Origin of the sequence: Caballeronia sp. TF1N1, assembly GCF_022878925.1 — a bacterium.
In the GTDB taxonomy this organism is placed as follows: domain Bacteria; phylum Pseudomonadota; class Gammaproteobacteria; order Burkholderiales; family Burkholderiaceae; genus Caballeronia.
Window position 1 is genome coordinate 805,501 of the sequence record NZ_CP084629.1, and the last position, 57,671, is coordinate 863,171.

Genomic DNA, 57,671 nt, shown 5'->3' on the forward strand with positions numbered 1-57,671 from the left:
AGCGAACATTCGCGGCACTTACAACATCTACGAAGCGGCGCGCCGGCATGGCGTGAAGCGCGTCGTGTTCGCGAGTTCGAATCATGCGATCGGTTTTCATCCGGTCACCGAGGTGCTCGACACGGATTCGCCGCATCGCCCGGACAGTCTCTATGGCGTGACGAAGTGTTTCGGCGAGTCGCTGTCGCGCTACTACTTCGATCGCTTCGGCATCGAGACGGTCAACTTGCGCATTGGCTCGTCGTTCGAGGAGCCGAAGAATCCGCGCATGCTGGTGACTTATCTGAGCTACCGCGACTTCATCGAGCTCGTGCGTTGCTCGCTCTTCGCCAACCGCGTCGGCCATGCGGTGGTGTACGGCGCATCCAACAATCCGGTGAAGTGGTGGGACAACTCGGGCGCGGCGTTTTTGGGCTTCCGTCCGCAAGACAGTTCGGAACAGTTCAACGGACTCTTCCCCACAACCGCGCCGACAGCCGACCGCGACGACCCCGCGCAACGCTTTCAAGGCGGTCCATACGTCCTCGGCGAACCGCTGGAGCGCAAGTAATGGCGAGCGTGGAGCGCCTCGAAGCGGCGGGACACGCGGCGGTCGGCGAGTGCCCGGTGTGGCGCGCCGAAGAGGGCGCGCTTTACTGGGTGGATATTCCGGCGCGCAAGTTCGTGCGTCTCGTCGTCGCGAGCGGCGAGCGCAGCGAGTGGACGTTGCCCGAGCAGATCGCGTGTTTTGCATTCGATCCGACAGGCACTGTCGTGGCGGGCATGGAGAGCGGCCTGTTTGCATTCGGCATGCAGTCGACAAAAGACATTCGACCATCGAAGCTGGCCGCACCGAGCTTTCCCGCGCCGGGCATGCGCTTCAACGACGGCCGCTGCGACCGTCAGGGCCGCTTCTGGGCCGGCACGATGGTGCAGGACATGTCGCTCGCAAGTCCGGCTGGCGCGCTGTTCCGGTTCGATACGGACGGCGTGCTGTCGGAGCCTATCGTCGATGGCCTGGTCACCCAGAACGGTCTCGCCTGGTCGCCGGATGGCCGCACGATGTATCTGTCGGATTCGCATCCAACCAAGCGTGTGATCTGGGCATTCGATTTCGATCCCGACACGGGCACACCGCGTAACCGCCGCGTCTTCGCCGATCTGCATGACTATGCGGGCCGTCCCGACGGCGCGGCCGTGGACGCCGACGGCTGTTACTGGACTTGCGCCAACGACGCCGGCCGCCTTTTGCGCTTCACGCCGCGAGGCGAACTCGACCGTGAAATCGCATTGCCGGCCAGCAAGCCGTCGATGTGCGCGTTCGGCAGCAGTGACCTCTCGACGCTCTACGTAACGTCGATTCGCCCCGGTGCGAACGCCACCGAAGACGACGGCTGCGTCTTCGCGCTGAATCCCGGCGTCAAAGGCCTGCCCGAACCGGCATACGGTGCGATGTTACCGGTCGCATAACGACGGCCTCAAGGAGCGGCAAGTCCGCTCCGCACCTTTAGCAATGCGCGCCGCACCGCAATGGCGCGCAAATATTTAGCGCTAAAGCGAACGAAAGTTCGTGAGGCAGGCTAAACACCACTTCTGTCGTCTCCGCTTAAAGAGTAGGCTGCGCGAGTATCCCAACGTATGCCAGCCAACTACCGATTATTCAATTCGGAGGAGACATAGATGGAGCTTGAAACTCGCACCATGAAGCGCGTGATGTTTCGTCTCGTGCCGTTCCTGATTCTGTGTTACTTCATCGCTTACCTCGATCGCGTCAATGTCGGCTTTGCCGCCTTGCAGATGAACAAGGCGCTCGGCTTTTCGGCGAGTATGTTTGGCTTTGGCGCCGGCATCTTTTTCATTGCCTATTTTTTCTTCGAGGTCCCTTCCAACCTGCTGCTCGAACGTTTCGGTGCACGCCGCTGGATCGCGCGCATCATGTTCACGTGGGGCATTCTTGCGGCCTTGATGGCGTGGATTCCGCACATCGCTCAAGCAACGGGCTTGTCGAACGCTTATGTGTTCTACGGCTTGCGCATTTTGCTTGGCATCGCCGAAGCGGGCTTTTTCCCCGGCATTATTTTCCTGCTAACGCTTTGGTTTCCGGCTAAGTATCGCGGGCGAGTGGTGGGCTACTTCATGGCCGCGATTCCGCTTTCGACCGTGATCGGCGGGCCTATTTCCGGCGCCTTGCTGCAAATGGATGGCTTGGCCGGCATGCAAGGCTGGCAATGGCTTTACCTGATCGAAGCGCTGCCCGCATTGGTGCTTGCATTCGTGGTGTTCTTCTATCTGACCGACAAGCCCTCCGACGCTCATTGGCTCGCTGAAGACGAACGCAAGTGGCTCGTCGAACGTCAGGCGCATGAGCGCGCGCATCGCGAGTCGGTTCATGCGTTTAGCGTGAAGGAAGCGATCTTTAACCCGCGCGTGCTTGCCATTGCCTTGATTTACTTCGGCGCCAACGCAACCAATTACGGCTTGAGCTTCTTCTTGCCGCAGATCGTCAAGGCTTTCGGCTTGACGAATTTGCAGACTGGCTTTGTCACGGCCATGCCTTATGCGGTCGGTGTGATCAGCATGGTGCTGTGGGGTCGCCACTCGGACCGCAAGCTCGAGCGTCGCTGGCACGTGGCCATTGCATTGATGGTAGCCGCAGGCGGTATCGCGGCTTCCGCTGGCCTGGATAATCCGGTAGCAAAGATGATTGCGCTTTCCATCGCCGGCTTCGGTATCTTCGGCTGTCTGCCGATTATCTGGACCTTGCCCGCTTCGTTCCTTTCGGGCGCGGCGGCGGCTGGCGGTATTGCCGCAATCAACTCGCTTGGCAATCTCGCGGGCTTCTTCGGGCCGTATGCAATGGGCTGGATCAAGGACAGCACGGGCGGCTTTGGTGCAGGTCTGCTTTGCCTGGCCGGCGCCGGGATGGTGGGCGTCGCGGCGGTATTGCTGCTGCATCACGACCCGGCGCTTGAGAGTATCGATCCGCACGACGAAGTCGATGCCGAGCCGAATCTGGCAAGGTAAAACGCTTAAGGGCCGCCTGAATTTTCGGCGGCCCAATTTTGCGGCTGGATTCACGCCGTGGCCTGAGCTCTTCGCAATCTCTCCCTGCTGTTGATCAAGTGCAAGCGCATTGCCGTGCGCGCCGAGTCCGCATCGCCGCGTTCGATCGCATCGGCAATCTGCTCGTGCTCGCGATTCACGCGAACCAGATAATCGGCGTAATGGTCGTGTGGAATGGCGGTCGCGGTTAGCCGTGTCCTTGGAAACATCCTTAAACCAAGATGCTCCATGATCTCGACGAAATAGCGATTTCCCGTGGCATGTGCGATTTCCAGATGAAAGCGAAAGTCCGGCGATACCGTGCCATCTTCCTGACCCACGCCGCGCGCAAACTCCGCGAGCGCCGCGCGCATGGTCGCTAATCTGCCGGCATCGCAACGTGTGGCAGCAAGGCCCGCCGATTCGGTTTCCAGACTGATACGCAGTTCGAGGATCGCGAGCGCATCCATGGAGCCGGCGACGTCGGCGGGATCGAGTTGCAATAGCGACGAGGTACTCGCTTCGCACACGAACGTACCGATGCCATGACGCGTCTCGACGAGGCCCGCGGCCTGCAGTCGCGATAACGCCTCGCGCACCACCGTGCGGCTCACGCCGAAGCGTTGCACCATCTCAGCCTCTGTCGCGATTCGGCAACCTGCTCGCAATTCACGCGCGTCGATCTGTGCGCGCAGTGCATCGACGAGCTGTGTGGTCAGACTGCGGCGTGTGCCGTGAGAAGGGGCGGCGACATCCGTGGATGCGGATACATTGAACACGTCGACGGAAGGTTCGGGCGTTAGTGTCACAGCGCTCTCTTAGTGTTTTCCAGAGGTTCTGGGAATCGGTCTTTCATACGTTGACAAATCATTCTGCAAATGATGATATGCGGCATAGAGTGATATGACAACGTACAAGAAATGCGCGCAGGGTAATCCCTAGCATTGCATGCAGGAGACAAAATTCATGGAATCACAGACGGACGCATTGCCGTTGCAGGGCACCCTCAAACCCGAATTGCGCTTCGACCGCTTGCTGCTCACGGGTGCGGCGGGCGGTATCGGTAAAGCCATTCGGCATCGTGTCGCGGAGTTTGCAGAGCATGTGCGAGTGTCGGATCTGCCCGGCGTATTGTCGGGCGATGCAGCGCCTCACGAAGAAATCGCGCCGTGCGATCTGGCAGACCGTCAAGCAGTCGATGCACTCGCCGCCGATTGCGACGCCATTGTCCATCTCGGCGGCGTATCGGTGGAGCGTCCGTTCGAAGAGATACTCGAAGCCAACATCAAGGGCGTCTTCAACCTCTACGAAGCGGCGCGGCTGAACGGCGTAAAGCGCATCGTGTTCGCGAGCTCGAATCACGTCACAGGCTTTTATCGGCAAGACGAACGAATCGATGCCAGCGCGCGCAAGCGTCCCGATGGCTACTACGGCTTGTCGAAGTCGTTCGGCGAGGACATGGCGCAGTTGTACTTCGACCGCTATGGCATCGAGACGGTGAGTATCCGCATCGGCTCCGTTTTTCCCGAGGCCAAGGACCGCCGCATGATGGCGAGCTGGATGAGCTACGACGACTTCCATGATCTGCTGCGCCGCGCGCTGTTCACTCCGGGCGTCAGACACACAATCGTTTTCGGCATGTCGGCAAATGCGCATACCTGGTGGGACAACTGTGACGCGTCGGTACTCGGCTTCGAGCCGCGCGACTCGTCCGAGAAGTTCCGCGACAAGGTCGAAGCCACGCCGGCGCCCGCACCGACCGATCCAGTTGCGGTGTATCAGGGCGGCGTGTTCACGGTGACGGGTCCTTTCGATCCGGTGTAATGCATGCGGCATACAGAATGCCGAATTCGCGTAGTCAGTCGTCATACATCCAGAAGTGTCTGACTCGCTCCTTCGAACTGAGGCACGACCGCCATGTTCTCTCTCGACTTTGCTCCGTTGTTGCCGTACTGGCCGACGTTCCTTTTAGGCGCGTGGCTCACGCTCAAGATGACGTGCGTGGCGGTGTTCTTTGGCCTCATCCTCGGCATGTTCGTGGCATTCGCCAAGCGCGCGAAGGTGCCGGTGCTGACGCGCCTCTGCATCATCTATATCGAGGCGGTGCGCAACACGCCGTTTCTCGTGCAGATCTTCCTGCTGTATTTCGGGCTGGCGAGTATAGGCTTGCGCATGCCGACCTTTGCCGCGGCTGCGCTCGCCATGACCATCAACATCGGCGCTTATGCCGCCGAGATCATTCGCGCGGGTCTGGAATCGGTGCCACGCGGGCAGATCGAAGCAGCAGAGTGCCTGGGTCTTTCGCGCTGGCGCATCGGCTGGAATGTAATGTTGCAGCCCTCTATCGAGAAGGTTTATCCGGCGCTCACGAGCCAGTTCCTGTTGATGATGCAAGCCTCGGCGATCGCTTCGCAAATCTCCGCCGAGGAACTGACCGCCGTTGCCAACACCGTGCAGTCGGATACCTTCCGCTCGCTTGAAACCTATATCGTCGTCGCGCTGCTCTATCTCGGGCTGTCGCTCATCATCAAGCTCATTGCATGGGCTGTCGGTGAGCATCTGTTCAAGCGGCGCCGCGCCATCCGTCTTGCCGCAAAACGCGCGGGCAAGACGCCGCCGGACTCCCCGCGCATCGATACCGTCATTCCCGGAGGTGCGGCATGAGCGGCGGATTCACGGCATCGCATTTTGTGTACCTCGTGCAATCGATCGGCTGGACGCTGGTGCTCTCCATGCTTGCGTTCGTGCTCGGCGGTATCGGCGGATTCCTCGTCATGCTGGCGCGCATCTCGCCGCGCCTCTGGCTCGCGCGCACAGCCATCGTGTTTATCGAGGCGATTCAGGGCATTCCGTTGCTGATCCTGCTCTTCATCGTGTACTTCGGGTTATCCGTGTATGGCTATCAGGTACCCGCGCTCGTTGCGGCGGGTCTTGCGCTGATGGTTTATTCGAGCGCGTATCTCGGCGACATCTGGCGCGGCTGCGTCGAAGCCATGCCCAAGCCGCAATGGGAAGCCGCCGAGTGCCTGTCGCTGTCGCGCTGGCAGAGTCTGAGGCTCGTCATCATCCCGCAGGCGATGCGGCTTGCCTTGCCGCCCACGGTGGGCTTTCTCGTGCAGATCATCAAGATGACTTCGCTCGCCTCCGTGATCGGCTTTATCGAACTCACGCGCGCAGGGCAGATCATCAACAACTCGATCTTTCAGCCGTTCCTCATCTTCGGACTGGTCGGCGCTTTCTATTTCGTCCTGTGCTATCCGCTTTCGCGCTGGAGCCAATCGATGGAGAATAAGCTCAATGTCAGCAATCGTTAAGGTCGACGAGGTCTACAAGAGCTTCGGCTCCAATCAGGTGCTGAAAGGCGTCTCGTTCGATGTCAACAAGGGCGAGATGATCGCCGTGATCGGTGCGAGCGGTTCCGGCAAGAGCACGGCGTTACGCTGTATCGATCGGTTGGAAACCATCGACCAAGGGCAGATAGAGGTATGCGGCATTCGCGTGGACGATCCGAAGGTGGATCTGCATCTCTTGAGGCGCGAAGTCGGCATCGTGTTTCAAAGCTATAACCTCTTTCCGCACCTAACGGTCGAAGAAAACATCATGCTCGCATTGCGGCACGTGAAGAAGTTATCGCGTGACGAAGCGAGACGCGTCGCGCTCAACGTGCTCGAACAAGTCGGGCTTGGGCAGAAGGCCGATGCCTATCCCGAGCAATTGTCGGGCGGACAACAGCAACGCGTGGCGATCGCACGATCGCTCGCGATGAATCCCAAGGTCATGTTGTTCGACGAAGTGACCTCCGCGCTCGATCCGCAACTCACGGGAGAAGTGCTGCGTGTCATGGAAGACCTCGCGGCCGATGGCATGACCATGCTGCTCGTCACGCATGAAATGGCGTTCGCCAAGCGCGTGGCGGACCGCATCATCTATATGCATCAGGGCAAGGTGTGGGAAGTGGGCGATGGCAGCATGCTCGATGCGCCACGCACGCCCGAATTGCGAGCGTTTTTGAACAACGGCCTTTGAACGGCATTTTTTCAATCCAAGAAGACGGAGACATCACTTGAAAGCACAGAAACACATTGCACGCGCATGCGTGGCGGCATTGATGATGGCAGGCGCCATTCACAGCGCAATGGCCGATCAGCTCGATGACATCAAGAAGGCCGGCGTCGTGCGCGTTGCCATCGCAATGGGCACGCCGCTCTTCAGCTACGCCGACGAGAACCTCAAGCCCGCAGGCTCGGATGTCGATACCGCCGCCGCGCTCGCAAAAGATCTCGGCGTCAAGCTCGAACTCGTGCAGATCACTAACGCCGCGCGCATTCCGACCTTGCAGGCAAAGCGCGCCGATCTCGTGATCGCCGACTTGTCGATCACGCCGGAGCGCGCAAAGGTCGTCGATTTCTCGATTCCCTATGCGGTGATCACCATCATCGTGGGTGGGCTTAAGAGCATCAAGGTGAAGGACTATGCGGACCTCGATGGCAAGACCATCGGGCTCACGCGCGCAACGGTCAACGACACGCTGACGACGCAGCAAGCGAAGGGCGCGCAAATTCAGCGCTATGAAGACGACGCCACGCTCATCACGTCGATGGTCGCGGGTCAGATCGACATCTTCTCCAGCACGCCGTCGAACCTTCAGGAAATGCAGAAACGTGCGCCCGCACGCAATATCGAACTCAAGTTCGAACAGAAGAACTTCGATCTCGGCATTGCGATGAACAAGGATCAACCGGCTCTGAAAGAGTGGGTGGACAAGTGGGTCAGCACGAACCAGAAGAACGGCAACCTCAACGCGATCTACAAGAAGTTCCACGGACGCGATCTGCCCGACGCCGTCCGCAAGGGCTGAACGAATGCCGGCGACATGCGTATGTCGCCGGTATTGTTCTTTACGCTAGCGGAATGCGCGGTGCGTCGAGCGGGCGCAGCTTGCCCGGATGCACGACACGACACAAGGCTTCGACAAAGAAGAAGTCGCCGAACATGGTCGCGCCATCCACGCCAATGTTGTGCGGCTTCGAATAGCAGGAGTTGTGCAGCAGGCCGTGTTCGCCGTCCTTGGTGAACTCATCGCGGCACAACGCTTCGAGCATCGCGACTCCGTGACGGCTCCATTTTGCCGCGGCATCCGCCGATGGATGAATGCGCGCCAGTTCGAGCAAAGCCGATGCGACGATAGCGGCGGCGGCCGTGTCCTTGATGTCGGCATCGCTGCCGGTTGCGTCGAAGTCCCAAGGGGGAATCTGACGGCCATCGAGACGGCGCAGATAGTATTCGGCCAGACGCTCGGCGAGTTCAATGTACGCGAGCTTGCCCGTTTCGCGCGCGGAATTCGCATACCCGTAGATCGCCCAGGCCTGACCGCGGCTCCATGCAGACTCGTCGAATGCGCCTTGAAAAGTGTAGCCACGTTTGCGCGCGCCCGTTTCGAGATCGTATTCGACGGCGTGATACGTCGAGTCGTCGGGACGCACGAAGGCGCGTGCAGTCATCGCGGCATGCGCGTCCGCTGCCTGCCGATAGCTGCCGTCATCGGCATGATTCGCCGCCCAGTAGAGCAGCGAGAGATTGGCCATCGTATCGATTGCGGATGCACTTCTGCCGCGCGGATCGGCGAGCGGTCCCCATGACGCGAGATAAGCGCCATCGCGCGTGGTGACGAGGCGGGCGCGCAGTTTGTCCGCCGCCTTCAACGCGATATCGGCAAAGCGTGCATCGCCCGTGATGTGATGGCCGGGCACCGCGCTGCTGTCGAAGATGAAGCCGATGTCATGCGTGTTCGGATCGTCCGCGCGTTGTTCGACCAGCAGCATGCGCGCACGCGCCCATTCGAGAAATTTCGCGTCGCCGGTATGAAGATGCGACGTGAGCAAAAGGCCTACCCAGAAGCCACAGAACCAGTTGCCGTGACTCCAGGCGTCGCCGTCATAGCCGGCGGATAGCGAAGCGGGCAGACGCACCCATTCGCCATCGGGACCCGTGACTTGCGGAAACTCGACACCGAAACTCAATTCATCGGCCGCGACTTTTACAGCCGTGCGGTCGAGCGTTTCGCGAAAGAGCCGTGTCTGGTCCTGCGTGAGTGAATAGATATCGGAAAGCGGGGTTGTAGCGTTCGACACTTTGTCTCCTGTGGACGAGAGCGGACGCGCTTAATGCATCGCGCTTGTCTCATGCAAGTGGGTTGCAGAATACGTTGAACACGCACGTCGATTCTAAAAACCCATGCTCACGCGACGTTAGGATGAAACGCGGGATCTGTTGGACATTTCTGCATGGAATACCGAATGCGCGTTCAAATATGCAACTTGTCGAGGCTGCGGCGATAGTCGATCGGTGAGCGGCCCGTGTGCTTGCGAAAGCACCGGCTGAAATAAGCGGGGTCGTCGAAAGAGAGTTGCGATGCGATCTCCGCCACGTTCACTTCGGAATGCAGCAGCAAGCGCTTGGCTTCGAGCATGACGCGTTCGCGTATCAGCTTTGCAGCCGTGCTGCCGAGCGCCGCGCGCGTGGCTTCGTTGAGCGCGCGCTCGGTCACGTTGAGCAGACGCGCGTAGTCGGCGGCATCGTTCATCGAGCGAAAATGCTTCTCCAGAAGGCTCTTGAAGCGGCGCGACAACAACACGTTACGCGACGTGCCCGACTCCGTGACCGCCGCCGCGCTGCTCATGCGCGCGGCCTTGAGCAAAAAGATACGCAGATAAGCCCAGATTGCATCCTGATGGCCGTGCAGTTCCGAGCGATACTCGTCCATCATGCCGTCGATGAGACGCATCATTTCATGCGCTTGCGCGTCGTTCAGATAGACCGCTGCGGCAAGCTGATCGAAGTCGTGCACCGGCACTTCGGTTTCCGAATGCCGATTTTGCACGCGAAACGAAAAGAACTCGGATGAGAAGCTGATCGACCAGCCGACCGTATCGGGGGATAGAACGAAGTCGTGTATCTGGCCTGGTGCCATGAAGAACAGCGACTGCGGACGCACCTCGTAACGCACCGAGTCGATGACATGATGACCCGTGCCCGTCACCACCCAGGCGATGTGATAGAAGTCATGCCGATGCGGATAAGGCAGTGTCGACTTCATGACTTCGAGCGGCGCAAAGTGGAAGTCCATCGACTTGACGTGCGCGCCATATTCGTAGTTCTCGATCTTGATGACCGGAACGTGGCAACCACATGCGGTACTCAACTTTCGTCTCCTGCGGGCGGCGCTTCATTCGTGCTGCGCTCGTTTTCGCGGCGCTGCATCGAAGTCTAACGAATGCTTGCGCCGCCCGTAACTGGCGGATTCCCCGACGCGTCTCATTCGAACTTGAGTTCTTTTAGCGCGGAAAGCCCGCTCAGCACGACCTTGCCGCGTTGATTGCGAACCATGGTGTCCATCACGAGAATTCGCTTGGCGTCCTTCTTCTCCACCACGGTCACGTTGATGGTGATGGTGTCGTCGATGAACACTGGCCCCAGAAAACGCAGTTCTTGTCCGACATAAGCGAAGCCCGGACCGGTCAGTCGCGTGTGTGCGGCCGAGACGAGCGAGGCCGTCAACAGGCCGTGCACGACGCGTCTTCCGAACGGTGAGCGCTCCGCAAACGCTTGCTCCATGTGCAGGGGATTCAGATCGCCCGACAGATGGCCGAACGCATTGACCGCCGATTCGACCACGGTGTGGACGTCCACCTGCGAGCGGCCGATTTCTACATCGTCGAAGCGCAGCAGTTCGGGTGCTGCGGGAGCAGCGTGTAGTTGGGCGCTCATGCATTTCTCCTCGAAGTCAGCGCGATGCCGGCATCGACCAGTTCGTCGATCCGCGTAGTGTCATAACCCAGTTCGGCCAGCACCTCACGTGTGTGCTCGCCCTGTCGCGGAGGATGCCGTCGCATGGGCGGCGCCTCGCCGTCATAGCGCACCGGATGCGCAAGTACGCGTATCGGTCCCGCCTCTTCGTGTTCGAACGACATGATCATCTGGTTATGCGCGACTTGAGGGTCGACCTCGACCTGCTCGTAGTCGTTGACCGGCGCGAACCAGATATCGTGCTCCTCGAAGACGCGCATCCATGTTTCTGTCGTGCGCCTGGTCAACGCGTCATAGACCAGTCGATTGATTTCATCGCGACGTCGCACGTTGTCTTTCGGATGCGTGAACTCGGCGAGCGCGGGGACATCGAGCGCATTGGAGAGCTTCTGCGTCGGTGTAAGCGAGATCGCGATATAACCGTCGAGCGTTTTATAGACGCCATAGGGCGCAGGATGAAAGCGGCTGCCCGTTGGCGGCTGGGTGCGCTGCCAGAGCGGACCCTTGTTCATGTAGTACGTGAAAGGCTCGATCTGCAAATCCAGTGCCGCGTTCAGCAAATTGCTCTCGACACGCGTACCCACACCCGTGCGTTCGCGCGACTGAAGTGCAGCAACCACGCCGAACGCTGCCAGCACCGCTGCATGTTGATCGACGATAGCGGAGCCGACAGGCGTCGGCGGCGAATCGGCTTCACCGGAAAGCATGGTCATGCCGCTCATCGCTTGTAATAGCAGGTCTTGTCCCGGGCGCTTGAGATAGGGACCCGACGATCCATAACCCGTGCACGAGCAATACACGAGACGCGGGTTGACCTCGTGCACTTGCGCATAGCCGAAGCCCATCTTGTCGAGCACACCGGGGCGGTAGTTCTCTATCAATACATCGGCTTTGCGGATCAGCCGCCATACGATTTCACGCGCGGCTTCCTCACGCAAGTCGAGCGAGATGCTGCGCTGATTGCGATTGCCCAGCAGAAAGAACACGCTCACGCCTTCGACGAAAGCGTCCGCGCCGGTCCAGCTTCGCTCGAACGCGCCGCCCGGTGGCTCGATCTTGATGACATCCGCGCCGACATCGGCGAGCATCTGCACGGCGGCGGGCCCTTGCAGAAAATGGGTGAAACTCAGTACCTTGATGCCTTCCAGCATAAACTCCCCCTTCGTCCGCGCGTTATCAGGCAAGCGCCGCACGCGCGATGATCATGCGTTGTATTTCGGATGTCCCTTCGACGATCTCGAGCACCTTGGCGTCGCCGAATGCGCGCGCTACCGGATACTCCGCCATCACGCCGTAACCGCCGTGTATCTGCAAAGCCTGATGCGCTGCGTGCATCGCCTGTTCCGAGGCGAAGAGCTTGGCTTGCGATGCCTGCATGTCGAACGGCGCGCCGCTGTCCTTCAATGTGGCGGCGTCGTAAAGCATGAGACGTGCGGCATGCGCGTGCGTCGCCATGTCGGCGACCTTGAATTGCAGGCCTTGAAACTCCGCTATCGCGCGGCCGAACGCGCGTCGCGTCTTCATGTATTCGACGGACCGTTCGAGCGAGCCTTGCAAGATGCCGAGCGCAAGCGCGCCGATTAAAATGCGGCCTGTGCTGATCTGCGCGAGCGTCTGACGCAAACCCGCGCCGCGTTCACCAAGCAGATTCTCTGCGGGGATCGCGCAGTTTTCGAAGAACAACTCGTGCGTGATCGAAGCGCGCCAGCCGATCTTGCGCAGCTTGCGGCCCGTTTGATAGCCAGTAGTGCCCGAAGGCACGATGAAGTTCGAAATCTCTTTCTTGCCATCGGCACGCGTACCGGTCACAGCCGCGATTACCACCGGTCCGCCGAGTTCAGTGCCCGAGTTGCTGATGAAAGTCTTCGCGCCATCGATGACCCAGCGCTCGCCATCGAAGCGCGCACGTGTGGCGATGTTGGCCGCATCCGATCCCGCATCGGGCTCGGACAAACCGATCGAACCGATCTGGCTGCCTTCGAGAACAGGCCTTAAATAAAGGTCCTTTTGCGTCGATGTGCCGTAGTTCGACAAGAGACTCGCGACAGTCGAATTGGCCATCAAGGCGTTCGCGACCGCACAATCTACGCGCGCCAGTTCTTCGAGCACGATGACAAACGAAAGCCAGTCGCCACCGCCACCGCCCCATTGCTCCGCATAGGGCAGGCCGGTGAAGCCAAGCTCGCCGGCTTGACGCCAGATATCGTAGGGAAAGGCTTCTTGCTCCCAGAGCTCCTCGGAATGCGGTGCAATCTCTTTGTCGGCGAAGCGGCGAACGGCTTCACGAATCATGGCGTGCTCTTCGCCGAGCCAGTGAGGCAAACGATGTATCGTGCTCATTCGGTCACCGTCACGGTCGAGGCGCGCCGTGCAAGGCGCTTTTCCATGAACTGCCTCAAGCCCGCGCGCGCGCCTTCACTCGTGAAATTCACCGCGTATTGCGCTGCTTCAAAGTCGAGTCCTGCGGACAAGGGCATTTCGTTCGCGCGATTGAGCGCGCGCTTCGCCATTTCCATTGCGAAGGGGTCGTAGACGGCGAGTGTTTCGGCGAACTCGCGCACTGTATCGAACAATGCATCGTGTTCGACGATCTCGTGCAGAAAGCCGAACGACGCGCATTCCTGAGCCGTATGACGCCGCCCGCTCAATACGAATCGCTTGGCGCAGGCGAGCCCCATCTTGGCGACGGCGAGTTGCGTGCCACCCCAGCCGGGCATGGTATTGAGCGTGATCTCGGGAAACCCGAAGCTCGCTTTCGTCGATGCAATCACGAAGTCGCAAGCAAGCGCCAATTCGAACCCGCCGCCTAGCGCGAAGCCATTGACCATTGCGATGGTCGGCTTGGCGCTTTCATGCAGGCGCAACAACGCGCGCTGCCCGGCTACCATGTCACGATACGCGCCCGCGCTGTCGAGCGTAACCAGCCGCTCGATATCGTTGCCAGCAGCGAAGGCCTTGGGACCGCTACCCGTGATGGCGATGACGCGCGTTGCATCGTCGGCGAGTGCATCGTCGAGTCCTGCTTCGAGCGCCGCGAGCATTTCCGGCGTGAAGGCATTGAGTTTATCGGCGCGGTTGAGCGTCAGGAGACGCAGTGCGCCGTGCTGTTCCGCTATGACGGGCGAGGTGTTCATCAGCATCGTGTCACAGCACCTTGAGGTAAGTCTTGCCCGATGCCACGACCACGCCGTCTTGCCGCGTGACATCGGCGACGAATACGCACACGTTGCGCTCTTCATCCTTCTCTTCGAGCGTGAGACGCGCAGTGACCGTATCGCCTATAAACACCGGCGCATTGAACGTGATGTCATAGCGATACGACACCGCGCCCGGACTCGGCGCCTTCGCCGCCATATGGCCCATGACTGTCGAAAGAAAGCCGACCGAGAGACAGCCTTGCGCAATGCGCTTCTCGAAGCGCGTGGTCTTGGCGAACTCTTCGTTCAGATGCACGGCGTAAAAGTCGCCGACTATCCCGGCAAATCCATAGATGTCGTATTCGGATACGGTCTTTGCGAAATCGGCGGTATCGCCGATTGCATAACAGTCCATGTGCGGGCGTTTGGCCATGTTGACGAACCAATGTATTAGGTGGGGTAAACACGGCGTATCGCTTGCGAGCGACACACCGTCAACGTGGAAGTCACTTTAAAGATGCGCTTGGTTCACGCGGTAGGACGGTTCGCGCGATCTTTTGGACTTTTTAGCGTCACGTCGCGTTTGCATGGAAACCAGCGTTAAAAAGTACAAGAAATCTGGAGCCTGGTCCTAACGCACCGTTGACGCGATCACAAATACTTGCGTCAACCCGTCGCTCTTCGACATGCACGACACATGAGGCACAAGAAGAGGCAGAAGGCGGTGTCCATATCGTGAAGAACGTGGGAAGGAGACAACATGAATTCGCTTTTCAAGGCGCATCGCTCGTTGCGCGTGACGATGAGCGCCGTGCTCGCCGCATTGTGCGTCGCCGCAACAGGCAGCGCGATGGCGCAAGACAAGGTCGTGATGAAGCTTGGGCATACGCTCGCACCGGACAATCACTATCAACTGACCGCGCAGGTCTTCGCCAAGGAAGTCGCGCAACGCACGCATGGCCATGTCGAGATTCAGCTCTTTCCCCAATCGCAACTCGGGGGCGAAGTGCAGATGGCGCAGGCGTTGCGCACTGGCACGCAGGAACTCATGATCTCCGCGCAAGCGCCGATCGACAATACGATCAAGCAATGGCAGATTTTCGACATGCCTTATCTCTTCAGCAGCATGGATGAGGCGAACAAGGTGCTGCAAGGACCCGTCGGCCGCAAGTATCTCGACATGATGCAGCCGGTCAACATGGTCGGTCTCACGTGGCTTGCTGTCGGCGAACGCAATCTCTTCACGACCAAGCGTCCGGTCACGTCGCTTGCCGACATGAAGGACCTGAAGGTGCGCGTGATGCAAAGCCCTGGCTATATCGCGGGCTATAAGGCGCTCGGCGCGAACCCCACGCCGCTCGCCTATAACCAGCTGTTCCTCGCGCTGTCGCAAGGCCTCGTCGATGGCGCGGACACATCGCCCGAGCAATTCGTGCAGGACAAGTTCTCCGACGTCGCCAAGCATTTCTATGTGACGCACGTGAACTACCTGCCCGTCGTGCTCGCGATGAGCAAGAGCGCCTGGACCAAGCTGTCGCCTGCTGACCAGAAGGCTTTTCAAGAGTCAGCCGCGGTCGCCGCCGATTTCGACCTGAAGGAGTACAAGCGCGAATACGACGCCGCACTCGCGACGATGAAGGCCAAGGGCATTCAAGTGACGATGGTCGACACTGCGCCGTGGGCCGAAGCCACGAAGTCCGCGCGTGACGAACTCGTTGCGAAGATTCCGGATGGCGCCGCGCTCTACGCCGAGATGAACGCGGCCAAGCAGGCCTCGTCCGTGGCATCCAAATGACGCCTTTGTCACCGGAAGTGCCGGAGGAAACCCGTATGGAAAAGCTCGCGCGTGGCTTGATGTTCATCGACGACATGGTTCTGAAGCTGAACCTGTTCGTCAGCAGTTGCCTCTTGCTGGCAGCGGTGATCGTCGCCGGTCTCGGGGTCGTGTTCCGCTTCGTGCTGCACGACTCGCTTTCGTGGTCCGACGAAGCCGCGGCGTATCTCTTCGTCTGGCTCACGTGCCTGGGTGCGGCGGCAGGCGTCAAGTTGCGCGCACATCCCGAAGTGCGCGTGCTGGCCGATCGCGTGCCGGCGGCGATCGCGCCCTTGCTCAAGGACTTCACGGACTGCGCGATTCTCGCGCTCGGCGCCGTGTTCGTCGCGTATGGCTCGGACATGCTCGCGTTGATGGGCACGGAGACGGCCGCATCGATTCCCATCTCGATGGTCTATCCGTATCTTTCTATTCCCGTGTGCGGCGCGTTGCTCGTGTTTCATTCGCTGGTGCGCATCGTCGTGTCGCACCTCGCGCCGCAGACGCAGACCAACGCCGCTTTGATCGAAGGCGTGTCCGACCATCTCTAGGATAAAGACATCATGTGGGCAATCGCTCTAGGCGCGGGGCTGCTCGGCCTCGGTGTACCGGTGGCCATCTGTATTGGTATCGCGGCGACGCTGGCGTTGTCGATCAATGGCACGCCGCTGCTCGTCATTCCGCAACAGCTCTTCTCGAACCTCAATAACGTGGGTCTGCTCGCGATTCCGTTCTTCATGCTCACGGGCGCGATCATGGATTCGGGCGGCGTTTCCCGACGCATCATCGAGTTTTCGCAAGCGCTCGTCGGCTTCATGCGTGGCGGTATCGGACAGGTCACGATTGTCGCGAGCATGTTCTTCGCGGACCTCTCGGGATCGGCCACGGCGGATACGGCGGCGATCGGCTCCGTGATGATTCCGGGCATGGTGAAGAAGGGCTATTCGCGTGCGTTCGCGGTGGCATTGCAATCGGCGGCGGGATCGCTCGGGCTGCTTTCGCCGGTATCGATGAGCATGCTCGTCTATGCTTACACGGCGAATGTATCGGTAGGCACGATGTTTATTGCCGGTATCTTGCCGATGCTCCTAGTGGTCGCTTCGTTCATGATCGTGAACTACGTGACCGCCGTGCGCAACGACTACAGCGCGGTCGAGCCGTTCAGCGCACGCAAGTTGTGGACTACGTTTCGCGAAGCATTCTGGGCCTTGCTCACGCCGATCATCATTCTGGGCGGCATCCTTGGCGGCATCTTCACGCCGGTCGAGGCAGGCGTGGTTGCGGCGGTGTACGTCACCCTGGTGAGCGCGTTCATCTTCCGCACCTTGAAGCTCTCGCATTTCAAGGAGATTCTCGTCAAGACGTCGGTGAACACGACGCGCGTGTCGTTCCTGTTGGGTCTTGCCTTCGTGCTCGGCCGGTATCTGATCGAAGCGCAAATTCCCTTGCATGTGGCGAACAGTTTCCTTGCGATCACGACGAGCGCCATCATCCTGCTCATTCTCATCAACCTGTTTCTGATCGCGGCGCATACGGTGCTTGAAACCATTTCGAGTATCGCGGTGATAATCCCGGTGTTCCTGCCGCTCGTCGTGCAGATGCATATCGATCCCGTCGTATTCGGCGTGATCGTGCTGATCAATTCGGCTATTGGCATCAATCTGCCACCTATTGGCTTCTGCCTCTTCACGGCGGCGTCCATTGGTGGTGTATCGGTCGAAAAGGCGACGCGTGCGATTCTGCCTTTCATTCTCGCGCTCGTGATCGACTTACTGCTGATCATTTTCTTCCCGCATATTCCGCAGTTTCTGCCGCATCTGATGTCGATGAAATAACGCTCGACGACCTTGGAAAACGCTTCACCAGGGGCCTGGTCTTCGGACCGGGCCCTTGGTATGACAGCACGGTTTACGACGTGTCAGCGTGCACTGTGATATTTCTTCTGTCTAAGTACACGTGCAACCGTCCAACGAACCCTGTATGTCATTGGAGTGAACATGGCCAAAAGCACCATCGCCGATTATCTGGCAAAGACGCTTGCCGCTGCGGGCGTCGAACGCATCTGGGGCGTGACGGGCGACAGCCTCAACGGGCTTGCCTACAGCCTCGATAAAGTCGGGTCTATCCGTTGGATGCATACTCGCCACGAAGAAGCCGCGGCCTTTGCCGCGGGCGCGGACGCAGCTTCTTCCGGCAAGCTCGCCGTCTGCGCGGGCAGTTGCGGTCCCGGCAATCTGCATCTCATCAACGGGCTTTACGACTGTCATCGTAACCAACAGCCCGTGCTGGCCATTGCCGCGCATATTCCATCGACGGAAATCGGCCTCGGATACTTTCAGGAAACGCATCCGCAAGAGCTCTTCAAGGAATGCAGTCACTTCGTCGAACTGGTGTCGAACGCATCGCAGTTCCCGCGCGTGCTCGAACGTGCGATGCGCGCGGCGCTCGATCAACGTGGCGTCGCGGTAATCGTGCTGCCGGGCGATGTTGCCTTGAGCGACGGACCCGGAGTCGAACCACGGTGGACCGCAAGCGAGTCGAGCGCAATCGTTCCAGCCGAATCGCAACTCGACACACTCGCGGCCATGCTCAACGGCTGCGAAGCCGTGACCATCATGTGCGGCAGCGGTGTGGCGGGCTCGCACGACGAAGTGGTCGCGCTTGCCGATACACTCGGAGCGCCGGTCGTGCATGCGTTGCGCGGCAAGCAATTCATCGAATACGACAATCCGTTCGATGTCGGCATGACGGGCTTGATCGGCTTCAGCTCGGGCTATCACGCCATGATGTCCTGCGATACGCTCGTGCTGCTCGGTTGCGACTTCCCTTATCGGCCGTTCTATCCGCCGCACGCGAAGGTCGTGCAGATAGACTGGCGCGGGGCGCAGCTCGGCAAGCGCACGCCGCTCGACATGGGTATCGTCGGCACCATCAAGGAGACGCTCACGGCGCTCTTGCCCAAGCTCACGCGCAAGACGGAACGACGCTTCCTCGACAACGCGCTCAAGCACTATGCAGATGCACGCAAGGACCTCGATCACTACGCGACACCTTCCGCGCCTGGCCGTCCGATTCATCCGCAATATCTCACGAAGCTGGTCGATGACATCGCCGCTGAGGATGCCATCTTTACCGTCGATGTCGGCACGCCCACGTTGTGGGCCGCGCGCTACCTCACGATGAATGGCAAGCGTCAGTTGCATGGCTCGTTCAATCACGGTTCCATGGCGAACGCAATGCCGCAGTCGCTCGGCGTGCAAGCGGCGCATCCGCAACGGCAAGTGGTCTCACTGTCGGGCGATGGCGGTTTGTCCATGCTGCTAGGCGATCTCTTGAGCGCCATTCAGTTGAAGCTGCCGATCAAGGTCGTCGTGTTCAATAACAGCTTGCTCGGCTTCGTGTCGATGGAGCTCAAGGCGGGCGGTTATCTCGACACCAATGTCGATCTCAGCAAGACCGACTTCTCGCAGATTGCGAAGGGCGCGGGCATATGGTCGGTGCGCGTGGAAGAGTCGGAGCAACTGGAGGGCGCATTGCGCGATGCCTTCGCGCACGACGGCCCCGCGCTCGTCGATGTCGTCACCGCCAAGCATGAATTGGCGATGCCGCCGACCATCGAGCTATCGCAAGCGAAGGGCTTCAGTCTCTACATGCTGCGCGCTATCTTGAGCGGCCGTGGCGACGAAATCGTCGAGCTGGCGCGCACGAATCTGCGTTAAGCAAACTAATCGGCCGCAACTCGTATCATCAAAACGAGTTGCAAACAGAGTTGCGACCGATTTCGCGTTCGTGGTTTATGCTGTCGGACCACATCCAACGCAGACAGCGAGCCATGAGCGATTCATCAGCGGGCGCATTGCCGCTCGATCAGGTTTTCGACTTCGAAGGTCAGGCTATCCGTTATGGCGCGATAGGCGAGGGCGCGCCGCTCGTGATGGTGCACGGCACGCCGTTCTCATCGCAGGTATGGCGGCGGATTGCGCCGGTGATGGCGCGGACGCATCGCGTGCATTACTTCGATCTTCTGGGATACGGCGAGTCGGACAAGCGCGAGGGGCAGGACGTATCGCTCGGCGTGCAGAATCGCGTGCTCGCGGCATTGCTCGATCACTGGAAGCGTGACTGGAAGGGCGCGTTGCCCGACGTGCTCGCGCACGACTTCGGTGGCGCCACTTCGTTGCGGGCCGCGCTACTGAACGGCTGCGTTTATCGTTCCTTGATGCTGATCGACCCTGTCGCGCTGTCGCCGTGGGGATCGCCCTTCGTGCTGCACGTTCGTGAGCATGAGAGTGCGTTCGCGGGCGTGCCGCCCTACATACACCGCGCCATGGTCGATGCCTATGTGCAAGGCGCGGCGCATCGGCCGCTTTCGGAAGACGTGCTGCGCATCTACACGCGGCCGTGGATCGGCGAACCGGGACAGGCGGCTTTCTACAGACAGATCGCGCAGATGGACCAGCGTTATACCGATGAAATCGAAGCACGCTTTGGCGATTTGCGTTGCCCCGTGACGGTTCTTTGGGGCGAGGAAGACCAGTGGATTCCAGCGAAACGCGGCGTCGAATTGGCTTCGCGCATTCCGGGCGCGCGGTTCACGCGAGTGGCGTGCTCGGGGCATCTCATGCAGGAAGATGCGCCCGAAGCGATTGTCGGCGAATTGCTGGCGTTCCTCGCGCGCGTGGATGCGCTAGCCTAGTCCTTGCGCTTATAACGCAGCCACACCATGTCGTTATCGAGCGTCTTCGCCGAATCGAGCTTGAGATAAGCGGGCTTTTGCCATTTGTCCATCGCCACTTCGAATGAAGAGGGATGCGCCTCGCGGCCGTCGACGAGCGGCACGATCAGCACGCTGACTTCATCGACGAGTTGCGCATTGACGAACGCGCCCGATACATGCCCGCCGCCTTCGACTATCAACGTGCCGATCTTCAACTCGCGCTCGAGCGTTTCCACGACGCGCGCGAGCTCGATATCCTTCTTTCCGCCGAACACGTAGGACGCGCCGATGGATTGCAGATAGGCGAGGTAGTCGTCATCGACGTCTTCCGCGAGCACTTCGACGATATGCGAGTCGAGTGCCGTGTTCGTCTTCCACGTCACGCGGCCCTTGGGGTCGATTGAAATTGCGTACTGGCTTGCGTCGCGTTTGGCGAAATGGTCCGTGCGTTCGATAGGACCTTTGGCGAGGCCACGCGGATAATCCTTGTCCTTGCCGTGCGAGATTTCCTGCATGGTGACGCGGCCGCACGCCCAGGCATCGGCCTTGAAGGTCGCGGCGGTTTCTTCATAACACGGCGATGCAAAGTCGAGATGCCAGCCGTCGGTAAGGCTGCGGCCATCGAGCGAGGACATCATGTGGCAAATGATATGCATGGGGGCTCCAGCGTATGAGAAAGCAAACCGTCCGCAAGCCCCATGCCCTAAATCCTCCCATAGCGCCTCCGAACTTTCCCTATGTTACGATCTTCACAAATGTGATTTAGAATGAGATCAATCTATCAAAACATGTTGTGCGTCGCACAAGACCGCAGCACCCCGATCTCATGCTGGAAACTGCAACGGAGTCCGTCGTCGCGTGGCCCGGGAAAGTCCAAGCCGGGCATGTGAGCGATCGTAATCCCGGCGTGCCCTTCGACCTCTCATGGCTCGATGGCTTGCGCGTGAATCAGTCCGCCGTGCTGCGCCGCGCGTCCACGCTTGGCACGCGTCGCGCGGTCAAGAAGGACGCACAGGCCGCGTGGCTGCTCAAGGCGATCACCTGCATCGACCTCACCACGTTGAGCGGCGACGACACCACCGCGCGCGTCGAACGTCTTTGCGCAAAGGCGCGTCGCCCGGTGCGAGACGATTTGCTCGAAGCGCTCGGCATGACGCCTGGATCGATCAGGACGGGCGCGGTTTGCGTGTATCACCGCTACGTCAAAGCCGCCGTGAACGCGCTCGAAGGGAGCGGCATTCCGGTCGCGGCCGTCTCCACGGGTTTTCCCGCTGGTCTCAACCCGCACGAACTCAAGTTGCGCGAGATAGAGGCCTCGGTGAAGGACGGCGCGGCAGAGATCGATATCGTCGTCACCCGTGAGTACGTGTTGACCGGTAACTGGAAGGCGCTCTACGACGAGATGCGCGACTTCCGCGCCGCTTGCGGCAATGCGCACGTCAAGGCGATTCTCGGCACGGGCGACATCCGCACGCTGTCGAACATCGCCAAGGCATCGATGATCTGCATGATGGCCGGCGCGGATTTCATCAAGACATCGACGGGGAAGGAAAGCGTCAACGCCACGCTCGACGTCTCGCTCGTGATGGTGCGCATGATCCGCGAATATCTGGCGCGCACCGGCGTTGCCATCGGCTTCAAGCCTGCTGGCGGCGTTTCGACGGCCAAGACCGCGCTCGAATATCAGATCCTCATGAAGGAAGAACTCGGGCGTGAATGGCTCGAACCGGATTTGTTCCGCATTGGCGCGTCGAGCCTTCTCGCCGATATCGAGCGGCAACTCGAACATCACGTGAGCGGACGGTATTCGTCGTTCAATCGCCATCCCGTCGCCTGAATCACGCATCACGCATCCAACAGACAGCCCTCATGAGCGTAGCCGAATATTTTTCTTCGATGGAATACGGACCCGCACCGGAAGACGATCGCGCCGTGCGCGCGTGGCTCGATCAACACGCCGGCCGTTTCGGTCATTTCATCAACGGCGCATGGCGCGATGACGACGACGCCGAGCGTTTCGAATCGCGCGAGCCGGCGACAGGGCGAGTACTTGCATCCATCGCGCAAGGCACCGATGCCGATGTTGCGGCTGCCGTGGCAGCCGCGCAAGCCGCGCTCGAAGGCTGGCAAGCGATTGGCGGTGCGGGACGCGCGCGGCATCTCTACGCGCTTTCGCGCATGGTGCAGCGACATGCGCGGCTCTTCGCCGTGCTCGAATCGCTGGACAACGGCAAGCCGATTCGCGAGTCGCGCGACATCGATATCCCCCTTGTTTCGAGGCATTTTCTGCATCACGCGGGTTGGGCGCAGTTGCAGGATCGCGAGTTCGCCGACTGGGCGCCGCTCGGTGTCATCGGGCAAATCGTGCCGTGGAATTTTCCGCTGCTGATGCTTGCTTGGAAGATCGCGCCTGCTATCGCGCTCGGCAATTGCGTGGTGCTCAAGCCGGCCGAATACACGCCGCTTACCGCGTTGCTCTTCGCCGAACTGGCGCATCGCGCGGGCTTGCCGGCAGGCGTGCTCAATGTCGTGACGGGCGATGGCCGCACGGGTGCGGCGCTCGTCGAGCATCCACGTGTCGCGAAGATTGCGTTCACGGGATCGACCGAAGTGGGTCGGCAGATTCGCGCGACGACGGCGGGCTCGGGAAAATCGCTCACGCTCGAACTGGGCGGCAAGTCGCCCTTCATCGTATTCGACGATGCCGATCTCGATAGCGCGGTCGAAGGCGTGGTCGACGCCATCTGGTTCAATCAAGGACAAGTGTGCTGCGCGGGTTCGCGTTTGCTCGTGCAGGAAGGCATCGAAGCGGCTTTCGTCGACAAGCTGAAGCGCCGCATGGAGACGCTGCGGGTCGGGACGTCGCTCGATAAAGGCATCGACATGAGCGCTATCGTCGATGACGTGCAACTCGAACGTATTCGTTCGCTCGTCGCCAAGGGCGAAAGCGAAGGCTGCGCCATCTTCCAACCGTCGCGTCTCACGTTGCCCGAAGGAGGCGCGTTTTTTCCGCCGACGCTCGTGACCAACGTGGCGCCTGCAAGCACGCTTGCGCAGGAAGAGATCTTCGGTCCGGTGCTCGTGACGATGAGCTTTCGCACGCCCGAGGAAGCCGTCGCACTGGCCAATAACACGCGCTATGGTCTCGCGGCCAGCGTGTGGAGCGAGAACATCAGCCGCGCGCTGGACGTTGCGCCGCGCCTGCAATGCGGCGTCGTGTGGATCAATGCAACCAATCTCTTCGACGCAGCCGTGGGCTTCGGCGGATATCGCGAGTCGGGCTTTGGCCGCGAAGGTGGACGCGAAGGCGTCTATGAATACCTGAAACCGCGTGCCTGGGCGAAGCTGCCAGTTCGCGGGGAAATGAAGGCAACGCCGGCACAGCCCGATGCGTTGCTCGATACGGGCAATGTCAGCACCATCGACCGCACGGCGAAGCTCTTTATCGGCGGCAAGCAAGCGCGGCCCGATAGCGGCTATTCGCAACTCGTGCGTTCGCCGTCGGGCGAGATTGTTGGCGAAGTGGGCGAGGGCAATCGCAAGGACATTCGCAACGCGGTGGCCGCTGCGCGCAGCATGACGAAGTGGACGGCCGCAAGCGCGCATAATCGCGCGCAGGTGCTGTATTACATGGCCGAGAATCTCAGTGCGCGCGCCGATGAGTTCGCAAGGCAACTCGTCACGCGTGCCGGGTCCAGCGAACGCGATGCGAAGCGCGAAGTCGAAGCATCCATTGCGCGTTTCTTTACGTATGCGGCATGGTCCGACAAATTCGACGGAGCGGTGCATGCGCCGCCTTTGCACGGTGTGGCGCTCGCCATGCACGAAGCGCTCGGCGTGATCGGCGTGGTGTGCCCCGACGAAGCGCCGTTGCTCGGCTTCGTGTCGCTGGTGGCGCCTGCGCTTGCGCTGGGTAATCGCGTGGTCGCGGTGCCGAGCGAGACGTGTCCGCTGATGGCGACGGACTTCTATCAGATCGCGGAAACGTCGGATGTGCCAGGCGGTGCGCTCAATATCGTCACGGGCGATGTACGCTCGCTAGCTCAAACGCTCGCGCAGCACGACGATGTCGACGCGCTCTGGTGCTTCCACGGCGCGGCCATTTCGACGCTGGCCGAACGCGAGTCGGTGGGTAATCTGAAACGCACGTTCGTCGATAACGGTCGCGTGTTCGACTGGCACGATGCATCGAGCGAAGGCTTGCCGTTCTTGCGGCAGGCCGTGCAGGTGAAGAATATCTGGGTGCCGTACGGCGATTGATCGACGGTACGCATGTGAGAATTGAAGGGCGAAGACTTCGGGACGAAGCGCGCCCATGCATGGAGGAGACGCTGTGCTGAAGAATATCGATCCACTATTGAATGCCGACATTCTGTACGCGCTTGCCGCGATGGGACATGGCGACGAAGTGGTGATCTGCGATGCTCATTTTCCCGCTGACTCGGTGGCCCGGAAAACGGTGTTAGGCAAGGTGCTGCGCATGGATGGCGCGAGCGCGCCACGTGCGGTGCGTGCCGTGCTTTCGGTGTTGCCGCTCGATACGTTCGTCGAAGATCCGGCAGGCCGCATGGAAGTAGTTGGCAATGCAACTACTTTGCCTGCCGTGCAACGCGAGGCGCAACGCGAAGTGGACGACGCAGAAGGGCGTGCACAGGCTTTCGCGCCGATCGAACGTTTTGCGTTCTACGAACGCGCCAAGAATGCGTATTGCGTGATAGCCACGGGCGAAGCGCGCGGTTATGGCTGCTTCATCTTCAAGAAGGGCGTGCAGCTCGCCGCCGACGCGTCTGAAGGAGAAGCGCGATGAGCGTGGTCATTCTCGGCATCTACGTCACCGACCTCGCGTTCCGTGCACAACGCATGCCCTTGCTTGGCGAAACCGTGGCAGGCTCGGCGTTTGCAATGGGTCCGGGTGGCAAGGGCTCGAATCAAGCCGTGGCGGCCGCGCGTGCGGGCGCCGACGTGATCTTCTGCACGCGCATTGGCAACGACGCGTTCGGCCAAATCGCACAGGCAACGTGGGCGGCTGAAGGCATCGCATCGCGTGCGACCGTGCTGGACGACATCGCCACGGGTGCCGCGCATATTTACGTCGACGAAAACACGGGCGGCAACGCGATCATCGTGGCGGCCGGCGCTGCGGGCACGCTTGGACCCGAAGACATCGAGGCGATCGAAGCGGATATCGCACGTGCATCCGTGTTCGTCACACAACTCGAACAGCCGCTGCCCGCTGCGCGTCGTGGTCTCGAACTCGCGCGCAAGCATGGCGTGACAACGGTGTTCAATCCCGCGCCGGCGCTTCCGCTCACCGACGACATCTATCCGCTCTGCGACTACATCACGCCCAATGAAACTGAAGCAACCGCGCTCACGGGCGTGGCGATCGAATCGGTCGATGACGCTCGCCGCGCAGCGGATGTCTTGCTCAAGAAGGGCGCGCGTGCGGTGATCGTCACGCTCGGAGAAAAGGGCGCATTGCTCCACACGTCCGGAGGCAAATCCGAACTCGTGCCGGCCTTCGATTGCGGCCGTGTAGTCGAGACCGCAGGCGCGGGCGATGGCTTCACAGGCGGCTTCGCAGCGGCGCTTGCACGCGGCGATTCGGCGCTGGCTGCCGTGCGCTTCGGTTGCGCGCTGGCGAGCCTTTCGGTGACGCGCGCGGGCACCGCTCCGTCGATGCCGCGTCTCGATGAAATCAACGCTGTGCTCGGCGAAAGGAGCGAGGTGCGATGAAGGGATCGAAGTGGCTCGCCGATCGCCAGCTGAACTTTCTGGTCGGCGTGAACTTGCTGGTCGTGATCATCGCGACATGGCTTTCCAAAGGACAGTTTCTCGACATCGACAATCTTCAGTCGATGGGCGGACAATTGCCCGAACTCGGGCTGCTCGCACTCGGCATCATGCTGTCGATGGTGTCGGGCAATGGCGGGATCGATCTGTCCGGAGTGGGGCTCGCGAATTTGTCTGGCATGGTCGCGGCAATGTTGCTGCCGCAAATGGTCTCGGGCGACGATTCACCGGCGCTCTATACCGGCGTGTTCGTATGCATCGTCGTGGCAATGGGTGCGCTTGGCGGTATCCTAAATGGCGTGGTGATCGCGAAGCTGAGGCTCACGCCCATTCTCTGCACGCTCGGCACGCAACTGCTATTCACGGGTATCGCGGTGGTGCTGAGTAACGGTGCTTCGGTGCGGGTGGAATATGTCGATCCGCTTTCCAGCATCGGTAACGGCACCTTCCTGCAAGTACCCATATCGTTGTGGATTTTCGTCGCCGCCGTCTTGTTGCTCGGTTGGATACTGAAGCGCACGCCGTTCGGTCTGCGGCTGTATCTCATGGGCACGAATCCGAAGGCCGCGTTTTATGCGGGCATTCCGCGCACGCGCATGCTGATCGTCACGTATGGTCTTTGCGGCGTGCTTGCATCGCTTGCCGGACTCATCAGCGCGACGCATACGTCGAGCGCGAAATGGGATTACGGCAATTCGTATTTGCTGATCGCAATCCTCATCGCGGTCATGGGCGGCGTGAATCCCGCTGGCGGCTATGGACGTATAGTCTGCGTCTTTCTTGCCGCGACCGTCTTGCAGTTTCTGTCGAGCCTGTTCAATCTGCTCGGCGTGTCGCAATTCTTCGGTGACTGCGCGTGGGGTTTCTTGCTGCTTGCATCGCTTGCATTCGCAGGTGGCGAACGCGTGCGCGCAATCTTCGGTATAGGCGGCGCGAAGCCTTCCAGCAAGGTGCCGCAACCGCCCGCATCGACCGGACGTTGAAACGCTTTTATTTCCCCGTGATTCATAAAGAGACCAAGTGACAGAGGCAAAGGAGACAGCACAATGAAACTCAAGAAAATCACCGCCGCGCTCACGGCAATCGCGCTTGCGGCAGGAGCCATTGCAGCCGCGCAAGCTGCGAACAACGAGACCATCGTGACGGTCGTTAAAGTGACCGGCATCAACTGGTTCAATCGCATGGACGAAGGCGTAAAGCAGTTCGGCAAGGACAATCCGAACATCTCCGTGTATCAGACAGGTCCGGGGCGTGCCGATGCCGCGCAACAGCTGAAGATCATCGAAGACTTGATCGCGAAGAAAGTCACGGCGATTGCAGTCGTGCCGTATGATCCGCCGACGCTCGAACCCGCGCTCAAGAAGGCGATGGATCGCGGCATCAAGGTCGTCACGCATGAAGCGGACAACGCGAAGAACACCATGGTGGATATCGAAGCGTTCGATAACACTGCCTACGGTGCGGGCTTGAACGAACGTCTTGCGAAGTGCATGGGAAGCCAGGGTAAGTGAGCCGTGCTGGTGGGCTCGCTCGGCAGCCGCTCGCAAGTGCAATGGGCCGATGGCGGTATCGGCAATGCAAAGGCCAAGTATCCGAAAATGGATCTGGTCGAGCCGAAGCTTGAAACGAATAACGACGGCGAGCGTGCTTATCAGGTCGCGAAGGAAGTGCTGCGCAAGCATCCGGATCTGACGGGCTTTCAGGGCTCGTCGTCGCTGGATGTGATCGGCATTGGCCGTGCAGTGGAAGAAGCGGGCAAGGTCGGCAAGATCTGCGTGTATGGCACGGGCCTGCCGACTGAAGCAGGCAAGTTCCTCGAAAGCGGAGCGGTCAACGGCATCGCGTTCTGGGACCCGAAGCTCGCCGGTCTCGCAATGAACAAGGTCGCGCAGATGTTGGTGGAAGGCAAGACCATCGACAACGGTACGGACCTCGGCATCACCGGATACAACAAAGTCACCGTGAGCAAGGGCCCGGGCAAGGGTGTGATCGTGCGCGGTACCGGTTGGGTTGATGTCGACAAGACCAACTACAAGCAGTATCCGTTCTGATGTGACGTACGCGGCGCGTGGTTCATTGCCGCGCGCTGCCTGCTTTCTATAAGCCATGACCAAAGAGACACCGCTCCTCGAAGTCGTCGATATTCATAAGCGTTTCACAGGCGTTTATGCGCTGCGTGGCGTGAGCCTCTCGTTTGAACGCGGGCAGATCTATCATCTGCTCGGCGAGAACGGCTGCGGCAAGAGCACGCTCATCAAGATCATCTCGGGTGCGCAACCGCCCGATGAAGGCGAACTCGTGATCGAAGGCGTGAGACATGCGCGGCTATCGCCGCTCGAATCGCTTTCCGCGGGTATCGAGACCGTTTATCAAGACTTGTCGCTGCTGCCGAACATGAACGTGGCGGAGAATGTCGCGCTCACATCCGAGCTTGCCGAACACAACGGCAAGCTCGCGCGCACGTTCGATCGCCGCGCGCTTGCCGAAACCGCTGCACGGGCGCTGGAAGCCGTGGGCTTGCCGGGCGATGCGGATTTTCAGAAGACCTTGATCGAGCAATTGCCGCTCGCCACGCGGCAGCTCGTGGCAATCGCACGCGCCATTGCCAGCGAAGCGAAGTTCGTCATCATGGACGAGCCCACCACGTCGCTCACGCAAAAGGAAGTGGACAATCTCATCGCCGTGCTCGCGCGTTTGCGTGCCGACGGCGTCGCCGTGCTGTTCGTGAGTCACAAGCTCGACGAGTGCTACGCAATCGGCGGCGAAGTGATCGTGCTGCGCGATGGTCAGAAAATGGCGCAAGGTCCTATCGAAAACTATACGAAGGCGCAGATCAGCGAGCTTATGACGGGCAAGCATCTTTCAACCGAGCGCTATCGCGCGCAAGGGGAAGAAGGCGCATCGCAGATCGTGCTCGACGTGCAGGCGCTCGGACGCAAAGGCCAGTTCGCCGATGTATCGTTCAAGCTGCACAAGGGCGAGATACTCGGTGTGACGGGGCTGCTCGATTCGGGCCGTAACGAACTCGCGCGTGCACTGGCAGGTGTCGCGCCCGCCGACATGGGCACGGTCACGCTCGACGGCATGCGCGTGCGCCTGCAAACGCCGGCGGATGCGAAGACGCAACGCATAGGCTATGTCCCGGAAGACCGCCTGAACGAAGGGCTTTTTCTCGACAAACCGATTCGCGATAACGTCGTGACCGCGATGATTTCGAGCCTGCGGGACCGCTTCGGTCAGATCGATCGCAAGCGCGCGCAGGAGCTTGCCGAGCGCACCGTGAAGGACTTGCAGATCGCCACGCCCGACGTCGACAAGCCCGTGCAATCTCTTTCGGGCGGCAATCAGCAACGCGTGTTGATCGGGCGGTGGCTTGCCATCGATCCGCGCGTGCTGATCCTGCACGGGCCGACTGTCGGTGTCGACGTGGGATCGAAGGACATCATTTACCGCATCATGCAGCGGCTTTCCAAGGAGGGCATCGGCATCATTTTGATCAGCGACGACTTGCCCGAACTGCTGCAAAACTGCGACCGTATCTTGATGATGAAGAAGGGCCGGATTTCGAGCGAGTATCGCGCGGATCGTCTGAGCGAGGCCGAGCTTTATCACGCGTTACTTTCAGAGGCAGCATGAGTATGAGCGAATCCATCCGCCGCACGGGAAGCGAGCCGGTGCCGCAAGCCGTGAGCGACGTCGCGCCGCGCGTGCGCAAGGGCAGTCTTTATGCGCGGCTGATGCGCAATCCCGAGTGGTTCACCCTAGGTCTTATTCTCGTGACGTGTCTGATCGTGGGTGGCCTGAACCCGCGGTTCTTCCAATTCGCCACGTTGTTCGACTTGTTGCATTCGGCGACCACCGTATCGCTCTTTGCGCTGGGCACGCTCGTCGTGCTGGCTTCGGGAGGTATCGACGTGTCGTTCACGGCAATAGCGGCACTCACGATGTATTCGATCACCAAGGCCGTATTCGCTTGGTGGCCGGAGTGTCCGTTTGCGTTGATACTCATTGCGGGCGCGCTGGGCGGCGTCTTGCTTGGCATCATCAATGGCATGCTCGTGCATCGGTTGAAGGCGCCTTCGCTGATCGTGACGATCGGCACGCAGTATTTGTATCGCGGCTTGTTGCTGACTTTCGTGGGCACGCAGTTCTTCATGAACATTCCGCACAGCATGGATACGTTCGGACGCCTGCCGCTCTTCTTCTATCACACGTCCGATGGTTTGCGTGCCGTGTTGCCGGTCTCCGTGCTCGCGCTCGTGATCGCGGCGGTCGTCACATGGTGGCTGCTCAATCGCACGATGATGGGTCGCGGCGTCTATGCGATGGGCGGCAGTCTCACCATCGCCGAACGGCTCGGTTACAACCTGCGCGCGATCCATCTGTTCGTGTTCGGCTATACGGGATTGCTTGCGGGCGTCGCGGGCATTCTGCATGTATCGACCAACCGGCTTGCCAATCCTTTCGACTTGGTCGGCACGGAACTCGATGTGATCGCCGCCGTGATTTTGGGCGGCGCACGCATAACCGGTGGTACGGGAACGGTGGTGGGCACGTTGCTCGGCGTCGTGCTCGTGACGCTCATCAACAGCGTGCTGATTCTGGTGGGCGTGCCGAGCACTTGGCAGAAGGTGATCATCGGCGCATTCATTCTCGTCGCAGGGACGTTGTTCGCGCTCGGACGACGGCAGTAGTGGGTTGGTCGTTCAGAAGCCGCAGAGAGCCCGCATAGCGTTTTGCGGGCTTTTTTACGCGTGCTTGCGTCTGCGCTGCCCTTCCTCGGTGATGACCGAGTCGAACTCGGAAATCTGCGAGAAGCGCACGGCCTTGACCTTGCCGAGCTTGCTTGCATCGACGACGAGATGGCGCTCCACCGCGCTTGCCATGGCCGCCTGCTTGATGGCCACTTCGTGAAAGTTCCAGCACGTCACACCGCGCGCTTCATCCACGCCACCCGCCGACATGAACGCCTTGTTGATGCCCATACGCCTCAGCGTCTCGACGCTTTCATCGCTCGCAAACGATTCGGATGACGGCACATAGACGCCACCAAGAAGGATCAGCCGGACATTGGGCTTGCGGCGCAGAATCTCGGCCACGTTGAGCGAATAGCACACGACGGTGAGATGCATGTCCGTGGGAATCTGCCGCGCGAGCGTGGTGAGCGTGGTGCCGCAATCGATGAAGATGGTCTCGCTATCGGTAAGCAGATGCGCGGCATGGCTCGATGCAATCGCCTTGGCCTGAGCGAAGTGATCCTTTTCTTCCTCGATGGTATAGCCCGCTGCATTGGGCAAATCCGCCGCGCTGACGATATAGCCGCCGAGGTAAGTGAATTGACCGGGATGCGCTGCGATATCGCGGCGAACGGTCATCTCGGAGACGCCTAGCAAGGCGGCTGCATCGCGCAAGCGCATCACGTTCTGCTTTTCGAGTGCGCTTGAGAGCACGCGCAGGCGTTCGGGTTTGGCCATCGGCTTACGGCTTTTGTGCGGTGTTAGGTTTTAGTCGTGGGTTGAAAGGATTATAACAATGCGGACCAGCGTGTGAACGCCGGCGCGGGTAAGTACGGGGTCGTCCATATGGCCAAGCAGTCGAGTGAGCGTTAATTATCGGGCGCTCTACGCTATATTCTTGCTCCTCCAAGTACTGACCAAACCGCAATGTCCGAACCGCTCTCCGATGACGCACGACTGGCCGCCGCCATTGACCGCCTGAAAGTCGAATTCCCGAAAACGCGCGAGCTCTACCGGGAAGTCTGCACGCTCCTGTTCTTTCGATTCGGCGTGCCGCCGACGGCCAATCGCCTTTACAGCCTGGTTCGGCGCGGCACCATGAGCACGCCGGCATCGGTGCTGGGCGAGTTCTGGGCCGAGTTGCGAGAAAAGAGCCGGGTACGCATCGAGCATCCGGACCTGCCGCCGGATTTGAGCGATGCCGCTGGCGAACTCATCGGCACGCTTTGGACGCGCGCAACTACGTCGGCACAGGCCGAACTCAACGCGCAACGCGAAGAGCTTGACGCGCAACGCACCGAGGCCGAGCAGAAGGTAGTTGCGGCGCGCGAGGAACTGGGGCGCATGGAAACGACGCTGGAACAGCGCACGATTGCATTGTCGGCGGCACAGGCCGAGATTCGCGAGTTGGAGCGGCAACGCGCCGAAGACGCGGCCACGCGAAAGGCAGTCGATGCCGAAATCAAACGGCTCAACGACGAAGCAAGCGCACGCGCCCGAGAACTGGACAAGGTGCGCGAAGGCTTTTCGCGCGATCTCGAGAAGCTGCGCGAAGCGGCGAGCCGCGCCGAGGAGCGTTTGAGAGCATCGGAGAAACGCGCGCTGCTCGAAATCGATCGCGAACGCAGCGTCACGGCCAAGCTTCAAAAGGAACTGGCCGAGGCGGTCAAACGGGCCGACAAGCGCGATGTGGACCATCGCCGTGCCGTCGATGTCTTGCAAGCGCAAGTTGGCGACGGCCGTCATCATGCCGGCGTGCTCCAAGGCAAACTGGCCGCGCTGGAAACGGCGCATGCGTCGTTGAAAGACGAGCTCAAGTCGATGCGTGATATCGATAAGACGACGCCCAAGCGTGCGACGCGTAAGCCCGCGGTTAAAAAGACCGTCGCGGCACGCAAGAAAGGCGGCTAAAGCCTTCAGTGCGCGTCGTGAGTCAGCTCCCGCCAATCCGATGCCAACGCAAGGAGGGTGTCTGCGCGCATCCGCATGAACAACAATGGCTTCCATCGCAAACGTTTCGGGAGCCAGCATGTCAGCACGCATTCAAGCCTCTTCCGTCGACGCATACGCCACGCGTGGGAGCTAGCCGTGACTACCGCCACCTGGCTTGCCTTCTCCATTGCAACGCTCGCCGCCACGGGCTCCCCGGGCCCCAATGCCATGCTCGTCGTGCGCAATACCGTGCGTCACGGACTGTATGCCGCGCTCTTCACGGTCTCGGGCAATCTGTGTTCGCGCTTCGTCATGGCAAGCGGCGTCATGCTCGGCTTGAGCGCCTTGCTCAACGCATCGCCGTGGCTTGTCATCGGTCTGCGGCTAGCGGGCGCGCTCTATCTGATCTGGCTCGGCATACGCGCCATGCGTGGACAGGGCCCACAAGCCGCGGTCACGCATGTGACGCCGCACGTCAGGCAGCCTTGTCTGCGCATCTTTCTTGAGGCCGCTACGGTATCGCTCGTCAATCCGAACACGCTCGGCTTCTTCGCGGCCGCCGTGCCTCAGCTAGTCGATCTGCATACGCCGATACTGCCGCAACTCGCCACGCTCATCTCGATCGATACGACCGTGGTGCTCACTGTGATGTCGACTTACGCGTTCGTCACGCATGCCGTGCATCGGCGTATCACGAGCCACAGCCGTCTCATGATGATTCGGCGCGGCGGCGGTGCTGCGTTGGTTATCGTCGGACTCACGATGCTGCCGCTTCGTTGATACGCACAATCTCGCATCGAAACCCGTTAAGCAAAGCCGACGACCGTTTCGATTTGCAACGTTAAGAATCTTTACGGTCAGCCCTTTCGATCATTCAGCGATTTGCGGTGAGTCCCGCCAGCCGGGGCTTTCGCATGATTGGCCCAGCCCTTGCATTGATAGCTCCGATAACAAACCGGAGCCGTCCATGATCGAAGCAGGCCGAACCGCCACGCTCACGCATACCGTCTCATCCGCCGATCTCGCCTCTGCTCACGCGCATGAAGCGGATGAGCGCTATCCCGACGTGCTATCCACGCCCGCATTGTTGTCCCTTATCGAGCGCGCCTGCGCGGAACTCATGCGCGACTCCCTGCGCGACGGGCAGCTCTCCGTGGGCGTCACCACGCATCTCAATCATCTCGCACCGACACCACATGGCGCCGATGTCTCCGCCACCGCGACGTTTCGTGCAATCGAAGGCGCGCTGTACTGGTTCGACGTTGTCGCAGCCGATAACGGCGGCCCTGTCGGCAGCGCGAGCCATGCACGGGCCATCGTCGAGAGAAGCGTCATCGAGGCGCGCGCCGCGAAGCGCCGTTCGTCATGAGCGTGCCCGCCATAACGAAGAATTCGCGGCAAAGGCCGCTCAACCGAGGAAAGACATGGACGTGGCTGTGACTGCCCCAACGCATGGCGTGTACTTCGACGAAGCCTTCGAAACGCTGCCGTCAGCCGGCGTGCGTCGTCATCAGGACGCGCTCTGGTCGACGCAATGGACGTATCTGCGTGCGATGTCGGCGTTCTATCGTTCGAAGCTCGCACGCTGGATCGAACGCGACGACATCACGCTCGATTCGCTGCAGGACCTGCCCTTCACGGAGAAGGACGAGTTGCGCGTGAGTCAGGAGGGTGCGTCGCCATTCGGCGATTACGTGGCCTGCGCGGAAAGCGCCATTGCGCGCTTGCATCGCACGTCGGGCACGACCGGGCGCCCTTTGATTCTCGCGAACAGCCTACGCGATGCATTGGACATCGCACGCGTCGGCGCACGCTCGATGTGGGCGGCGGGTCTGCGCCCCGATGATCGCGTGATCCACTGTCTCAACTATTGCATGTGGACCGGCGGCTTCACCGATCACACCATTCTCGAAGCCACTGGCGCGACGGTGGCGCCGTTCGGCGTCGGCAACACGCGGATGTTGATCGACTCCATTCTGAGTCTCGGCATCAACGCGATTTCTTGTACGCCTTCGTATCCCGCGCTTATCGAGCAAGTGTTGCGCGAAACAGGCGGACCTACACCGCGCGAACTCGGCCTGAAGCTCGGACTGTTCGGCGGCGAAGCAGGTCTCGACAACCCCGAGTTACGCGCGACGATGGAAGACAAGTGGGGCTTCAAGGTGCGCAATGCGAACTTCGGCTTATCGGAAGTTCTGAGCATTCTTGGCGGACAGACGGACTGGACCAACGACCTCTTGTTTCATGCGGCGGATGTCGTGTTCGCGGAGATCATCGATCCGGAGACACTCGCGCGTTTGCCCATGGAAGAGGGCGTCACGGGCGAGCTCGTGTGCACGCATTTGCGCAAGCAATGTCAGCCACTCGTGCGTTATCGCACCCGCGACGTGGTGACGGTGACTGCCGTCGATGCCGGCGAGGATGGACGCACGGCATGGCGTTTTCGCGTGACGGGTCGCACCGACGACATGTTCAACGTGCGCGGCATCAACGTCTTTCCGGGTGCCGTCCGGCTCGCTGTGGAAGCGCTGCCGCAATGGGCCTCGGGACAGTTTCGCATCGTGCTCAAGGGCGATGGCCCTTACGACCGCATTGCGATGACTGTGGAAGCGGCGAGCGGTCTCGATATCGCTCGCTGGGGCGATGCCGCGCATCACATCGAGGCGGCCGTACGCAATCGCATAGGCGCGAGCGCAACGGTCACGATGGTGCCATTCGAACATTTTCCGCGTACCGAAGGCAAGACGCGCTGGATCGACAAGGAGCTCGCATGAGCGACGTAACGCTACACATGGAAGGACCGGTTGCCATCGTCACGTTGAATCGACCAGAGCGCATGAACGCAATCGGCGGTGCGTTGCTCGACGATCTGCACGACGCGCTGCAAGGCGCGCGCGGCGATACATCATGCCGCGTCATCGTGCTCACCGGTGCGGGACGCGCGTTTTGCGCGGGCGACGACCTCAAGGAGTTCGACGCTCAAAGCAAAAGCGATGAGAGTATCCGCAGTCATATCGGGCGCATTCAGCGCATCACGCGCGATCTGATGTTCGGTGCCAAGCCCGTGGTCGGCGCGGTGCATGGTTATGCTGTCGGCGGCGGCTTCGAGTGGATGCTCAATTGCGACATCGTGGTCGCATCGGACGATCTCGTGTGCTTCTTTCCCGAGATGGAGTGGGGACAATTCGTGACGGGCGGCGTCACGCATCTGCTGCCTCAGGCGATAGGGCATCAACGCGCGATGGAGCTTTGGTTGCTCGGCGAAAGGCAGAGCGCGCAGACGCTGCTATCGATGGGTTTGGTCAATCGCGTGGTTCCGCGCGATGCCGTACTGGAAACCGCGCTCGAACTTGCAGCACGTATCGCACAACGCTCATCGACGTCCGTATCGAAGCTAAAGAAACTGGTGACGAGCGACCTGTCGGGCTTGCTGGCTCGCAGTCTCGAACTCGAGAGTGCCGTCACCATCGAGGCATTCGCGCTGCCGGATGCCGCCGAGCGCGTGAAGGCCTTCGCGAACAGGAAGACGTCGCAATGAGTCCCAAAGCCCTTACGTTCGATTACTTCGGCACGCTCGTCGATGTGGATCAAGGCGGCACGCTCGGCATGGCGGAAGTCCTGCGGCGCATCTCGGTCGAGGCAGACGAACCTGTCTCCCAGATCTATCTCGATTGGGACATCCGCAACGTGCGTCTTTATCGAGGCCAGGCCTACGCGCGCTATCGCGATGTTGCGCAACAAGCACTCGCCGATTGCCTCGATACGCACTGGCCCGGCGCGCGTAAAGGCCATGCGATGGAAACGCTGAACGACGTGTTCCTCTCGCATCTGGTCGAAGCATCGCCGGCACACGCCGATGCTGAGCCGTTCCTCGATTGGGCTGCGGCGCGCTATCCGCTCATGCCGATCACCAACATGGACAGCGATCTATGGCGGCGCACGCGGCTCACACGCTATTTCGAGCATGTGACGACAGCGGAGATGGCGCAGGCCTACAAGCCATCGCAGGCGATCTTTGCGCTCGCGCTCGACCGCCTGGCGGTGGACGCGCGCGACGTGCTGCATTGTTCGCTCGCGAGCTGGGCCGATATCGACGGAGCAAAGCCTCTTGGTATGGCGGTGGCCTGGATCAATCGCACGCGAGAGACGCTCGGAACGTGGCAGCCACGTCCCGATTTCGAATTCGACACGCTGTCGCCGGTACGGGACGTTCTTGAAGGTCTGTCATTGACTGCGACTGGGGAAACGATATGAAACGATTCAACTTGGCGATGGCGTTCATGGCATGCGCATTGACAACGGTCGGCGCAACGCGCGCGGCATACGCGCAGGAAGTGATAAAGATCGGTGTGGCAGGGCCGCTCACTGGCAGCGCCGCGCAAAGCGGCAAGGACGATGAGCGCGGTGTACGGCTTGCCATCGACGAACTCAATGCGAAGGCTTTCACAATTGCAGGCAAGCCCGTGCGCTTCGAACTCATCTCGATGGACGACCAGGGCGATCCGAAAGTAGGCGTGAGCGTAGCGCAAAAGCTCGTGGACGATGGCGTATCCGCCGTCATTGGCCATTACAACTCGGGCGTGAGCATTCCCGCCGCGCGCATCTACAACGATGCGCACGTGGTGATGATGACCGGCGCGTCATCGAACCCCCAACTCACGCACCTCGGCTATCCCTATGTCTTCCGGCTCGCGACCAACGACAACGTCATGGGTGGCCGCATGGCGCTTTATTCGGCGAAAGTGTTGAATGCACAACGCGCCGCGGTAATCGATGACCGCACCGCTTATGGCGTGGGCGTCGCCGATGTATTCGTCGACAGCGCAAAGAAGGCGGGCTTGCAGGTCGTCGCGCGTGAATACAGCACGGACAAGGCAACCGACTTCAAGGCCATTCTCACGCAGATCAAGTCGCGTAATCCGCAGGTCGTGTTTTATGGCGGCTACTATGCACAGGCCGCGACGCTTGCGCGGCAAATGGGCGAACTCGGCATCAACGCAACGCTCGTAGGCGGCGACGGTATTTGCTCGCCTGAATTCGACAAGCTATCGGCCGGAGCCGCCGACAAGCGCATGTTCTGCGCGCAAGGCGGCGCGCCGCTCGATTCGTTACCGGACGGCAAGACCTTTCGCACGAAATTCAAGAGTGCGTTCAGCGCCGATGTCGATACCTATGCGCCCGCGTTCTATGCCGCGACGCTCGTCGTCGCGGACGCGATGCAGAAGACGGGATCGTCGAAGCCCGAGGTATACGTCAAAGCGCTGCGCGAGCAGGCGTTCACGAGCATTCTCGGCCCCGTGCGCTTCGATGCAAACGGCGATTGGGTCGATGCGCCGGTCACGGTGTATCAGTTGAACAGCGGCGCGCTCACTGCGATTGCGCAGAAGGATTGACGCGTCCGCTCTGAAAAATCGCAGTGCGGCGGCGGGATTTTGAACTGCTATATTCGATGACGTTGCCCGACCGCTTGCAGGAAGACATGGCCACCGTCGCGCTCGATCCCGATACCGTCACGCTCGAAGGGGCACTCGCCAGCACGAGATGGAAGAGCGCGCGCGTGCTTGCCGCAAACGAAGCACGGGTATGCCTGTTCACGCTGGATCGCGCGGGGCACGTGCTGGAAAGCATCGACGAATTCACGAAAGCGGACGCGGCGACACGCGATACGTTCTTTGCGCATTGTCCGTCCGCGCAGCTTGCCGCGTTGGCGGAAGCGGCCACGTCGATGTCGGATGGACGCTGCGTGATGCTGACGCTCGCGGGACGCGCCGCATCGTTTGCGCAGGCGTTCGCGCTGCGGGTCGAGACGCATGGGCGACGTGTTTTCCTCGTCGCATTGCGTGTGCTTGACGCAAGCGGCAACGGCAAGGGCTCGCCTGCAAGCCTCATCACGCTGCTGGGTGCAACGCTCGACGTGCTCCTCCAAAGCGCCTTCGATCTCGCCGTGTACGACACGCTCGTCGAAGAGCAACGCGCGATCATCGACCATATCGGCGATGGCTTGATGGTGATCGGGCAGCGCCATGTGCTACGCCACGTCAACTCGGTGGCGGGGCGTATTCTCGGCATCGATCCGAAAGCGAGTATCGGCAAGACGCTCAACGAGGTGATCGACTTCGAGCCGATCATCGGCCCGATCTTTCGCACCGGCGTGGGCTATGTGGATCGCGAGTTGATCATCGACTCTCCAGCGCGCCATCTTCATCTACTGGATACGGCCATTCCCATCAAAAACCGCTGCGGGGAAGTGGTGTCTGTCGTCAACACGTTCCGTGAGATGCGTCGTGTGCGGAAGATGGCGGGACGCTATGCGGGCAACCATGCGCGCTTTACCTTCGACAGTGTGATCGGTTCGAGTGTCGCTTTGAAGCGCGCGCTCGATGCGGCGAAGAAGGCGGCGCGCGGCGCGTCCAACGTCCTACTTTCGGGCGAAAGCGGCGTCGGCAAGGAGGTTTTCGCGCAGGCCATTCACAATGCGAGTGTGCGCAGCACGCTGCCGTTCATCGCAATCAATTGCGCGGCGCTTCCTCATGCGCTCATCGAGAGCGAACTCTTCGGACATGCGCCCGGCAGCTTTACGGGCGCGGCGCGCGATGGTCGTCCAGGCAAGTTCGAATCCGCCGATGGCGGCACGGTATTTCTCGACGAGATTTCGGAGTTGCCTATCGACGTGCAGGCGAAACTGCTTCGCGTGTTGCAGGAACGCGAGGTCACGCGTATTGGCGATACACGCGGCATTCCGGTGGACGTTCGCATCGTCTGCGCGAGCAACCGTGATCTTGCGGCCATGGTGCGGGAAAAAACCTTCCGCGAAGACCTGTTTTATCGATGCAACGTAATCGAGATCACGATTGCGCCGTTGCGCGAGCGGCGCGAAGACATCGCGGCAATGACGGCATTCTTCCTCGAACGATACTGCACGCGGATGCACAAGCCGACGCCATCGCTCTCGAAGCACGCGCTGCAACAGCTCGAAGTTCACGGTTGGCCCGGTAACGTGCGCGAGCTGGAAAATCTCGTCGAGAAGATGGTGAATTTGAACGAAGGCGATTGCATTGCGGATGTATCGCCGTTTTTGCGCAGTACGACAAGCACGCAGCCAGGCAGCGATACGCGCAACGCTTCACGTCAAGAGCCAGTGTCGCTTCAGGAGGCCGAGCGCATTGCGATCGAGAATGCGCTCGAAGCATGTCGCTTCAATGTTACGACCTGCGCGAAGTTGCTGCGCGTATCGAAGCCCGCGCTTTACGCGAAGATGAAGCGGCACGGCATTCGTATCGAGCGGTCGCTTCGACAGCCGTTCTAAAATCTCGTTTCCAAAAGCCACCCTATGTTCCTGAGGTTCGCCTCGATTTGCTCGAGAGCGAATAACAGCGTAGCCAGCGCCTGCAGTTGTTGCGACGACTCATCACGACGTTCGGCGGCCTCTACGAAGCGCGCTTTGACGGATGCGGATGCATCGCCGAGCGGCTTTAGGAAATGCTCGCTGGGTGGAAGCGCGGCGCCGTCGCGCAGGTACGCGGCGAGTTGCTCCAAGTAGCCGCTCGCGCATTCGCCTACAGCGTTGACGCTTTCGCGCAGCAGCTTGCGCTCATCTTCGGGAAGCACCCTGCATTGCGATTCCCCGACACGATCGAGCAGTACCAGCCCATGCCACAAGGTTTCGAACGCTGTCAGCGCCGCACTGAGCGTCGGTCCTGCACGAAAGCGCGCCTTGACGCGAGCATCGCTACTGACCGCGCGAGCGTCCACGAGATGGCGTAAAAAGCGCTCATGCAAGGCGTCGACGGATGCGCGGTTCTCTACGGCGCTCAAGATCGGCAAGGCATGCAGCAATGCGCGGCAATCGTCGCTGAGATCCCCCATGATGCCGAACGCACGCGAGCGCGCCAGTTGTGGCCAGACGCTCACCGATACCACGATGCCGATGGCAGATCCCAACACGATGGCCTCCGCACGCGACATGGCGCCCGCGAAGCCTGCCGAAGGCTCGAGCGCGATTGCGGCAGCGACCACGATGCTGTAATTGGTCGTCGGGAAGATCGACGACATCAGGCATGTTGCGAGCGTGGCGACGCCTAACCGCAGTATCGCGTCGCCGGCATCCGGGAAGACATGCAGGGTCGCCAGGCCGACAACCGTACCGGCCACCGCGCCAATCATCTGACCGATGCCATGTTTGAGACTGCGGTCGAAATTCGCCTGAAGGGTGAACAGACTAGAGAAGACGGCCCAAGTCAAGCTCGTCGAGCCCATTAGCTTCATGCACGCATAAGCGAGCGCGCTTGCAAACAGGGACTGGAGACAGATGCGCAATGCATCGAACCGATCAATGCGTCGGTAACGATTCGATAGGGCGGTCACTTGGGGGCGTGAGGGCTTCGATTGAACGAAATGCGGGTTTGCCAGACGGAGGAGCGCTTTATTTCTCATGCAGCGCTTGAGCTAAGAAAAAGATAGAAGCGGAAAAAACCGCGTTTATGAAGGCAGATTTTGGCGTACGCACGTTCGTATAAACAGTCGAATCTCGGGTAAATTTTTTGACGCGATGATTCCACGATATGAGAGTTCACGCCTCAGGCCACCGTCCGACATGGCCTTACGCCCAATAAATTCACAAAAGGTAAGATCTACTTAGCAACAATGACATCAAAATTAAAAAGGTACAATTTGCCCTTAAGCGGCGACTGACTAGCGTCATTTGTTCCGCTCAGACTAATTCGAACAGCCCTTTTCTTGCTTTTCTTCCAGAAAGTACCGAACGAGGGTTCACGAGGCGTGTCATTTTAGGTAATATCCTCTTATCGTATGACCTCTAAGGCAAGCGTTTGCGTTCCACAAGGTGCGTATCTGCCATGTCTTCTGCAAATCGCGGAACCACTGTGTCTCTCGGAGTCGTCAGAAGTTCCTTAGTTTTTTGATGCAGCAAGGGTTAGTCACCGCGCAACGGCCGTTATTTCCGGCATCGCGCATCGGTGATCACCATCCTTAGAGCTTCCAAGGTCGACACGCTGCCAAATAGCGTAAGTACCTTGGTTCATCCGTTAGCAGTCCTCTTTAAAGGGGGCACGAAGACATCCATCTCTAACCTCAGGGAGTTTTCCGCCCGACTTGGCGGAAGTACGAAACGATGATTAATCGACGGAAATTTCTAGCTAGCATGACCGCGCTGCCCGGAACCTATATGCTGTCCGCTTGTGGTGGCGGAGGCGTGGGCGAACTGCCGGAGTCGTCGGCAAAGGCTTCGGATGACTCCGCCTTGCCGGATTCGACTGCCAAGGCAGCAGCGAACGCGTCAGCGGATGGCACGACCATCCCTAACGGAACGTCGATCATCGATAAGACGGGAGCCGTGTGGACGCTCTCAGGCGGTATGGTCTACAAGAACAAGTCCTCTGTATCGATTGCAAACGTAGTCATGCTCCTTTGGTCGGGCGGCAAGATCTACCAGAAAAACAAAAGCAATCAGTTCTATGTTTGGTCGAACAAGTGGCTCGCATGTAACGACCCGCGCGTCGACGTCGCCGCACCGGCAGGCAGCTTCTTCGGCATGAATGGTCACTGGGACTATCGCTACACGCCCGCCGAGACCATCTCTATTCTGAAGGCCTTGGGCTGTACCATGTATCGCCTCGGCAGTAACGGCACCACGCAGCAGAACAACGCCGTAGCCAAAATGGCTTCGGCCATGAATGGGACCGGTATCAAAATCCTTGCGCTCGTTCAGCAAGGCTTGACCGACGCTTCGGGCAATCTGTTCGGTAGCGAGGCAGCGGCTTACGCTACGGCCTATAACACGGGCATGACTGTGGCTGCCGCGCTCAAGCCGCACGGTGTGACCATGTACGAGTGTGGCAACGAACTCACTCGTCGCTCGCAGACCGTGCTGCATTCGAACCGTGCGGGTACCGACGTCGTGGATTTCAACAACGCGAACTGGCCCGTCATGCGCGGCGTCATGCGGGGCCTGATGGCTGGTGTGAAGGCCATTCAGCCGGACGCGAAGTGCGGCATCAACTTCTGCGTGGCGGACATCGGTGCATCGGATGCACTTTGGGACGGCATGCAGCCCGACGGTACGAGCGGGCATCCCAAGGTTCGCTGGGACATTACGACATGGCACAACTACGAGGTGTACGGCGACTTGTTTGACATCGGTTCGGACGGCGCGGGACCTCACTTCGATTTACCGCAGTACTGCAAGGCACGCTACGGTGTTCCTTTCATGATCACCGAGTGGAACGCGAATCCCGAGCAGACCGATGCTTACCGCGCCACGTTTGTCCAATCGCGCCTGCAGTCGTTCTACAACGCACGCAAGACGCACAACATCCAGTCGACCATGTACTACGTGCTCGATAGCGGCGATCACACCTTTGGCATCATGACCAACGGCGTGCCTATCAACCCGGTGTACTCGAGCTACACCAACTTCGCCCGAGCGCGCTCTGGTGCTTGATTGCCCGCGCTAGTGACCGGAAACATAGTGGTCGAGTTCACTGTGGTTCCGGCCGGACGGCGAGCGCGCTTCTGACCGGCGCTCTCGCCGTGCGCGAGCGAAGAAAGCGCATAGAAAGTCCGCGAGACGACACCACGAGAGACAGCACAAGCGCCAGCGGTAACACGTTGGATGGCGACGTCAAGCGGTGTTCCGTGGCCGCCATGACCATCAGGCAGACCGAAGAAAGCTCCACGAAGCGAAGTGCAACGAAGTCGCGCGAGCCTCTCAAGAGCAACGATTCCTGTGCCTTCCGCTGACACCAACCCGTCAGTCTCCAGTAGAACGACAACATCAACACCAGTCCAACGATCCCGAGTTCCGCGAGGAAGTTGAGGTACGAGTTGTGCGCATGCGAGTCGCTATGATGCGTGGTGATCCGCAGCGGTTGGGCGAATAGGTGAAAGTAATTGATGTATGAGGCTATTCGATCATCGAACGATCCAAAGCCCATTCCGACGATAGGACTCTGCTCGAAGTACGCCAGCGCACGAGGCCATAACCATTCATAGCGGATGTTGAGATTCGCCACTTTCTCGTCGGGATCGCTGATCGCGAACGTGTAGCCCATGTAATTGATGTGCGGTAACGTGTGCCACTGCGCCACCGCTAGCGACGCCAGGATCATCCCTGCGATCATGGTCGCCAGCACCCAGCGTTTGCGACCCAGCACAATGTAAGGCACGATCATCACGATGCCGAGCAACGAGCCGCGGCTGTAAGTCGACCAAAGCATCAAGAAGTTCGCGCCCATGAGCGCAAGCATTGGCTTGCTGGGTTTATGCATGTAGTTTGCAATGCCCAGGCAAAGCAGCATGGCAAGGAAGCCGCCCGCCGCATTTCGTGCGATGAACAAGCTCCCGTAGCTATCGCTCGGATGCTTGAGAATCGAGAGCAGTCCGGCGTGTGCCAGATAGTAAGCGTAAAGCGGAGCGTTGACGCAGACCGCGAAGATATAGAAGCGGCGTAGAAGCTTGTTCAGATCGAGGTCGTGCGTGTATAAGAAGCCTGCGAGTATCGGCGCGTAAGAGATGTAAAAGTTGCCATCGCGACGATAGAATTCGAAATCGACGAGAGAAGCGGGATCATAAAATATGGTCGATATCGTCGCGAACGCGGCAAAGGCCACGAGCGGCGTGACGAACGAAGGGTAAGAGCGTCCGAAGAAACGCCACCCGTAAAGAAGGATCGGCAGAAATCCTATCGCGCTTAACGGCACGAAGTTCGTCACTGTCAGCAACAACGCAATCAGCGTTATGTAGACCATGCTGAGTCCCCTTGATTTAATGCTTGAGCTCAGGCGTTACGCCGCAGAACAAGATAGCTGAGATGCTTTTTTTCGCCGGTGCCGAGTGCGGCAGGCGTAGAAAAGCTCACGTTGATCTGTCTGCCCTGACGCTTTTCGACCTGAGCCGTCGACACGGCGCCGGTAACTGCATCTACCAGCGATGCTTCCAATCCGCCGCTTGCAAGCTTGCCACCATCACTCAACTGTACGGTCGATTGTCCTGGGGAAGAGCCCACCAGGACGATCAGATCGTTGTCCGAGTACAGCGCCTGAGGACTCTTGTCGTCGCTTGCCGTGACTTGGCCTGTATAGGGCGAAAGCGTGCCGCGAAGCGTCGAGCAGAGAACGATCAGTGTGCGGCCGGGGACGTTATAGGTACGTGGCGTGCCGCGCTTGGTGAGTCGGAATGGATCGTAGCCGTCCCAGTGATAAATCATCGAGACATATTTGTTCGGATCGTCCCATCCGCGCTTAAGCGCCCATACCGCGAAGGAAAAAAAATACTGAGGCAGGTAATGTGGATCGATCATGTAGCGGTCGCCGATCTCCGTCTGCCAGATGCCTCGAACCGTCCCAGGCTGCACGTAACGCGAGTAAAGGCTGTCCAGATCCTTGACGCTCATGTAGTGAGTGTCGAGATAATCGACATTGTCGATCATGCGAGTCTGGTAAGTGCCGCTGCGATATTCGAGCCACTTCACGTACGAATCCACGCCGCCTTGATCGGGCCAGCCGCCATAAACAACATAGCCTTTGTACTTCCTAATGATGGCCGCCGCCGGAAGATGGATCTTGTCTACATAGTCCTGCATGGCGCTGTCATAGCTGGAAGAGAGCTTACGGTCCTTGTTATATCCCGATCCGTGCCAGAAAGTCGCCTGCGGCGATCCCCCCGACAAGCGCCCGGCCGCTTCATTCCAGATCTGGAAATACTTCACGTTGTACGGCGGCGCGCTGTACTTGCTAACCGCCGCTTCGACATATTTCTGCCAATAGCTCACGTCTTTGGGCGCGGATTTCGAATCGCCGTCAACGCTCGCGTTCCACTTCGGCGTATAGCCAAGATAGAGCAGCGTATGCACGCCGTTTTGATTGTTCCTTGAAATGCAGCTCGACAAGTCCACGTCGAAACCCGGACTCGTCTTCGAGACGTTCATTGCGTCGCTTGAAGAATTCGGCTGACCAGGTCCCACCGAGTCGCGGCCCCAAGTCAATCCCATTTCGCGCCACATACAGATGTCGGTAGGCGTCTGAGGAAAACCATTCGAGCCGATGAGGTCTGTAATGCGTCGCGGTCCGGTGCTAAGGGCTGGACAATTGCCTTGCGCTTGTGAATTCAACGCGTGAACGCTTAGCGCCGGCGCTGCGCTAAGGCAGGCCAGTCGCAAAAGCGTGCGTCGCTTTTCAAATAGCTTGGAAAATGCGCTTTCTGGGATCGAAGGATCGTTAGTCAAGGTATTCAGGCAAAGAGACTGTAATGCCGCGGGCAAGCCGCGCAAGGCGGCGACGAATACTAGTCGCTAAGGCGGCTAGCATTCGCTGCAAGAAGAAACGCGATGTGCTTCGCTGCTTAGCCCGGTTGTGCCGCCGCTGCGGTGTCCGCCATGATGTAGCTATAGCTCTTGTCGCTACGGCGTATCGGAATAGCGTTGAAGACCGCGCCGAGCACGCGCGCGTCGGATCTTTCAAGCTTCTTGACCGTCTCCGAAATTTCCTTCTCACTTTGCAAGCCCGAACGCAGCACGAGTAAAGTGGCGTCGGCCTTGGTTGCAACGATAGAAGCGTCGCCCACCGCGAGCATCGGCGGCGTGTCGATGACGATCACGTCAAAGAGCGGTCTCAAGTCCCTCAATACATCATCGAACGATGTCTTCATCAAGAGCATGGCCGGATTTGCGCCGCGCGATCCGCATGACATGAATGAAAGGCCATCCACGCCTACAGAACGTACGACCGAGTGTAGATCACGATCGCCGCGCAGTACTTCATGTAGGCCGCCAGCGTTGCCTTGACCGAATAGCGATGCAAGACGTCCACGACGCATGTCGCCATCGATGAGAAGCACGCGATGACCGATCTCCGCAAGCACTGCCGCGAGATTAGCCGCGATAAAGCTCTTGCCAGCGCCTGGTGTCGGTCCGGTCAGACAGATGACTTTGTTTGGGATATGACTGAGGTCATTGAGTAGGGGCGAGCACACCTCTCTGATCGCTTCGACCGCCGGGTCTTGCGGGTATTGCGCGGCAAGCAACGCCAGATGATCGTCACGGAACGGATCAGCGCTTCTACGTTTGGACCGGTAGGGCGCCGCAATGCCAGTTGAACGCTTGCCCGGAATTCTCGATGAGCCGGAAGGCAAGGCGAGCCGTTGGGCAGCGCTCTTCGAATACATCATCTGATGCTGGCTGAAATAGACAGCACCGATGAGCGGTACGCTAAGCTCTTCGATGTATGACGGGTCAGTCACGCCAGTCATGACGTGCTTGCGGATGAAGACCGAGAACACGCCAAAGATGAGCCCGACAAACACACCGCCACCAATCACGAGAAGCCGATTAGGTTTGACCTGATGCAAAGGCGTGATGGCGTAGTCGACAATATGCGCGCCACCTGTCGAGCTCGCACGCCGCACGGAGAGCTGCTCCGACTTCTGCACCATTCCAAGGTAAATCGTTTCGGCAACTTTGGCGTCACGTTCAAGATCGAGGCTCTGGCGCTCGGAGGACGGCATCTCGGAGAAGCGCGTGTCCAGCGTCGACATTGCGCGCTTGAGATCGTTGAGCTGATCGTCGATATTCACTATCCAGCGGCTGCTCGGCTGGAAACGATTCAGGAGCTGAGTCCTCTCCATCTGCAAAGCTGCATATTGCTTTTGCAGTTCGATGCCACCTTGAAGATACGCTTGCGACTCTGCGGTCGGTTGCAATGCCTTGGCTTTGGAACGGTATTCGTTGAGCGCCAGTTCCGAGCGCTTGAGATCCGCCTTCAATCTCGGCAATTCCTGATTGATGAACTCCAACGTGGCGCTGTCCGAGCGTTGCTTCGCGGCCACCGCGGTGGCAATGTACTGATCGACAAGTGAGTTCGTCACTTGAGCCGCTTTCCAAGGGTTGCTGTCGAGGAATGTAAATTCGATGACGCCCGTGTCTTTAGCCATGTCCTGCACTTGCAGCAGGTCGGTGAAACGCGCTACGGCATCGCGCGAGTTATAGCGGATCAAAGTGAAGTCGGTACCCGGGCGAGCGACGATCTTCTTGATATCGAGCGATACACCGTTGGCGCTGGCCGGCTTGCCAGCGACGCCCGCAATGAGCAATTCGCCGGAGGGACCCGAAAGCTGATAATGCCCATCAGCACCTGCCGTCAAAGTGAATTTCTCTTCTTCCAGTTCATGCGGCACGTCGAACGAAGCAACCTGCAGTTGCTCGCCACCCCACGCGAATGAGCTGAGCCCAAGCCAAGGAGACGCGGGCCTTCCCGGCGTAGCCAATTTATTTGCGAGCGACCCGATAATAGGGATCTGCTTCGGAATCACGGCGACATCGAATCGATATTTTTCGATGACCGGCTGAAGCACGGATCGGCTCGTCATGACCGCCATTTCGGCGCCAGGAGACGGGTTCATCAATACTTGCGCATCCTGATTCTGCAGGGCGATGCCAAGCGCATTGGGCTCCGTTGGATCGACTCTGACCACCGCATCGCCCTGATATTGAGGCGTGGCGAGAAATGCATACGCGACCGCGATCAATGTGACGCCAAGCGCCACAAGGAGAATTTCCTTGTAATGATCTCTCATGAGAGCCAACATGGCGCGCACAGATAACTGGCCGCGCTCGTGGCTAAAATCAGGCATATGTGTGGCGACGGAGTCTTTCACGTGTATTTCCCGGAGCGTGGAACAGGATAGAAAGCTTACGAATGCCCGGTTAAAACCGGGCCGCACTATCACAAACGCGCTACGCGTGAGCGGCGATCAATCGCAAGACGAGGCTAAGCACGGTGGAACCGCGCAAACGAAGACACGTTTGACCTTGGTTGGTCGCCGCGTCTTAGACGATCTTTCTTTCAAATTAGTGACCTTCGAAATAAAGAACTCTAAATGTCACATCAGAGCCAGGCTTTAACGCCTATCGTGCCTTTGAAGAGGCTGAACCCAATTTACCTTGGGAGAGTTTTTTGGAAATGTGGTCCTCCTCACACACGTACGGAAGCGCGCTTCGCGCAAGTTGCATTGACAAAATTTGCGCGCATACGGCAAACGCATGCCAGGCGGTTCTGAACCGGCCCAAAAAGGGATAAGTGAGGCGTCTTCATCTAAAAAAATAGAACGATAAACACGACGCCTCATAAGCATTTAATAGGCATCGCCCGGTTTGCGCGAGACTGCGGGCTGAACGATAAACGGCGCGTCGTTGGTTAATTCGACGCGAACTTCGCCTACTGTCATGACCTCGCCTTTTGCCGTCTCGGATCCGTTCACGCGCACTAAGGAAACGACATACTCTCGGGTCGCGCCAGCGCCCATCTTGGCAAGCGCCTCGGTTGCGGGAAATTCAAGCTCGACGTCGCCATGATGCGCAGCCCCGGCTATCTCGAATGGACCGAGCGTGCCAATAAAATAGGTGGATTTGGCGGTTTCGGCGTCGACCTTATCTGGCAAGTTGAGATAGACGTTATAGAAGTATCCGCCAGCAGCGCCTGCGCGCGTCAAGGCGAGTCCGTCGAAGACAATCTTGACCGACCGATAACGACTTGCAGGGACGGCTAGCGCCTGCGTTGCCGATGAGCTTTTAGCGTCCGTGGACGAGGCAATCGACGTTGCGGATAGTAAATCCTGAAGGTCTTGCGTCGAACTCGCTTCCGTCGTTACGCGAACGCTGACCGATGCTTCTCGTAGTGCCAAGCCTTTCACGCCGCCTATCGCGCGTCGTCCGGTGGCAAGCGTGCGTGCGGGTGTGGCGGCAAGGCTCACGAGTGCCGGGCGCGAGCGAAGCGGTGTGATTTGCGCCTGGACGCGAATAATGTGCGCTGCATTGGCCTGCGGCGGAAGCGCGGTAGGGCGATTGGTGTTGGCGTAATCGTAGCCAAGCGTGCGACGGTTCGAATAACAGTCGGACTTTTTGATGGTTAATCCCGTTGCATAGGTGAACGTGCCTGCCCAGTAAGCTGCAGTCGGAACAGGCATGGTTCTGCCATCAGGCAAAGCCCATGCATGCCAGAGGCGATCCACGTTTGCATGATGCAGGTAAAAAATAGGATCGCGCGGCGATTGCATTGTTGCCATGACGTTGCCGATCAGGTTGTGCACCGGATTGTGCGGCGCGGTTTCGAATTTTTCCTCGAAGGAGTTAGCGGTCCCGCGCTGAAAATTCACGGTCGTGGCGGCGAATGGCGACAGGTCCAGCGACGAGTACACATTGTTGTTTAGCCGCGGGCAGAAAAGCGGGTTGCCGCTAGCTGAATCGGTGAATTCTGGTGGGATGCTTGGTGTGTGAAACCAATCCCAGTACGGCAGCGTCAGAGCGTTGTCACCGGACACGATCCGCAACTGCTTCTCCAAGTAATAAAGATATCCGCGATGCCAAGCCAAAAAATATGGCATCTTATGCGGACAGTAATTAGCATGCACGTTCGCCCAGTACAGCCAGGAATTGGGACTGCTGGCCGTCTTGTTTGCCATCATGGTCTGCAGAGCGTTGATGAACGATCCATATTGTGGCGTCAGCTTGAATTGCTCCCATTCGAGGCGTACGTATGTCGTGGTAGCCAGCGCGTTTTGTGGAAAGGGAGCCACAAGTAGTGCGGACGCAGAGGCGCCCAGGAAAGTGCGACGATCAAGTTTAAGATACGACATCAGCGCTCCATAACGTAGTTTGCCTAAGTAATGCGGGTCCGTCGAAGCGCGATCTTGGTGCGCTTTTTCGTGTCGGAAGAGGTTCAGGCTAGGGCGGATCGGACGAGCCAAGGGCTCGATCAGCCTGCTTCAGGCGGGTGGCGACTTCGAACGTTCGCGTAGCCGAGGAATTGACGTGTTGATATGAAGTTCTACTGCATTCGATGCCGTTCTGATCGTACGGTCTCGCACACGACAAAGTCTTTTCACCGAGCTTTCGACACGAACGAATTTATACCGCTGCAGCCCCGCCCGTAAGCCCGCTTAGTAGGGCTTGAATTTTTCGAACTTGTGTTCTTAACCGGCTAAGCGCACCTTTGCAGATGACGCAGTGCGATAGTTTGAAGGACTTAATGGTCTTTCATGCGATCTTTCGAGCGCTGCTTAGCGCGGCTGTGTCTGTCGCTGTTTGCCGCACTCATCGCGTGTGCTCGCCCGTGACTGGAATGCGACACGTGAAACCCTTCACGCTCGAGTACATATATGGCTTCTTCGTTCCGGAAGAATTTTGCGGTTTTGTTGCTTCTTCAGGTATCGACCTACGCGGTTCCACTGCTCACGCTTCCCCTGCTCACCCGCGTGCTTACACCGGAGGGGTACGGGCGCCTCGCGTTTGCGCTGGCCTTCATTAATTATTTTATTGTCTTGACGAACTATGGCTTTGGCTTAACTGCTACGCCGCAAATCTCCGTCAACCGCGCCAATCGCGAAGAGCGCTCTCGAGTCTTCTGGTCGACGCTTTGCGCGCAGGGTGTGGTCACGATTGGCGGCTTTGCCATCTTGCTGACCCTGTCTTTCGTGTTTGACCGCCTTGCACAAGATCGCGAACTTCTCCTCCTAGGCTTTGGCCTTGCCGTTGGCGCGATGCTCACGCCGACGTGGTATTTCCAGGGTATAGAAGATTTGCGCATCACGGGCGCCATTGTCTTTGCGAGTCGCGTGCTGAGCGTTCCCGCAATGTACTTGCTCGTGCACAGTCGAGACGACATTTACTGGGCAATGGGCGTCAATTCGCTCGTACCTTTGATGTCGGGTCTGACCATCATGACGTACCTTTACTTTCGTCGTGAGCTCGACTTTGTTTCCGTATCGCTGGATTCGATTGCAAAGTCCCTTAAGGACGGCTGGAGCGTCTTCCTCGCGACAGCCATCAATGAATACAGCGCGTCGAGCAACACGGTGCTGCTAGCCCTTATTTCCGGGAACGTTGCCGCCGGCTACTTCGCTGCGGGCGATAAGCTAATCCGCGCCGCCATAGGCATCATGAGCCCGCTCAAAACCGCCGCTTATCCGCGCATCAGCTATCTCATGCATCATTCGCGCGATGCGGCTTTTTCCTTCTTAAGAAAAATGCTAGCGTTCCAAGGGACGGTTGTTGCGTTGATCTCTTTGACCATCTTTACAGCCGCGCCGTTGGCGGTGAAATTGCTTTACGGTCCGCACTATCAGCCTACAGTCGACGTATTGCGTCTCATGGCGTTCGTGCCGTTCCTGTCAGGTATTGCAGATGTTTTTGGCGTGCAGACCATGCTGCCCCTTGGAATGAAGTCGCAGTTTGGGCGCGTGCTTTTGGGCGCGGCGGTTCTTAACGTTGCGCTTCTGACCGTTCTATCCACTTTCTTTGCGGAACTAGGCGCCGCTACAGCGCTTCTCACGGTGCAGGCATACGTCGCGATCGCCATGGCGACAACGCTCTATATGCAGCGAGTTCCGTTCTTTTTGAAGCAGGGCGTTCCCGAATGAAGCGGCAGGCACCGCCTCGTCGAGATAGATCGTGCGATGGGGTTGCTTTAAGCGACGTTCTTGAGAACAGGCTTAGTCAACGCAGTTTGATAGACGTCGATATAGGCATCTACCATCGCGGCAACGCTAAAACCTTCGGCGTATTGGCGCAAGCGGTCGTGCAATGACGTGTCCTGCAAGAGCTTCACGGCATCGCGAAGTTTGTCTATAAGCGTGTGCGGCTGCTCCATATCGAAGAGGAGGTTGGAGCCTGGCTCGATCACTTCCGGAATTCCACCTGTGTTTGCAGCCACGACCGGCACGCCGTGTGAATAAGCTTCGACCGTCACGCGTCCAAAGGGCTCATTCCATTTCGATGGCACGATGAGAATGTCGATGGCTTCCAGAAATTCGCCAGGCTTCACTTGCCCAAGGAATTCGACGCGCGGGTCGGCATAGTTCTCTTTCAGCTCCCCCAGATATTCCGCGTCGCCCTTACCACCGATGGCAAGCGTCCATTCGAGCGAATGATCCGCAAGAAGCTGCTCGAACAAAACCTCAAGTCCTTTTTCCGGCGAAACGCGTCCGAGCACGCCAAGCCGTACAGGGCCGCTTTCGTACTTTGAAACGCGCTTAATGGGAGCAGCATCGTCCAGCGGAACATAACAATTGCTGATGACCTCGGTGCGCATTGCGCTTGGGAAGAAGCCATTATCGACGTGCTTCTGCAAGACAAATCTGCTTACGCCGACGGCCACGTCCACACTCGCGGATGCGGCACGCTTCGGTCCCGCATACAACGAGCACATGCCGCATTGACGCTCACAAGGCTTCGCACCGGAAAACATGGTGGACGTCGGGCACATGAGATAGTAGTCGCGAGCCGTATGCACTATAGGCACGTTGGCATTACGGGCCACGCGCCAGATGTCAATTGAGAGGCAGGAAAGGTTGCTCGTGTTGACTATGTCGGGCTTTTCCCGCGCAATGATATTTTTGAGCTTGCGCGACATGATCACGTTGTGCAGATCGATGGCGTGCCAGATGAGCTTGACGACAGACGAATGCTTCTTCGGTTTGTGCGGCCAATAAACATTGACCGAGCGAAGATGGTAGACCTTTACGCCGTTAAGTCTGCTGATCCGATCCACGCCGGCGCCTGTAGCGCAAACTACGCACACTTCCATTCCGGCCTTGACGAGACCCTCTGCAAGGAGTCGCGTCGATATCTCTGCCCCGCCGACGGAATCCGGATGATACAAAGTGTTCGCGATGAGTATTTTCACGGCATCCGCAGTAGTTGGTGTTATCGCTGATCCAGGAAGCGTTCCGCAAGTCATCTGTAATACTACGGTATTTATTCAATCCTTGGTAGGTTGCGTCTTCAAGTAAAGCGCACTTTCGTGGCGTTCGCCATAGAGAATTTGCGCAAGCGCATACGCAGCGCGGTCCCACCTGAACTGGTTGGCTCGCGCGTATCCGCGTTGACGATGCCACTCGCGGACATCGTGTTGTGTGGTCATCACTTCGATCTTCGCTGCAATATCAGTGGCTGAAAGCGGATCACAATACATGGCCGCGTCGCCACAGACCTCGGGAAGCGAAGCTTCCGAAGACGTAATGACTGGACACCCGCAGCGCATGGCCTCTAGCGGCGGAAGTCCGTAACCCTCGTACAGAGATGGAAAAACGAGGCAGGCAGCGCTTCCATACAGCGCCTTCAATTCGCCGTCCGATACAAAACCTGCCCAAGTCACCTTATCTGATTGCGCGACGCCCTGCACGTCCTGTGCGGCGAATACACGCGGATTTGCTCCTCCCGCCACGACGAACTTGATATCGGATTTTTTTTCGAGCAGCTTCGTAGCATCGAGCACGCGCTGCAGATTCTTGCGAGGATCCAGGCTCCCGACTAGAACGCAGAATTTCCCTTTCTCAAGCGATAGACGAGTGAGAATAGCCGGATCAGGCTCTATGCGATCCATGTGATCCGCGCCGGGACGAATAACCTCGACATGCAATTCCGCTAAGCCTAGATGGTGGCAAATGCGCCGTTTCGAGAAGTCCGATACGGTGAGAATCAGTCGGGTCTGCTTAGCGAGAACTGAAAACTTGAATCGGTACCAAAAAGAAAATTTCTTCGAGAATGCTTGAGGGACGTCGTAAACCGCCATATCGTGAATCATCACCAGTTGGCGACGTTTGAGCAACGGCCCGGTATTGCACAAGCTGATCAGTGTGTCCTGTGCCGATTCGAGCGGCAAAACGACTTGCTCCCATAGGTTTCCCTTGAGCAGCTGCGGCAAACGCCCTTTGCGGCTGGCTAGTCCAAGGTCTTTGGCGTCGGGTGGCACCACGAGCGGCAGATCGTTCGGAGTCGAAGCCTGCGCCTGCAACGCCCGCGTCAATTCAAATGCAACGCGTTGCACGCCTGTGATGCGTTGAGATGCAAATTTGCCATTAATGGTAAACCCCATGGACCCCCCGTTAATACTGCGAATTATTCCGGTGCGTACCGGCTACGGTGTGGTATGCACGCTTATCGTTCGGCCACGGGAATTTGTGAACCTGAATTTGTCAGACGTTCCAATTCGGCCGTCTCAGCTACTTCAATTAAAAGCCGTAAGTCCGATACGAGAACGGCGGACGACCGCATGTTCAAGGCATCAGCGGTGTTAATCGACTTCCTAATTCGCTCCAGCGCAAATTGCACTGCTTTCATGGAAAGCTCTCCGAGGAAGATACCCATTGCTCAACGACGAGGAAGGCGAGTCCCGGACAAAGTAGTCCGAGATGGAGGAGCCCGGCCCAGCGACACGTGCAGTCGACGTCAGTGGTGCACGCGCATTGGTGTGATGAAGACACACAGGGAGTTTTTCTTGCCGCTATATTTGGCTCTGTGCGGGAAAACACTGACGTACATGCCGTACAAAAAAGCAAGCACTAAGAATCGTTTTGTTTCAAAATTGAAAAACGTTGCCGCTTTTTAGATCGTACGTTCACTCTTTAATGAGCCGCGCTTTACCTTTACGCCTGGCGAAATCCCCTGATAAAATCGGCTTGATCCTTACATGTGCTTGACATCTTAAAATTGGTGGTCCCAACTAACGTTTTCGCGCAAAGGTTTGCGCGAAAATCATCAGATGGAAGACATGTAGCTCGATCAAACAAGTCGGCCGATTAGTCTGATGAATAAGACGAAGCGTATTTGTAGTTTTTTGCTCTAAGCAGACCCGATTTCCGCTAGCTAACTGGGCACCTAATACCTGAGTTACTTGTTCGCATAAAGCACTTCGCAGCTGGCACGCGTTTTATCGTACTCCTCATTGGTTGAACAAGACTTTTTTCGTTTTGATGGAATGTGAGCATTGAAATTTCGAGCGCTTTGGACTTTGGTGCCCTAGACCACATTGAACCTCGTAAGCAATCTACGATAGTTAGTAGGCCTAGGACCTGTTCTCTGGAGGTGCATTCGACTGATACGCAGCATTCGACAACATCTTTAGAGCAAAGTAGGGCGCCGCTCGTCTAAGGACGATCATGCGGAAAGTTAACAGCCCTATTGGACAACGCGTCGGTGCGAACGCTCCACCGTGTGTCCGCCGTCCCACCAGTACGAGATGCCGACGGTCTCCCTACAGAGGCACGCGATTGGCCAATCTCGACTTGAAGGGATTTGGACTACGAACCTTCGTTCACGGAGTCGTCTATGTGGATCATCGACCGAGCGCGCGCATTCTTCGCTCTCATCGCTCGTGCGGCTTCAGTTGTCTGGGTGTTGTGCACATTTGTTTTTTTGGTCGTTCTCATGTCGCTTTTCAGCAAGTTGGAGCAGCGATCGGAAAGGTTGTCGAAATTCCGCCAAGACCGGAAGAATCGACATCCGATGGGCGCAAACCCCTCCACCGTGCCCGCTAGCGGAAAGCTACGAGATTCGAACGAATAGCTGATTCACCTTCTAGCGCGCGTGTTGTTACGCGCCCCAAAAAAACGAGAGCGAGTTTATGCTGAATCTTCAATCGGATCTGCACGGAAATCATTTGTTGCGAGCGTTGCCACTGGAAGAATGGCAGGCGCTCGCGCCCGATCTCGAGATCATCGAGTTGCGAGCGGGACAGGTGCTTTGCAATGCACATGACTCGTTTCTTCATGTGTACTTTCCGGCGTCCGCGGTCATCTCTCTGTCACATGCGTTGGACGGCAATTGCTCGGTCGAGATTGCAACGGTAGGGCGTGAAGGCATGGTTGGCGTGCCCGTTTTAACGGAAGGCGACACCATGCCCACGATGGTCACAGTGGAATGCAGCGGCACCGCGTACCGCATGGACGCGCATCTGCTGCGCGAACACTTGCAGCGCTCGCGGCTCCTTGATCGCCTTTCCATGCTTTATATCCATGCGTTCTTCACGCAGATCGCGCAGAACGCGGCATGCAATCGGTATCACTCGCTAAGCAGTCAACTCTGTCGATGGCTTCTGGTCGGGCTCGACCGGGCTTCATCGAATCAATTGCGCGTCACGCAGCAGCACATCGCCGACTTGTTGGGCGTGCGTCGCGAAGGCGTCACCGAAGCAGTCGGGAGATTGCACTCGCACGGCGTCGTGTATCAGACGCGCGGCTGCATTCGCGTTCTTGATCGCAAGGCGCTCGAAGCGCGTGCTTGCGAATGCTACGGTCTTATCAAGGCGGAGTTCAATCGCTTGCTGCCAGCGACAATCACGACCCCGTAAAGAGAATGAGCTTGTCGCTTGCAAAAGAGCAGGTGCATCAACGAGCTTCAGACACCGAACAGGAGATGCTGCGATGGCCCGTGTGCTCATTCTCAATCTTGCTGCGTCATCGACGGACACCGCCGACAACGATCTAACCATGCCGGTCGAGATACGGAACGAAGCGGGATCGGTAATAAAGCGCGTGATACTCGCGAGGGCGTGGCCAACGAGAGTCGAATTGCCGGACGACTTCGAAACGCGTGGTGTTCCAGCCGATGAGGCAAAGCCGGCTAGCGGCCTGGCCGTAATCATCGTTGCAACAAAAACATACGGCGGTCAAGAGGCACAGCGTCGGCTCATGCTCATTGGTCGCTTTAGCCAGCATACCGTCGATTTCATGCTCGACGTCTCAAGAAGTGGTTAGTAAGGCCTTTTGACCGTCGCGCCGCTTAGACGGTCCCTTTTAACTTTTCTATTGTGAGCGGGCTTATGAAAGTAACCGTCGTTGGTACGGGCTATGTTGGCCTTGTTACAGGCGCATGCCTGGCCGAAGTGGGTAACAGCGTTCTTTGCATGGATGTCGACCAAGAAAAAATTGAT

Annotated in this window: 50 protein-coding genes and 1 pseudogene (2 of these 51 only partly in view); 34 read left to right on the top strand and 17 right to left on the bottom strand. The window is 58.9% G+C overall.

The features are described 5' to 3' along the window. The 3 genes from LDZ28_RS29760 to LDZ28_RS29770 all read left to right on the top strand — a co-directional run. Nucleotides 1–550, top strand: the 3' portion of a protein-coding gene (locus LDZ28_RS29760; protein ID WP_244831341.1) for an NAD(P)-dependent oxidoreductase. It extends 278 nt beyond the left edge of the window; 550 of the gene's 828 nt are visible here — the last part of the coding sequence; its start codon lies beyond the left edge, outside the window; its stop codon occupies nt 548–550. Further along, the gene (locus tag LDZ28_RS29765; RefSeq protein ID WP_244831342.1) at nt 550–1,449 is read left to right on the top strand and encodes an SMP-30/gluconolactonase/LRE family protein; all 900 of its coding nucleotides are present in this window, start codon (nt 550–552) and stop codon (nt 1,447–1,449) included. Before LDZ28_RS29760 ends, LDZ28_RS29765 begins: the two co-directional genes overlap by 1 nt. Nucleotides 1,450–1,659: 210 nt before the next feature. Further along, the gene (locus LDZ28_RS29770; RefSeq protein ID WP_244831343.1) at nt 1,660–3,003 is read left to right on the top strand and encodes an MFS transporter; all 1,344 of its coding nucleotides are present in this window, start codon (nt 1,660–1,662) and stop codon (nt 3,001–3,003) included. A 50-nt stretch (nt 3,004–3,053) separates the two neighbouring features. Here the strand turns inward: LDZ28_RS29770 and LDZ28_RS29775 are convergent, their stop codons facing one another. After that, on the bottom strand, nt 3,054–3,830 hold the full coding sequence (locus LDZ28_RS29775) for a FadR/GntR family transcriptional regulator (RefSeq protein ID WP_244831344.1): 777 nt from the start codon (nt 3,828–3,830) through the stop codon (nt 3,054–3,056). A gap of 157 nt (nt 3,831–3,987) precedes the next feature. Between LDZ28_RS29775 and LDZ28_RS29780 the strand changes: the two genes are divergently transcribed. The 5 genes from LDZ28_RS29780 (at nt 3,988) to LDZ28_RS29800 (ending at nt 7,879) form a co-directional block, all read left to right on the top strand. Then, nucleotides 3,988–4,845, top strand: coding sequence for an NAD(P)-dependent oxidoreductase (locus tag LDZ28_RS29780; protein WP_244831345.1), 858 nt, complete (start codon nt 3,988–3,990; stop codon nt 4,843–4,845). 93 nt (nt 4,846–4,938) lie between these two features. Next, the gene (locus LDZ28_RS29785) at nt 4,939–5,685 is read left to right on the top strand and encodes an amino acid ABC transporter permease (RefSeq protein ID WP_244831346.1); all 747 of its coding nucleotides are present in this window, start codon (nt 4,939–4,941) and stop codon (nt 5,683–5,685) included. Beyond that, the gene (locus LDZ28_RS29790) at nt 5,682–6,335 is read left to right on the top strand and encodes an amino acid ABC transporter permease (protein ID WP_244831347.1); all 654 of its coding nucleotides are present in this window, start codon (nt 5,682–5,684) and stop codon (nt 6,333–6,335) included. The genes LDZ28_RS29785 and LDZ28_RS29790 overlap by 4 nt, the downstream gene beginning before the upstream one ends. Continuing rightward, nucleotides 6,319–7,047 (top strand): amino acid ABC transporter ATP-binding protein, encoded by a 729-nt coding sequence (locus tag LDZ28_RS29795; RefSeq protein WP_244831348.1) that lies wholly within the window; start codon nt 6,319–6,321, stop codon nt 7,045–7,047. The genes LDZ28_RS29790 and LDZ28_RS29795 overlap by 17 nt, the downstream gene beginning before the upstream one ends. Before the next feature lie 37 nt (nt 7,048–7,084). Further along, a complete protein-coding gene (locus tag LDZ28_RS29800) occupies nt 7,085–7,879 on the top strand; it encodes a transporter substrate-binding domain-containing protein (protein WP_244831349.1) in 795 nt (264 codons plus the stop codon). 40 nt (nt 7,880–7,919) lie between these two features. Here LDZ28_RS29800 and LDZ28_RS29805 read toward each other — a convergent pair whose 3' ends face one another. From LDZ28_RS29805 to LDZ28_RS29835, 7 genes are all read right to left on the bottom strand, one after another. Beyond that, the gene (locus LDZ28_RS29805) at nt 7,920–9,152 is read right to left on the bottom strand and encodes a glycoside hydrolase family 88 protein (RefSeq protein ID WP_244831350.1); all 1,233 of its coding nucleotides are present in this window, start codon (nt 9,150–9,152) and stop codon (nt 7,920–7,922) included. 173 nt (nt 9,153–9,325) lie between these two features. Next, nucleotides 9,326–10,222 carry a helix-turn-helix domain-containing protein gene (locus tag LDZ28_RS29810; RefSeq protein ID WP_244831351.1) on the bottom strand — a complete coding sequence of 299 codons (897 nt, stop codon included), beginning with the start codon at nt 10,220–10,222 and terminating at the stop codon, nt 9,326–9,328. A 113-nt stretch (nt 10,223–10,335) separates the two neighbouring features. Continuing rightward, nucleotides 10,336–10,788 carry a MaoC family dehydratase gene (locus tag LDZ28_RS29815; RefSeq protein WP_244831352.1) on the bottom strand — a complete coding sequence of 151 codons (453 nt, stop codon included), beginning with the start codon at nt 10,786–10,788 and terminating at the stop codon, nt 10,336–10,338. After that, complete coding sequence (locus tag LDZ28_RS29820; RefSeq protein ID WP_244831353.1) at nt 10,785–11,978, bottom strand: CaiB/BaiF CoA-transferase family protein; 1,194 nt, start codon at nt 11,976–11,978, stop codon at nt 10,785–10,787. Before LDZ28_RS29820 ends, LDZ28_RS29815 begins: the two co-directional genes overlap by 4 nt. A 25-nt stretch (nt 11,979–12,003) precedes the next feature. Beyond that, a complete protein-coding gene (locus LDZ28_RS29825; protein ID WP_244831354.1) occupies nt 12,004–13,167 on the bottom strand; it encodes an acyl-CoA dehydrogenase family protein in 1,164 nt (387 codons plus the stop codon). Further along, nucleotides 13,164–13,967, bottom strand: coding sequence for an enoyl-CoA hydratase/isomerase family protein (locus LDZ28_RS29830; protein WP_244831355.1), 804 nt, complete (start codon nt 13,965–13,967; stop codon nt 13,164–13,166). Before LDZ28_RS29830 ends, LDZ28_RS29825 begins: the two co-directional genes overlap by 4 nt. Nucleotides 13,968–13,971: 4 nt before the next feature. Beyond that, nucleotides 13,972–14,397: a MaoC family dehydratase gene (locus tag LDZ28_RS29835; RefSeq protein ID WP_244831356.1), complete on the bottom strand. Its 426-nt coding sequence runs from the start codon at nt 14,395–14,397 to the stop codon at nt 13,972–13,974. Nucleotides 14,398–14,724: 327 nt separating this feature from the next. Here LDZ28_RS29835 and LDZ28_RS29840 point away from each other — a divergent pair, with 327 nt between their 5' ends. The 5 genes from LDZ28_RS29840 (at nt 14,725) to LDZ28_RS29860 (ending at nt 20,473) form a co-directional block, all read left to right on the top strand. After that, the gene (locus LDZ28_RS29840) at nt 14,725–15,759 is read left to right on the top strand and encodes a TRAP transporter substrate-binding protein (RefSeq protein WP_244831357.1); all 1,035 of its coding nucleotides are present in this window, start codon (nt 14,725–14,727) and stop codon (nt 15,757–15,759) included. Next, on the top strand, nt 15,756–16,328 hold the full coding sequence (locus tag LDZ28_RS29845) for a TRAP transporter small permease (RefSeq protein ID WP_244831358.1): 573 nt from the start codon (nt 15,756–15,758) through the stop codon (nt 16,326–16,328). The genes LDZ28_RS29840 and LDZ28_RS29845 overlap by 4 nt, the downstream gene beginning before the upstream one ends. 12 nt (nt 16,329–16,340) lie before the next feature. Beyond that, nucleotides 16,341–17,612 carry a TRAP transporter large permease gene (locus tag LDZ28_RS29850; RefSeq protein WP_244831359.1) on the top strand — a complete coding sequence of 424 codons (1,272 nt, stop codon included), beginning with the start codon at nt 16,341–16,343 and terminating at the stop codon, nt 17,610–17,612. Between the two features lie 162 nt (nt 17,613–17,774). After that, nucleotides 17,775–19,496, top strand: a complete 1,722-nt coding sequence (poxB, locus tag LDZ28_RS29855) for a ubiquinone-dependent pyruvate dehydrogenase (RefSeq protein ID WP_244831360.1) — start codon at nt 17,775–17,777, stop codon at nt 19,494–19,496. 113 nt (nt 19,497–19,609) lie between these two features. Continuing rightward, nucleotides 19,610–20,473, top strand: coding sequence for an alpha/beta fold hydrolase (locus LDZ28_RS29860; protein ID WP_244831361.1), 864 nt, complete (start codon nt 19,610–19,612; stop codon nt 20,471–20,473). Here the strand turns inward: LDZ28_RS29860 and LDZ28_RS29865 are convergent. Beyond that, complete coding sequence (locus tag LDZ28_RS29865) at nt 20,470–21,150, bottom strand: dihydrofolate reductase family protein (RefSeq protein WP_244831362.1); 681 nt, start codon at nt 21,148–21,150, stop codon at nt 20,470–20,472. The genes LDZ28_RS29860 and LDZ28_RS29865 overlap by 4 nt on opposite strands. A 170-nt stretch (nt 21,151–21,320) precedes the next feature. On the opposite strand from LDZ28_RS29865, the gene deoC reads away from it, so the two are divergent. The 8 genes and pseudogenes from deoC to LDZ28_RS29905 all read left to right on the top strand — a co-directional run bounded on the left by deoC (nt 21,321) and on the right by LDZ28_RS29905 (nt 30,981). Continuing rightward, the gene (gene deoC, locus LDZ28_RS29870; protein ID WP_244831363.1) at nt 21,321–22,331 is read left to right on the top strand and encodes a deoxyribose-phosphate aldolase; all 1,011 of its coding nucleotides are present in this window, start codon (nt 21,321–21,323) and stop codon (nt 22,329–22,331) included. A 32-nt stretch (nt 22,332–22,363) separates the two neighbouring features. Next, the gene (locus LDZ28_RS29875) at nt 22,364–24,754 is read left to right on the top strand and encodes an aldehyde dehydrogenase family protein (protein WP_244831364.1); all 2,391 of its coding nucleotides are present in this window, start codon (nt 22,364–22,366) and stop codon (nt 24,752–24,754) included. Between the two features lie 73 nt (nt 24,755–24,827). Beyond that, the gene (locus LDZ28_RS29880; protein WP_244831365.1) at nt 24,828–25,301 is read left to right on the top strand and encodes an RbsD/FucU family protein; all 474 of its coding nucleotides are present in this window, start codon (nt 24,828–24,830) and stop codon (nt 25,299–25,301) included. Then, on the top strand, nt 25,298–26,230 hold the full coding sequence (gene rbsK / locus LDZ28_RS29885; protein ID WP_244831366.1) for a ribokinase: 933 nt from the start codon (nt 25,298–25,300) through the stop codon (nt 26,228–26,230). The genes LDZ28_RS29880 and rbsK overlap by 4 nt, the downstream gene beginning before the upstream one ends. Then, nucleotides 26,227–27,270, top strand: coding sequence for an ABC transporter permease (locus tag LDZ28_RS29890; protein ID WP_244831367.1), 1,044 nt, complete (start codon nt 26,227–26,229; stop codon nt 27,268–27,270). Before rbsK ends, LDZ28_RS29890 begins: the two co-directional genes overlap by 4 nt. A gap of 63 nt (nt 27,271–27,333) precedes the next feature. After that, nucleotides 27,334–28,338, top strand: a pseudogene (locus LDZ28_RS29895) (autoinducer 2 ABC transporter substrate-binding protein). 55 nt (nt 28,339–28,393) lie between these two features. Next, entirely contained in the window at nt 28,394–29,923 is a 1,530-nt protein-coding gene (locus LDZ28_RS29900) for a sugar ABC transporter ATP-binding protein (protein ID WP_244831368.1), read from the top strand. Continuing rightward, on the top strand, nt 29,920–30,981 hold the full coding sequence (locus LDZ28_RS29905; protein ID WP_244831369.1) for an ABC transporter permease: 1,062 nt from the start codon (nt 29,920–29,922) through the stop codon (nt 30,979–30,981). Before LDZ28_RS29900 ends, LDZ28_RS29905 begins: the two co-directional genes overlap by 4 nt. A 54-nt stretch (nt 30,982–31,035) precedes the next feature. On the opposite strand, the gene LDZ28_RS29910 is transcribed toward LDZ28_RS29905, so the two are convergent. Continuing rightward, the gene (locus LDZ28_RS29910; RefSeq protein ID WP_244831370.1) at nt 31,036–31,761 is read right to left on the bottom strand and encodes a DeoR/GlpR family DNA-binding transcription regulator; all 726 of its coding nucleotides are present in this window, start codon (nt 31,759–31,761) and stop codon (nt 31,036–31,038) included. 189 nt (nt 31,762–31,950) lie between these two features. Here LDZ28_RS29910 and LDZ28_RS29915 point away from each other — a divergent pair, with 189 nt between their 5' ends. The 8 genes from LDZ28_RS29915 (at nt 31,951) to LDZ28_RS29950 (ending at nt 40,261) form a co-directional block, all read left to right on the top strand. Further along, nucleotides 31,951–32,934 (top strand): DNA-binding protein, encoded by a 984-nt coding sequence (locus LDZ28_RS29915; protein WP_244831371.1) that lies wholly within the window; start codon nt 31,951–31,953, stop codon nt 32,932–32,934. Nucleotides 32,935–33,111: 177 nt separating this feature from the next. Beyond that, entirely contained in the window at nt 33,112–33,735 is a 624-nt protein-coding gene (locus tag LDZ28_RS29920) for a LysE family translocator (protein WP_244831372.1), read from the top strand. 187 nt (nt 33,736–33,922) lie between these two features. Further along, entirely contained in the window at nt 33,923–34,324 is a 402-nt protein-coding gene (locus LDZ28_RS29925) for a thioesterase family protein (RefSeq protein ID WP_244831373.1), read from the top strand. A gap of 55 nt (nt 34,325–34,379) precedes the next feature. Beyond that, nucleotides 34,380–35,729 carry a phenylacetate--CoA ligase family protein gene (locus LDZ28_RS29930; RefSeq protein WP_244831374.1) on the top strand — a complete coding sequence of 450 codons (1,350 nt, stop codon included), beginning with the start codon at nt 34,380–34,382 and terminating at the stop codon, nt 35,727–35,729. Beyond that, a complete protein-coding gene (locus tag LDZ28_RS29935) occupies nt 35,726–36,493 on the top strand; it encodes an enoyl-CoA hydratase/isomerase family protein (RefSeq protein WP_244831375.1) in 768 nt (255 codons plus the stop codon). The genes LDZ28_RS29930 and LDZ28_RS29935 overlap by 4 nt, the downstream gene beginning before the upstream one ends. Further along, a complete protein-coding gene (locus LDZ28_RS29940) occupies nt 36,490–37,209 on the top strand; it encodes an HAD family hydrolase (protein ID WP_244831376.1) in 720 nt (239 codons plus the stop codon). The genes LDZ28_RS29935 and LDZ28_RS29940 overlap by 4 nt, the downstream gene beginning before the upstream one ends. Further along, the gene (locus tag LDZ28_RS29945; protein ID WP_244831377.1) at nt 37,206–38,348 is read left to right on the top strand and encodes a branched-chain amino acid ABC transporter substrate-binding protein; all 1,143 of its coding nucleotides are present in this window, start codon (nt 37,206–37,208) and stop codon (nt 38,346–38,348) included. The genes LDZ28_RS29940 and LDZ28_RS29945 overlap by 4 nt, the downstream gene beginning before the upstream one ends. An 86-nt stretch (nt 38,349–38,434) precedes the next feature. Beyond that, entirely contained in the window at nt 38,435–40,261 is a 1,827-nt protein-coding gene (locus tag LDZ28_RS29950; protein ID WP_244831945.1) for a sigma-54-dependent Fis family transcriptional regulator, read from the top strand. Here LDZ28_RS29950 and LDZ28_RS29955 read toward each other — a convergent pair. Further along, nucleotides 40,258–41,388 (bottom strand): FUSC family protein, encoded by a 1,131-nt coding sequence (locus tag LDZ28_RS29955; RefSeq protein WP_244831378.1) that lies wholly within the window; start codon nt 41,386–41,388, stop codon nt 40,258–40,260. The genes LDZ28_RS29950 and LDZ28_RS29955 overlap by 4 nt on opposite strands. A 697-nt stretch (nt 41,389–42,085) precedes the next feature. Between LDZ28_RS29955 and LDZ28_RS29960 the strand changes: the two genes are divergently transcribed. Next, nucleotides 42,086–43,414, top strand: coding sequence for a hypothetical protein (locus LDZ28_RS29960; protein WP_244831379.1), 1,329 nt, complete (start codon nt 42,086–42,088; stop codon nt 43,412–43,414). A gap of 37 nt (nt 43,415–43,451) precedes the next feature. Here the strand turns inward: LDZ28_RS29960 and LDZ28_RS29965 are convergent, their stop codons facing one another. The 4 genes from LDZ28_RS29965 to LDZ28_RS29980 all read right to left on the bottom strand — a co-directional run bounded on the left by LDZ28_RS29965 (nt 43,452) and on the right by LDZ28_RS29980 (nt 50,598). Next, entirely contained in the window at nt 43,452–44,720 is a 1,269-nt protein-coding gene (locus LDZ28_RS29965) for an O-antigen ligase (protein WP_244831380.1), read from the bottom strand. A gap of 29 nt (nt 44,721–44,749) precedes the next feature. Next, the gene (locus LDZ28_RS29970) at nt 44,750–46,195 is read right to left on the bottom strand and encodes a hypothetical protein (protein ID WP_244831381.1); all 1,446 of its coding nucleotides are present in this window, start codon (nt 46,193–46,195) and stop codon (nt 44,750–44,752) included. A 116-nt stretch (nt 46,196–46,311) separates the two neighbouring features. Continuing rightward, complete coding sequence (locus LDZ28_RS29975; protein ID WP_244831382.1) at nt 46,312–48,621, bottom strand: polysaccharide biosynthesis tyrosine autokinase; 2,310 nt, start codon at nt 48,619–48,621, stop codon at nt 46,312–46,314. Nucleotides 48,622–49,098: 477 nt separating this feature from the next. Then, on the bottom strand, nt 49,099–50,598 hold the full coding sequence (locus tag LDZ28_RS29980) for a tyrosinase family protein (protein WP_244831383.1): 1,500 nt from the start codon (nt 50,596–50,598) through the stop codon (nt 49,099–49,101). Between the two features lie 522 nt (nt 50,599–51,120). Here LDZ28_RS29980 and LDZ28_RS29985 point away from each other — a divergent pair. Continuing rightward, a complete protein-coding gene (locus LDZ28_RS29985; RefSeq protein WP_244831384.1) occupies nt 51,121–52,380 on the top strand; it encodes an oligosaccharide flippase family protein in 1,260 nt (419 codons plus the stop codon). A 47-nt stretch (nt 52,381–52,427) separates the two neighbouring features. Here the strand turns inward: LDZ28_RS29985 and LDZ28_RS29990 are convergent, their stop codons facing one another. Continuing rightward, nucleotides 52,428–53,645 (bottom strand): glycosyltransferase family 4 protein, encoded by a 1,218-nt coding sequence (locus LDZ28_RS29990; protein WP_244831385.1) that lies wholly within the window; start codon nt 53,643–53,645, stop codon nt 52,428–52,430. Nucleotides 53,646–53,720: 75 nt separating this feature from the next. After that, the gene (locus tag LDZ28_RS29995; protein ID WP_244831386.1) at nt 53,721–54,836 is read right to left on the bottom strand and encodes a glycosyltransferase family 1 protein; all 1,116 of its coding nucleotides are present in this window, start codon (nt 54,834–54,836) and stop codon (nt 53,721–53,723) included. A gap of 1,527 nt (nt 54,837–56,363) precedes the next feature. Between LDZ28_RS29995 and LDZ28_RS30000 the strand changes: the two genes are divergently transcribed. The 3 genes from LDZ28_RS30000 to LDZ28_RS30010 all read left to right on the top strand — a co-directional run. Further along, on the top strand, nt 56,364–57,089 hold the full coding sequence (locus tag LDZ28_RS30000) for a Crp/Fnr family transcriptional regulator (RefSeq protein ID WP_244831387.1): 726 nt from the start codon (nt 56,364–56,366) through the stop codon (nt 57,087–57,089). Between the two features lie 73 nt (nt 57,090–57,162). Further along, a complete protein-coding gene (locus tag LDZ28_RS30005) occupies nt 57,163–57,495 on the top strand; it encodes a hypothetical protein (RefSeq protein WP_244831388.1) in 333 nt (110 codons plus the stop codon). A 65-nt stretch (nt 57,496–57,560) separates the two neighbouring features. Continuing rightward, on the top strand, nt 57,561–57,671 hold the 5' end (the start) of the coding sequence (locus LDZ28_RS30010) for a UDP-glucose/GDP-mannose dehydrogenase family protein (RefSeq protein WP_244831389.1). 1,263 nt of this gene lie beyond the right edge of the window; only the first 111 of its 1,374 coding nucleotides appear in the window; its start codon is at nt 57,561–57,563; its stop codon lies beyond the right edge, outside the window.

What these genes read in the sequence shown, in the direction of transcription:
- LDZ28_RS29820 (WP_244831353.1), bottom strand. Translation starts at nt 11,978, where the DNA reads ATGCTGGAAGGCATCAAGGTACTGAGTTTCACCCATTTTCTGCAAGGG.
- LDZ28_RS29995 (WP_244831386.1), bottom strand. Translation starts at nt 54,836, where the DNA reads ATGGGGTTTACCATTAATGGCAAATTTGCATCTCAACGCATCACAGGC.
- LDZ28_RS29850 (WP_244831359.1), top strand. Translation starts at nt 16,341, where the DNA reads ATGTGGGCAATCGCTCTAGGCGCGGGGCTGCTCGGCCTCGGTGTACCG.
- LDZ28_RS29935 (WP_244831375.1), top strand. Translation starts at nt 35,726, where the DNA reads ATGAGCGACGTAACGCTACACATGGAAGGACCGGTTGCCATCGTCACG.
- LDZ28_RS29915 (WP_244831371.1), top strand. Translation starts at nt 31,951, where the DNA reads ATGTCCGAACCGCTCTCCGATGACGCACGACTGGCCGCCGCCATTGAC.
- poxB (WP_244831360.1), top strand. Translation starts at nt 17,775, where the DNA reads ATGGCCAAAAGCACCATCGCCGATTATCTGGCAAAGACGCTTGCCGCT.
- LDZ28_RS29960 (WP_244831379.1), top strand. Translation starts at nt 42,086, where the DNA reads ATGATTAATCGACGGAAATTTCTAGCTAGCATGACCGCGCTGCCCGGA.
- LDZ28_RS29830 (WP_244831355.1), bottom strand. Translation starts at nt 13,967, where the DNA reads ATGCTGATGAACACCTCGCCCGTCATAGCGGAACAGCACGGCGCACTG.
- LDZ28_RS29950 (WP_244831945.1), top strand. Translation starts at nt 38,435, where the DNA reads ATGGCCACCGTCGCGCTCGATCCCGATACCGTCACGCTCGAAGGGGCA.
- LDZ28_RS29825 (WP_244831354.1), bottom strand. Translation starts at nt 13,167, where the DNA reads ATGAGCACGATACATCGTTTGCCTCACTGGCTCGGCGAAGAGCACGCC.
- rbsK (WP_244831366.1), top strand. Translation starts at nt 25,298, where the DNA reads ATGAGCGTGGTCATTCTCGGCATCTACGTCACCGACCTCGCGTTCCGT.
- LDZ28_RS29900 (WP_244831368.1), top strand. Translation starts at nt 28,394, where the DNA reads ATGACCAAAGAGACACCGCTCCTCGAAGTCGTCGATATTCATAAGCGT.
- LDZ28_RS29875 (WP_244831364.1), top strand. Translation starts at nt 22,364, where the DNA reads ATGAGCGTAGCCGAATATTTTTCTTCGATGGAATACGGACCCGCACCG.
- LDZ28_RS29890 (WP_244831367.1), top strand. Translation starts at nt 26,227, where the DNA reads ATGAAGGGATCGAAGTGGCTCGCCGATCGCCAGCTGAACTTTCTGGTC.
- LDZ28_RS29965 (WP_244831380.1), bottom strand. Translation starts at nt 44,720, where the DNA reads ATGGTCTACATAACGCTGATTGCGTTGTTGCTGACAGTGACGAACTTC.
- LDZ28_RS29815 (WP_244831352.1), bottom strand. Translation starts at nt 10,788, where the DNA reads ATGAGCGCCCAACTACACGCTGCTCCCGCAGCACCCGAACTGCTGCGC.
- LDZ28_RS29840 (WP_244831357.1), top strand. Translation starts at nt 14,725, where the DNA reads ATGAATTCGCTTTTCAAGGCGCATCGCTCGTTGCGCGTGACGATGAGC.
- LDZ28_RS29910 (WP_244831370.1), bottom strand. Translation starts at nt 31,761, where the DNA reads ATGGCCAAACCCGAACGCCTGCGCGTGCTCTCAAGCGCACTCGAAAAG.
- LDZ28_RS29955 (WP_244831378.1), bottom strand. Translation starts at nt 41,388, where the DNA reads ATGAGAAATAAAGCGCTCCTCCGTCTGGCAAACCCGCATTTCGTTCAA.
- LDZ28_RS29985 (WP_244831384.1), top strand. Translation starts at nt 51,121, where the DNA reads ATGGCTTCTTCGTTCCGGAAGAATTTTGCGGTTTTGTTGCTTCTTCAG.
- deoC (WP_244831363.1), top strand. Translation starts at nt 21,321, where the DNA reads ATGCTGGAAACTGCAACGGAGTCCGTCGTCGCGTGGCCCGGGAAAGTC.
- LDZ28_RS29845 (WP_244831358.1), top strand. Translation starts at nt 15,756, where the DNA reads ATGACGCCTTTGTCACCGGAAGTGCCGGAGGAAACCCGTATGGAAAAG.
- LDZ28_RS29980 (WP_244831383.1), bottom strand. Translation starts at nt 50,598, where the DNA reads ATGTCGTATCTTAAACTTGATCGTCGCACTTTCCTGGGCGCCTCTGCG.
- LDZ28_RS29790 (WP_244831347.1), top strand. Translation starts at nt 5,682, where the DNA reads ATGAGCGGCGGATTCACGGCATCGCATTTTGTGTACCTCGTGCAATCG.
- LDZ28_RS29930 (WP_244831374.1), top strand. Translation starts at nt 34,380, where the DNA reads ATGGACGTGGCTGTGACTGCCCCAACGCATGGCGTGTACTTCGACGAA.
- LDZ28_RS29795 (WP_244831348.1), top strand. Translation starts at nt 6,319, where the DNA reads ATGTCAGCAATCGTTAAGGTCGACGAGGTCTACAAGAGCTTCGGCTCC.
- LDZ28_RS30000 (WP_244831387.1), top strand. Translation starts at nt 56,364, where the DNA reads ATGCTGAATCTTCAATCGGATCTGCACGGAAATCATTTGTTGCGAGCG.
- LDZ28_RS29925 (WP_244831373.1), top strand. Translation starts at nt 33,923, where the DNA reads ATGATCGAAGCAGGCCGAACCGCCACGCTCACGCATACCGTCTCATCC.
- LDZ28_RS29785 (WP_244831346.1), top strand. Translation starts at nt 4,939, where the DNA reads ATGTTCTCTCTCGACTTTGCTCCGTTGTTGCCGTACTGGCCGACGTTC.
- LDZ28_RS29770 (WP_244831343.1), top strand. Translation starts at nt 1,660, where the DNA reads ATGGAGCTTGAAACTCGCACCATGAAGCGCGTGATGTTTCGTCTCGTG.
- LDZ28_RS29940 (WP_244831376.1), top strand. Translation starts at nt 36,490, where the DNA reads ATGAGTCCCAAAGCCCTTACGTTCGATTACTTCGGCACGCTCGTCGAT.
- LDZ28_RS30005 (WP_244831388.1), top strand. Translation starts at nt 57,163, where the DNA reads ATGGCCCGTGTGCTCATTCTCAATCTTGCTGCGTCATCGACGGACACC.
- LDZ28_RS29780 (WP_244831345.1), top strand. Translation starts at nt 3,988, where the DNA reads ATGGAATCACAGACGGACGCATTGCCGTTGCAGGGCACCCTCAAACCC.
- LDZ28_RS29835 (WP_244831356.1), bottom strand. Translation starts at nt 14,397, where the DNA reads ATGGCCAAACGCCCGCACATGGACTGTTATGCAATCGGCGATACCGCC.
- LDZ28_RS29865 (WP_244831362.1), bottom strand. Translation starts at nt 21,150, where the DNA reads ATGCATATCATTTGCCACATGATGTCCTCGCTCGATGGCCGCAGCCTT.
- LDZ28_RS29765 (WP_244831342.1), top strand. Translation starts at nt 550, where the DNA reads ATGGCGAGCGTGGAGCGCCTCGAAGCGGCGGGACACGCGGCGGTCGGC.
- LDZ28_RS29905 (WP_244831369.1), top strand. Translation starts at nt 29,920, where the DNA reads ATGAGTATGAGCGAATCCATCCGCCGCACGGGAAGCGAGCCGGTGCCG.
- LDZ28_RS29860 (WP_244831361.1), top strand. Translation starts at nt 19,610, where the DNA reads ATGAGCGATTCATCAGCGGGCGCATTGCCGCTCGATCAGGTTTTCGAC.
- LDZ28_RS29945 (WP_244831377.1), top strand. Translation starts at nt 37,206, where the DNA reads ATGAAACGATTCAACTTGGCGATGGCGTTCATGGCATGCGCATTGACA.